This is a genomic window from Providencia sp. PROV122 (assembly GCF_028482365.1).
Lineage (GTDB): Bacteria > Pseudomonadota > Gammaproteobacteria > Enterobacterales > Enterobacteriaceae > Providencia > Providencia stuartii.
Map to the genome: position 1 here is coordinate 115,344 of NZ_JAMPQI010000001.1, position 57,671 is coordinate 173,014.

Annotated in this window: 49 protein-coding genes (1 of these 49 only partly in view); 27 read left to right on the forward strand and 22 right to left on the reverse strand. The window is 41.9% G+C overall.

The features are described 5' to 3' along the window. Window positions 1-69 precede the first annotated feature (69 nt). Window positions 70-1,455, forward strand: coding sequence for a DASS family sodium-coupled anion symporter (locus tag PSE69_RS00540; protein WP_004922475.1), 1,386 nt, complete (start codon window positions 70-72; stop codon window positions 1,453-1,455). A 129-nt stretch (window positions 1,456-1,584) separates the two neighbouring features. Here PSE69_RS00540 and PSE69_RS00545 read toward each other — a convergent pair whose 3' ends face one another. From PSE69_RS00545 to PSE69_RS00555, 3 genes are all read right to left on the reverse strand, one after another. Further along, window positions 1,585-2,514, reverse strand: a complete 930-nt coding sequence (locus PSE69_RS00545) for a two-partner secretion domain-containing protein (protein ID WP_014656561.1) — start codon at window positions 2,512-2,514, stop codon at window positions 1,585-1,587. A gap of 414 nt (window positions 2,515-2,928) precedes the next feature. Next, window positions 2,929-6,090, reverse strand: a complete 3,162-nt coding sequence (locus tag PSE69_RS00550) for an efflux RND transporter permease subunit (protein WP_004922465.1) — start codon at window positions 6,088-6,090, stop codon at window positions 2,929-2,931. Window positions 6,091-6,105: 15 nt separating this feature from the next. Continuing rightward, entirely contained in the window at window positions 6,106-7,293 is a 1,188-nt protein-coding gene (locus PSE69_RS00555) for an efflux RND transporter periplasmic adaptor subunit (protein WP_004922461.1), read from the reverse strand. A 133-nt stretch (window positions 7,294-7,426) separates the two neighbouring features. Between PSE69_RS00555 and acrR the strand changes: the two genes are divergently transcribed. The 3 genes from acrR to mscK all read left to right on the forward strand — a co-directional run bounded on the left by acrR (window position 7,427) and on the right by mscK (window position 11,903). Further along, window positions 7,427-8,077: a multidrug efflux transporter transcriptional repressor AcrR gene (acrR, locus tag PSE69_RS00560; protein WP_004922458.1), complete on the forward strand. Its 651-nt coding sequence runs from the start codon at window positions 7,427-7,429 to the stop codon at window positions 8,075-8,077. A 14-nt stretch (window positions 8,078-8,091) separates the two neighbouring features. Then, a complete protein-coding gene (locus PSE69_RS00565) occupies window positions 8,092-8,445 on the forward strand; it encodes a DsrE/DsrF/TusD sulfur relay family protein (RefSeq protein WP_004922455.1) in 354 nt (117 codons plus the stop codon). Between the two features lie 80 nt (window positions 8,446-8,525). Then, on the forward strand, window positions 8,526-11,903 hold the full coding sequence (mscK, locus tag PSE69_RS00570; RefSeq protein WP_230088941.1) for a mechanosensitive channel MscK: 3,378 nt from the start codon (window positions 8,526-8,528) through the stop codon (window positions 11,901-11,903). A gap of 6 nt (window positions 11,904-11,909) precedes the next feature. Here the strand turns inward: mscK and PSE69_RS00575 are convergent, their stop codons facing one another. After that, window positions 11,910-12,080 carry a DUF2496 domain-containing protein gene (locus PSE69_RS00575; RefSeq protein WP_014656559.1) on the reverse strand — a complete coding sequence of 57 codons (171 nt, stop codon included), beginning with the start codon at window positions 12,078-12,080 and terminating at the stop codon, window positions 11,910-11,912. Window positions 12,081-12,481: 401 nt separating this feature from the next. Between PSE69_RS00575 and PSE69_RS00580 the strand changes: the two genes are divergently transcribed. Continuing rightward, the gene (locus tag PSE69_RS00580; protein WP_014656558.1) at window positions 12,482-13,447 is read left to right on the forward strand and encodes an FUSC family protein; all 966 of its coding nucleotides are present in this window, start codon (window positions 12,482-12,484) and stop codon (window positions 13,445-13,447) included. A gap of 82 nt (window positions 13,448-13,529) precedes the next feature. Here the strand turns inward: PSE69_RS00580 and priC are convergent, their stop codons facing one another. Next, window positions 13,530-14,078 (reverse strand): primosomal replication protein PriC, encoded by a 549-nt coding sequence (gene priC, locus PSE69_RS00585; RefSeq protein WP_053110366.1) that lies wholly within the window; start codon window positions 14,076-14,078, stop codon window positions 13,530-13,532. Window positions 14,079-14,224: 146 nt separating this feature from the next. On the opposite strand from priC, the gene apt reads away from it, so the two are divergent. The 9 genes from apt to PSE69_RS00630 all read left to right on the forward strand — a co-directional run bounded on the left by apt (window position 14,225) and on the right by PSE69_RS00630 (window position 24,526). Next, window positions 14,225-14,776, forward strand: coding sequence for an adenine phosphoribosyltransferase (gene apt, locus PSE69_RS00590; protein ID WP_004922439.1), 552 nt, complete (start codon window positions 14,225-14,227; stop codon window positions 14,774-14,776). 108 nt (window positions 14,777-14,884) lie between these two features. Continuing rightward, window positions 14,885-16,816 (forward strand): DNA polymerase III subunit gamma/tau, encoded by a 1,932-nt coding sequence (dnaX, locus tag PSE69_RS00595; protein WP_004922436.1) that lies wholly within the window; start codon window positions 14,885-14,887, stop codon window positions 16,814-16,816. A gap of 49 nt (window positions 16,817-16,865) precedes the next feature. After that, window positions 16,866-17,195, forward strand: a complete 330-nt coding sequence (locus PSE69_RS00600) for a YbaB/EbfC family nucleoid-associated protein (protein ID WP_004922433.1) — start codon at window positions 16,866-16,868, stop codon at window positions 17,193-17,195. Next, on the forward strand, window positions 17,195-17,794 hold the full coding sequence (gene recR / locus PSE69_RS00605) for a recombination mediator RecR (protein ID WP_004922431.1): 600 nt from the start codon (window positions 17,195-17,197) through the stop codon (window positions 17,792-17,794). The genes PSE69_RS00600 and recR overlap by 1 nt, the downstream gene beginning before the upstream one ends. Window positions 17,795-18,062: 268 nt before the next feature. Continuing rightward, entirely contained in the window at window positions 18,063-19,937 is a 1,875-nt protein-coding gene (gene htpG, locus PSE69_RS00610) for a molecular chaperone HtpG (protein WP_004922423.1), read from the forward strand. Window positions 19,938-20,129: 192 nt separating this feature from the next. Beyond that, window positions 20,130-20,774 carry an adenylate kinase gene (gene adk, locus PSE69_RS00615; RefSeq protein WP_014656554.1) on the forward strand — a complete coding sequence of 215 codons (645 nt, stop codon included), beginning with the start codon at window positions 20,130-20,132 and terminating at the stop codon, window positions 20,772-20,774. A 128-nt stretch (window positions 20,775-20,902) separates the two neighbouring features. After that, window positions 20,903-21,874 (forward strand): ferrochelatase, encoded by a 972-nt coding sequence (gene hemH / locus PSE69_RS00620; RefSeq protein WP_040132310.1) that lies wholly within the window; start codon window positions 20,903-20,905, stop codon window positions 21,872-21,874. A 118-nt stretch (window positions 21,875-21,992) separates the two neighbouring features. Next, complete coding sequence (gene wzz(fepE) / locus PSE69_RS00625; protein ID WP_004922411.1) at window positions 21,993-23,111, forward strand: LPS O-antigen length regulator Wzz(fepE); 1,119 nt, start codon at window positions 21,993-21,995, stop codon at window positions 23,109-23,111. A 101-nt stretch (window positions 23,112-23,212) separates the two neighbouring features. After that, complete coding sequence (locus PSE69_RS00630) at window positions 23,213-24,526, forward strand: inosine/guanosine kinase (RefSeq protein WP_004922409.1); 1,314 nt, start codon at window positions 23,213-23,215, stop codon at window positions 24,524-24,526. 379 nt (window positions 24,527-24,905) lie between these two features. Here the strand turns inward: PSE69_RS00630 and ybaL are convergent, their stop codons facing one another. Together ybaL and PSE69_RS00640 are read right to left on the reverse strand one after the other, a co-directional pair. Continuing rightward, window positions 24,906-26,648: a YbaL family putative K(+) efflux transporter gene (ybaL, locus tag PSE69_RS00635; protein ID WP_004922404.1), complete on the reverse strand. Its 1,743-nt coding sequence runs from the start codon at window positions 26,646-26,648 to the stop codon at window positions 24,906-24,908. A 262-nt stretch (window positions 26,649-26,910) separates the two neighbouring features. Then, window positions 26,911-28,134 carry an MFS transporter gene (locus tag PSE69_RS00640; protein ID WP_004922399.1) on the reverse strand — a complete coding sequence of 408 codons (1,224 nt, stop codon included), beginning with the start codon at window positions 28,132-28,134 and terminating at the stop codon, window positions 26,911-26,913. Window positions 28,135-28,510: 376 nt separating this feature from the next. Between PSE69_RS00640 and ushA the strand changes: the two genes are divergently transcribed. After that, window positions 28,511-30,178, forward strand: a complete 1,668-nt coding sequence (gene ushA, locus PSE69_RS00645; RefSeq protein ID WP_004922398.1) for a bifunctional UDP-sugar hydrolase/5'-nucleotidase UshA — start codon at window positions 28,511-28,513, stop codon at window positions 30,176-30,178. 78 nt (window positions 30,179-30,256) lie between these two features. On the opposite strand, the gene PSE69_RS00650 is transcribed toward ushA, so the two are convergent. From PSE69_RS00650 to copA, 5 genes are all read right to left on the reverse strand, one after another. After that, complete coding sequence (locus PSE69_RS00650) at window positions 30,257-31,042, reverse strand: nucleotidyltransferase domain-containing protein (protein ID WP_121874627.1); 786 nt, start codon at window positions 31,040-31,042, stop codon at window positions 30,257-30,259. A 166-nt stretch (window positions 31,043-31,208) separates the two neighbouring features. Further along, window positions 31,209-32,300, reverse strand: coding sequence for a 3-oxoacyl-ACP synthase III family protein (locus PSE69_RS00655; protein WP_121874626.1), 1,092 nt, complete (start codon window positions 32,298-32,300; stop codon window positions 31,209-31,211). 419 nt (window positions 32,301-32,719) lie between these two features. Further along, window positions 32,720-33,196, reverse strand: coding sequence for a Cys-tRNA(Pro)/Cys-tRNA(Cys) deacylase YbaK (gene ybaK / locus PSE69_RS00660; RefSeq protein WP_004922388.1), 477 nt, complete (start codon window positions 33,194-33,196; stop codon window positions 32,720-32,722). A gap of 19 nt (window positions 33,197-33,215) precedes the next feature. Then, a complete protein-coding gene (locus tag PSE69_RS00665; protein WP_004922384.1) occupies window positions 33,216-34,016 on the reverse strand; it encodes a TraB/GumN family protein in 801 nt (266 codons plus the stop codon). Between the two features lie 177 nt (window positions 34,017-34,193). Then, the gene (gene copA / locus PSE69_RS00670; protein ID WP_121874625.1) at window positions 34,194-37,139 is read right to left on the reverse strand and encodes a copper-exporting P-type ATPase CopA; all 2,946 of its coding nucleotides are present in this window, start codon (window positions 37,137-37,139) and stop codon (window positions 34,194-34,196) included. A gap of 141 nt (window positions 37,140-37,280) precedes the next feature. Here copA and cueR point away from each other — a divergent pair, with 141 nt between their 5' ends. Then, window positions 37,281-37,691 (forward strand): Cu(I)-responsive transcriptional regulator, encoded by a 411-nt coding sequence (gene cueR, locus PSE69_RS00675; RefSeq protein ID WP_014656544.1) that lies wholly within the window; start codon window positions 37,281-37,283, stop codon window positions 37,689-37,691. On the opposite strand, the gene PSE69_RS00680 is transcribed toward cueR, so the two are convergent. The 5 genes from PSE69_RS00680 to tesA all read right to left on the reverse strand — a co-directional run bounded on the left by PSE69_RS00680 (window position 37,645) and on the right by tesA (window position 41,491). Continuing rightward, window positions 37,645-38,124: an NfeD family protein gene (locus PSE69_RS00680; RefSeq protein WP_004922378.1), complete on the reverse strand. Its 480-nt coding sequence runs from the start codon at window positions 38,122-38,124 to the stop codon at window positions 37,645-37,647. The genes cueR and PSE69_RS00680 overlap by 47 nt on opposite strands. Continuing rightward, window positions 38,121-39,065, reverse strand: a complete 945-nt coding sequence (locus tag PSE69_RS00685; protein WP_014656542.1) for an SPFH domain-containing protein — start codon at window positions 39,063-39,065, stop codon at window positions 38,121-38,123. The genes PSE69_RS00680 and PSE69_RS00685 overlap by 4 nt, the downstream gene beginning before the upstream one ends. 13 nt (window positions 39,066-39,078) lie before the next feature. Further along, window positions 39,079-39,936, reverse strand: coding sequence for a co-chaperone YbbN (locus PSE69_RS00690; RefSeq protein WP_014656541.1), 858 nt, complete (start codon window positions 39,934-39,936; stop codon window positions 39,079-39,081). A 59-nt stretch (window positions 39,937-39,995) separates the two neighbouring features. Continuing rightward, the gene (locus PSE69_RS00695; protein ID WP_004922369.1) at window positions 39,996-40,781 is read right to left on the reverse strand and encodes an SDR family oxidoreductase; all 786 of its coding nucleotides are present in this window, start codon (window positions 40,779-40,781) and stop codon (window positions 39,996-39,998) included. A 68-nt stretch (window positions 40,782-40,849) separates the two neighbouring features. Then, on the reverse strand, window positions 40,850-41,491 hold the full coding sequence (tesA, locus tag PSE69_RS00700) for a multifunctional acyl-CoA thioesterase I/protease I/lysophospholipase L1 (protein ID WP_036941282.1): 642 nt from the start codon (window positions 41,489-41,491) through the stop codon (window positions 40,850-40,852). Here tesA and ybbA point away from each other — a divergent pair. The 3 genes from ybbA (at window position 41,459) to PSE69_RS00715 (ending at window position 46,178) form a co-directional block, all read left to right on the forward strand. Beyond that, window positions 41,459-42,145: a putative ABC transporter ATP-binding protein YbbA gene (gene ybbA, locus PSE69_RS00705; protein ID WP_014656538.1), complete on the forward strand. Its 687-nt coding sequence runs from the start codon at window positions 41,459-41,461 to the stop codon at window positions 42,143-42,145. The genes tesA and ybbA overlap by 33 nt on opposite strands. Next, window positions 42,142-44,589, forward strand: a complete 2,448-nt coding sequence (gene ybbP / locus PSE69_RS00710; protein ID WP_121874624.1) for a putative ABC transporter permease subunit YbbP — start codon at window positions 42,142-42,144, stop codon at window positions 44,587-44,589. The genes ybbA and ybbP overlap by 4 nt, the downstream gene beginning before the upstream one ends. 224 nt (window positions 44,590-44,813) lie before the next feature. Further along, window positions 44,814-46,178 (forward strand): esterase-like activity of phytase family protein, encoded by a 1,365-nt coding sequence (locus PSE69_RS00715; RefSeq protein WP_036941277.1) that lies wholly within the window; start codon window positions 44,814-44,816, stop codon window positions 46,176-46,178. A gap of 90 nt (window positions 46,179-46,268) precedes the next feature. On the opposite strand, the gene PSE69_RS00720 is transcribed toward PSE69_RS00715, so the two are convergent. The 5 genes from PSE69_RS00720 to ppiB form a co-directional block, all read right to left on the reverse strand. Further along, entirely contained in the window at window positions 46,269-47,519 is a 1,251-nt protein-coding gene (locus PSE69_RS00720) for an MFS transporter (protein WP_036941274.1), read from the reverse strand. A gap of 102 nt (window positions 47,520-47,621) precedes the next feature. Beyond that, a complete protein-coding gene (gene purK / locus PSE69_RS00725) occupies window positions 47,622-48,704 on the reverse strand; it encodes a 5-(carboxyamino)imidazole ribonucleotide synthase (RefSeq protein WP_121874623.1) in 1,083 nt (360 codons plus the stop codon). Then, window positions 48,704-49,219 carry a 5-(carboxyamino)imidazole ribonucleotide mutase gene (purE, locus tag PSE69_RS00730; RefSeq protein ID WP_004922352.1) on the reverse strand — a complete coding sequence of 172 codons (516 nt, stop codon included), beginning with the start codon at window positions 49,217-49,219 and terminating at the stop codon, window positions 48,704-48,706. Before purE ends, purK begins: the two co-directional genes overlap by 1 nt. Before the next feature lie 128 nt (window positions 49,220-49,347). Beyond that, window positions 49,348-50,097, reverse strand: coding sequence for a UDP-2,3-diacylglucosamine diphosphatase (locus tag PSE69_RS00735; RefSeq protein WP_088499101.1), 750 nt, complete (start codon window positions 50,095-50,097; stop codon window positions 49,348-49,350). 14 nt (window positions 50,098-50,111) lie between these two features. Further along, complete coding sequence (gene ppiB / locus PSE69_RS00740) at window positions 50,112-50,606, reverse strand: peptidylprolyl isomerase B (RefSeq protein WP_004922346.1); 495 nt, start codon at window positions 50,604-50,606, stop codon at window positions 50,112-50,114. 409 nt (window positions 50,607-51,015) lie between these two features. Here ppiB and cysS point away from each other — a divergent pair, with 409 nt between their 5' ends. From cysS to PSE69_RS00780, 8 genes are all read left to right on the forward strand, one after another. After that, window positions 51,016-52,404 carry a cysteine--tRNA ligase gene (gene cysS / locus PSE69_RS00745; protein ID WP_036943984.1) on the forward strand — a complete coding sequence of 463 codons (1,389 nt, stop codon included), beginning with the start codon at window positions 51,016-51,018 and terminating at the stop codon, window positions 52,402-52,404. Window positions 52,405-53,130: 726 nt separating this feature from the next. After that, window positions 53,131-53,646: a fimbrial protein gene (locus PSE69_RS00750; RefSeq protein WP_014656533.1), complete on the forward strand. Its 516-nt coding sequence runs from the start codon at window positions 53,131-53,133 to the stop codon at window positions 53,644-53,646. A gap of 70 nt (window positions 53,647-53,716) precedes the next feature. Beyond that, the gene (locus PSE69_RS00755) at window positions 53,717-54,442 is read left to right on the forward strand and encodes a fimbrial biogenesis chaperone (protein WP_014656532.1); all 726 of its coding nucleotides are present in this window, start codon (window positions 53,717-53,719) and stop codon (window positions 54,440-54,442) included. Beyond that, window positions 54,426-54,977 (forward strand): fimbrial protein, encoded by a 552-nt coding sequence (locus tag PSE69_RS00760; protein ID WP_004922332.1) that lies wholly within the window; start codon window positions 54,426-54,428, stop codon window positions 54,975-54,977. The genes PSE69_RS00755 and PSE69_RS00760 overlap by 17 nt, the downstream gene beginning before the upstream one ends. 16 nt (window positions 54,978-54,993) lie before the next feature. Continuing rightward, the gene (locus tag PSE69_RS00765) at window positions 54,994-55,590 is read left to right on the forward strand and encodes a fimbrial protein (RefSeq protein WP_014656531.1); all 597 of its coding nucleotides are present in this window, start codon (window positions 54,994-54,996) and stop codon (window positions 55,588-55,590) included. A 5-nt stretch (window positions 55,591-55,595) separates the two neighbouring features. After that, window positions 55,596-56,324, forward strand: coding sequence for a fimbrial biogenesis chaperone (locus PSE69_RS00770; protein WP_040132287.1), 729 nt, complete (start codon window positions 55,596-55,598; stop codon window positions 56,322-56,324). Continuing rightward, window positions 56,324-57,055 (forward strand): fimbrial biogenesis chaperone, encoded by a 732-nt coding sequence (locus tag PSE69_RS00775; RefSeq protein WP_042116748.1) that lies wholly within the window; start codon window positions 56,324-56,326, stop codon window positions 57,053-57,055. Before PSE69_RS00770 ends, PSE69_RS00775 begins: the two co-directional genes overlap by 1 nt. 96 nt (window positions 57,056-57,151) lie before the next feature. Then, window positions 57,152-57,671: the 5' end (the start) of a fimbria/pilus outer membrane usher protein gene (locus tag PSE69_RS00780; RefSeq protein ID WP_272674902.1), read on the forward strand. The gene runs 2,081 nt beyond the window's last position; 520 of the gene's 2,601 nt are visible here — the first part of the coding sequence; the start codon lies at window positions 57,152-57,154; the stop codon falls past the right edge of the window.

A 57,671-nucleotide genomic window follows, 5' to 3' on the forward strand; every position in this document is an offset into this window, starting at 1 on the left:
TCCCCATACTGTAAATAAATATTAACAAGAGCTTGGGCACTAGGATGCTGATAAGCCAATGGAGTGAATATGGATGCTTCTGAATCTCTGAAACCTTCTGTTGGGCCAACGCCATCAAATGTAAAAGGTTGGGTGATTTTAGCGGTTGATATCGTATTGCTAATTTTACTTTTAAAATATTTACCATTTGATGATAAAGCGAATGCTGGGCTTGCAATGATGGTATTTATTGGTGTGCTTTGGTTGACTGAAGCGATACACGTTACTATCACTGCATTATGTATCCCAATCTTAGCGGTTGGTCTTGGTTTGATGAATACAGGCGATGCCTTGAAGTCATTTGCAAACCCAATTATTTTCCTATTTTTTGGTGGTTTTGCTTTGGCGACAGCGTTGCATATTCAAGGCCTAGACCGGCTGATCGCTAACCGTTTATTAATGGTAGCACGTGGGCGTTTATCCGTAGCCGTGGTGTTGCTATTCGGTGTAACGGCACTGCTATCAATGTGGATTAGTAACACGGCAACAGCCGCGATGATGCTACCCCTTGTGTTAGGTATCCTTTCTAATTTGGATGCGCGTCATGAACGTAACACCTTCGTGTTTGTTCTATTAGGTGTTGCTTATAGTGCGAGTATTGGTGGTTTAGGTACCATTGTTGGTAGTCCACCAAACGCAATCGCAGCTTCTGCACTTGGCTTGGATTTCTTGTCATGGATGAAATATGGCATTCCAATTATGGTTGTGCTGTTACCAATGATGTTTGTGCTGATGTTTATGATGCTACGTCCAAATTTGAAGCATCGCTTTGAATTAGAGCTAGAGCATGTGGAATGGAATGGTAAACGTATCACAGCGATGTGCATCTTTCTTATCGCGGTGCTGTGCTGGATCACTAGTACATTTATCAGTAAAGCATTAGGTGGCGTTAAAGATCTGGATACGATTATTGCCGTAAGTGCAGCAATACTTATCGGGGTAACTGGTGTTGCGAGCTGGGCGCAAATCCAGAAAAACACGGAATGGGGCGTATTGATGCTGTTCGGTGGTGGTTTAACACTGAGCGCTATTCTAAGTTCGTCAGGTGCAAGTAAGATTATGGCTGACTGGATGCAAATGACTTTTGGTCAAAGCCATTGGTTCGTCATTATCTTAGCGGTCACTACGTTTATCATTATCTTAACGGAATTTACAAGTAATACAGCGAGTGCGGCGTTGTTAGTACCTATTTTTGCTACCGTAGCTGAAGCATTGGGCATGCCTGTTATGGCATTGACGATGATTATTGGTATTGGTGCATCTTGTGCCTTTATGCTACCAGTGGCAACACCGCCAAATGCTATTGTCTTTGGTTCTGGTTATATCAAGCAGATCGAGATGGTGCGTGTTGGTGCAGTGTTAAACGTTGCTTGTATTATTGTGATATCACTATTTGCTTGGTTCTTCTGGCTGTAATTCGAGTCAGTCATAACCGCAAAGTGATTGGAGGCCTCATATTGATGAGGCCTCCAGCTATTTAGCCCCGCTCGGCTTAAGGTAATAGTCAAAGAGTAAAGGAATAAAATGGCATTTTATACTCAATGATTATTCGACAGTTTGTCTCACCAACTCTTGCTGGTTGCTGCCAAGGCGTAATCGTCCTGTAAGGGCAAACTGGCTATCCCCCTGTAAAGAAAAGTTCATCGCTTCAATGAGACCTTTTATATCAATCTTATTTTGTGGACACATAAAGCTGTCCTTACATTGATATCGATGGCTTTCGAGTAAAATAGAACGCCCCGTCAGTTTACCATTTTCACTTAGTTCGAATTGGCTCCCTTCACTATGCAGTGTTGTTGCTTTGTATTTTGCTCCTGAAACCAGTAGACCTTCACGAATAGAGAGAGAAGCATTACCTGAGCTACTTAGATAGTTTTGGACGGCAGAGGTGATGTTGACAGCATTTTGTAGTTTTATACGGTCAGCGAATACATTGATTTTAGATAACTGTATAGGGTTAGCTTGTTGTTGATTAATGGTGACTTGACTACCGGGAGAGACGGTAAATTTTAATTGGCTATAGTCTTTTAATGGTTTCGGTAGCAGTTTTTTGGGATCTGTTTTGTCTTTAATAAACTGTCTTTCAAAATTCCCTGCGACCAATGATAGGCTAGCAATATTGCTTGCAGAGCCGTTGTTCCATGTAATGCCATTAGGATTAGCAATGACCAAGTTGGCTGTTTGGCCTTTTATACCAATGACCCCTTGAATATTTGTAGCTTCGCTCCCGGTCACTTCGGCAAGGATCATTTTAGCGGCTTTCCCACCGAGAGCGCTATTGTCGCTGATATCATTATTAAATACTAAACCATGTTCATTAGAAGAGAGTGTTTCAAAGCGGTTAAATGAAATATGGTTCTCTAATGGAGCGGTAATATTGATGACTTTGGCTTGAGTTGTGTTGGTGGATGCGATTGCGTAGTGGTAAAAGGTAAATAAAAATAACGAGGTAATACAACGGTAACGTAGTTGCATGGTGATGCTCCTTGCAATGAAAGATCCTATAAATTTAATTAAAGTATATCGGTAAGGGAAAGCAGTTAACCATATCAAAAAATATGGGGAGATAATCAAAAACAAAAAGAGTGAACATATAATAAATAAATTATTGCTTTGATTTAATAAGAGATATTTAACTTAAGGGTATGTGAGGTGAGATTGTAAACAATGACTATCAGTAGAGCCGCAAAGATACCTATTTCAATTAAGCGTTAATTTAAATGAATAATAATGATTATTTGGTGTTTAGTATCTCTTGTGGTATCGAATGGCATTGACTGCGTCAGGCGTTATAGGGAAGGGAAGAATAATGTCACGCTTAAGCTGACAAGTAATGCATTAAAAAGGGCCACTGTTGTGGCCCTTAGCGATTATTTTAGCTGAATATAATTATTCGGCTTTTTTGACTGGATGAGCATGCTCAAGCTCTTCTGTTTTTCCTGCAAAGCGGCGACGGATCACCACGTAGAATACAGGAACGAAGAAGATAGCCAGTGAGGTTGCAGCGAACATACCACCCAGAACGCCTGTACCAACGGAGTTCTGTGCTGCTGAACCTGCACCATTACTGAATACCAGTGGGATAACACCTAACATAAAGGCCAGTGATGTCATCAGAATGGGTCGTAAACGCATTTTCACAGCTTCTAATGTCGCTTCAACTAATCCTTTGCCTTCTTTTTCCATCAAGTCTTTGGCGAATTCAACAATCAATATTGCGTTCTTCGCCGACAGACCAATGGTTGTTAAGAGGCCCACCTTGAAGTAAACGTCGTTCGACAGTCCACGAACGGAGGTAAACAGTAATGCACCGATAATACCCAATGGAACAACCAACATAACAGAGAATGGTACAGACCAGCTCTCATATAGGGCTGCCAGACATAGGAAGACAACAATCAGTGAGATAGCATACAGGGCAGGTGCCTGGTTACCAGACAAACGTTCCTGATATGACATACCTGTCCACTCATAACCAATCCCTTTCGGTAGGTTTTCAGTTGTCAGTTTTTCCATCATCAGCATAGCATCACCCGTACTTTGACCAAATGCTGCTTGCCCTTGAATGTTCATTGAAGGAACACCGTTATAACGCTCTAAACGCGGTGAACCATATTTCCAAGGATCTTGAGATTCATCCAAGAAGGCAGAGAATGGCACCATGTTCCCTTCGGCATTTCGAACATACAATGAACTAATATCCGAAGGTAGCATACGGCTTTCTGCATCACCTTGTACGTAAACTTTCTTAACACGACCACGGTCGATAAAGTCGTTTACATAAGTACCACCGAAAATTGAACTAAGCGTTGCATTGATATCTGCAATAGCGACACCTTGTGCTTGCGCTTTTTGTTGATCAATATAGATACGGTATTGTGATGTATCATCTTGCCCGTTAGGACGAACACCTTGCAAAATTTCAGGGTGTTGAGCCGCTAAACCAAGTAACTGGTTACGTGCCGCCATTAAGGCATCATGTCCTAAGTTACCTTGGTCAACCAATTCAAAGTCAAAGCCGTTGGCCGTACCTAACTCAACAATAGCAGGTAGGTTAAAGGCGTAAATCAATGCTTCTTGCTTTTGTGATAGTGCAGCGTTTGCACGACCCACAATCGCTTCAACGTGGTTTTCATCGCCTTTACGTTCACTCCAATTCTTCAGAACCACGAATGCGAGACCCATGTTTTGGCCTTGACCCGCGAAACTGAATCCACCCACGGTAAAGACAGACTCAACGTTACGTTCTTCTTTGGTATGGAAGTAAGTGTTAACTTCATCCAGTACAGCTTGTGTTTGCTCTTGCGTTGATCCTGGTGGTAATTGAACCATCGCTAAGAATACCCCTTGGTCTTCTTCTGGTAAGAATGAAGAAGGAAGGCGGATAAACATTAACGCCATACCTGCCACTAATACGAGATAAATGAGCAAGTAACGGCCTGTACCATTCAACATGCGGCTAACACTATCAGTATAGTGGTGTGCTTGCTTTTCGAATGTACGGTTAAACCAGCCGAAGAACCCTTTTTGGCTACCATGACTGCCTTTTTTAATTGGCTTTAATATAGTGGCACAAAGTGCAGGGGTTAAGATCATTGCAACCAGTACCGATAAGATCATGGCTGAAACGATGGTAATGGAGAACTGACGGTAAATTGCACCTGTTGAGCCACCGAAGAAGGCCATTGGAACAAATACCGCGGACAGTACCATGGCGATACCCACCAACGCACCTTGAATTTGCCCCATGGACTTCTTGGTTGCTTCTTTTGGTGATAAACCTTCTTCTTGCATAACACGTTCAACGTTTTCAACCACAACGATGGCGTCATCCACGAGAAGACCGATAGCGAGTACCATCGCAAACATGGTTAAGGTGTTGATCGAGTATCCAAATGCGGCCAAGACGGCAAATGTTCCCAACAAGACGACAGGAACCGCAATTGTTGGTATCAATGTGGCACGAATGTTCTGTAAGAACAGATACATTACTACAACAACCAGCATGATTGCTTCAACGAGCGTTTTAACAACTTCGTTAATCGAAATCTTAACGAATGGCGTTGTATCATATGGATAAACAATTTCTAACCCTTCAGGGAAGAATGGTTCCATATTCGCTAGTGCTGCACGGACATTGTTCGCCGTATCCAGCGCGTTAGCGCCCGTCGCTAGCTTAATACCGATACCTGCTGCGGCTTTACCATTAAATCGCGCAATGGTGCTGTAGTTTTCAGCGCCAAGTTCAACCGTTGCTACATCTTTTAAACGTACTTGAGAACCGTCTTTATTGACTCGTAAGAGGATATTGGCGAATTCTTCAGGGTTGTTTAAACGGGTTTGTGCAATGATAGAAACGTTCAAGCGTTGGCCTGCAACTGGAGGTGTTCCCCCTAATTGACCTGCCGCCACTTGGTTGTTTTGTACTTTAATTGCATTGATAACATCGGTTGTTGTCATGTTGTACTTAACGAGCATTTCTGGTTTTAACCAGATACGCATCGCATATGGCGTACCAAACAACTGTGTTTCACCAACACCATTAACACGGCTAAGTGGGTCTTTAATATTAGAGCCAACGTAGTCGGCAATATCATATTGTCCCATTGAGCCATCGGCAGAAACGAAGCCGGCTACCATTAAGAATGAGCTGGTAGATTTATCAACGCTAATACCTTGTTGCTGTACTTCTTGGGGAAGTAATGGCATCGCGAGCTGAAGTTTGTTTTGCACTTGAACCTGTGCAATGTCGCCATCCGTACCGGCTTCAAACGTCAGCATGATATTAGCAGAACCTGATGAATCACTGGTTGATGACATATACACCAAGTTATCGATACCATTCATATTCTGTTCGATAACCTGAGTCACTGTGTTCTGTACCGTCGATGCATCGGCGCCCGGATAGTTTGCCGAGATAGAAACAGACGGCGGTGCAATGGTCGGATACTGTGCCACAGGTAACTTGATAATTGCCAACAGACCAGCAAGCATAGTAATAATAGCAATTACCCATGCAAAAATTGGTCTTTCTATAAAAAACTTAGGCATTAATCAACCGCTCCCTTACTTAGACTTTTGTTCAGGTTGTGCCTGATTGTCTATAGATTGCGCTTCTAAATTAGCTTCCTTAGGAACGACAACAAGACCTGGTTTGATTTTTTGGAGGCCAATCACAATAACGCGATCGCCATCTTGCAAACCATCAGTGACTAGCCATTTGTTGCCTACAGCTTGTGCTGTTTTTACTTTTCGGACTTCAACTTTATCGTCTTTACCTACCACCATGACTTGAGCGTCACCTTGTGGAGTACGAGCCAAACCTTGTTGAGGAACCAAAATCGCTTTTTCCATGACACCATCTTCTAAGATAGCGCGCACAAACATTCCTGGCATAAGCTCTTTATTTGGGTTCGGGAAGACTGCTCTCATTGTGATTGAACCTGTTGTTTCATCCACAGTGACATCAGAGAATTCCAGAGCACCTTTTTGGGCATACTCTTGGCCATTATTAATGACTAAGCTCACAGGGGCTTTGCCCGGCTCTTTTTGTAGAGCGCCTTTTTCTATCTCGTTACGTAGACGCAAGAAATCTTCACTGGATTGCGTCACATCAACATAGATAGGGTCAAGCTGTTGAACTCGCATCAACTCAGTGGCTTGACCAGAAGAAACTAAAGCACCTTCGGTGACATTTGATTTCCCCGTGCGACCACTGATTGGCGCAGTAACTTTGGTATAGTTCAGATTAATACGCGCAGTTTCAACGGCAGCTTCTGCTGCTTTCACAGCCGCTAAAGCTTGTGCATAAGTTGATGTTGCCTGATCGTATTCTTGCTGACTAATGTAATTAGTACCTAAAAGTGGCTTGTAGCGTTTTACCGTCAAACCGGCCAAATTTGCATTAGCTTGCGCTTTAGCAAGTTCAGCTTTCGCACTATCATAAGTGGCTTGGAAAGGCGCTGGATCTATCTGATATAAAGACGTTCCGGCCTCAACATCGCTACCTTCTTTGTAGTTACGTTTGAGTATAATGCCACTTACCTGTGGACGGACCTCTGCGACACGATATGCGGATGTACGTCCAGGTAATTCGGTCTTGATAGTCAGAGGTTCGGCTTTTAGCGTAACAATTCCTACTTCAGGCGCCGGGCGTTCACCGCCACCTTTCTGTTCATCGTTACAACCTGATAAAGCTAAGCCACCTGAAAGAACCAACAGAGCCAGAGGTAACACCCCTCTGTTTTTTCGCATAAGTTAACCTCAATTAATCAACATGAGTAAAAAACAATATAAGAAAAATGGTAAACAATAAGATTTATCACTATGCTATAGTACAAACATACACGAATGTATGTAAATCAGCTTTGTCGATAAACGAGTTACAATGGCACGAAAAACTAAACAACAGGCCGAAGAAACCCGTCAGGAAATTTTAGATGCTGCCATCAAAACCTTTTCTGAACGAGGTGTATCGGCGACATCTTTAGCCGATATTGCCAAATCCGCTGGTGTGACCCGCGGAGCGATATACTGGCATTTCAAAAATAAAGTCGACCTATTCCACCAAGCTTGTGAGTTTAGTGACAGTCAAATACAACAGGCCGAAAATTATTATCGTTTGAAGTATAGTAATGATCCACTGGCAATTCTAAAAGAAATTTTAGTTTATATTTTGACAGATTTTATTGAAAGCCCTAAAAACCGCGCTTTGATGGATATTCTGTTCCACAAGTGTGAATTGGTAGGGGAAATGGCGGCCATTGTTGATTTAAAAAAAGAGAATTACGTTGCTAGCCATCATCGTATCATTGAACTCCTACGCCATTGTGTTGAAGCAGGGCAACTCCCAGCTAATCTCGATTTAGAGTGTGGGGCAATTATGATCCGCGCCATGATGGCTGGGTTACTTGAAAACTGGTTATTGCAGCCTGATAGTTTTAAGATACATAAACGTACGGAAATATTGGTGGAAACGATGCTAGAAACATTGAAATACAGTCCATCATTACGCGTAAAAACGGATCAGACTGAATAACCGGAGAAAATACCATGTCATCAATTTTGATTATTGCTAATGGCGCCCCTTATGGTAATGAAACTTTATTTAACTCATTACGTTTGGCGATTACACTCAAAGAGCAGCACCCACAAACAGAACTGAAAGTGTTTTTAATGTCAGATGCGGTTACAGCGGGTCTTAAGGGGCAAAAGCCGAAAGAAGGATATAATATTCAACAGATGTTGGAAATTCTAACGGCACAGCAAGTGGCGGTGAAATTATGCAAAACCTGCACAGATGCACGTGGTGTGAGTGAACTTCCCTTAGCCGATGGCGTGGAAATTGGCACTTTAGTTGAACTTGCAGCTTGGACATTAGAAGCAGATAAGGTTCTGACATTTTAAAAATATAATGTGCTGTTAGCAAAAGTTAGCAGTACATTATTGGCTCAACAAGATACAAAAAACCTTTTATGGGTTCATCCATGCAGACGACTAAATATCAATGGGTTCGGCAATTCATCATGATTTGCGCACTCTTTATGTTGCTTTTTTCTGGCTATAGCCATGCGGTGGTAAATAGCTCTCTTCCAAATAAAAATGATATTCAAAATAAACTGAATACATTAAATAAAAAAAGCCATCCTAGTGCTGAAGATAAACTGGCTATTGCAGATATTGAAAAGTCGCTGGGTTTTTATGATGAGTTAAACAAACTTGATAGCAAGTCGGATGAACTGCAAAAAAGTCTAGATAGAGCGGGTGAAGATGCAAGGCATGCTGTTCGTGCTTTGCAGCAGCTTAAAAAGAGTAGCGAAGAAGATGCACTGAATTTTGCTAATAGCATCAAAAACATTCCCCAAAGTCAGCTGGAAACTATGCTCAGTAATACCTTAGAGCAGCTACAAGCAGAGCAAAATGATTTGGCTAGCTATAATAGCTATTTAATTAGTTTGCAAACTCAGCCTGAAAGGGCGCAAACCATCATGTTGGAGAATGCTCGTCGGTTACAAGAAATTCGCAATGAATTAAATAATGTATTTAATGACTCGGCAAAGTTACGCGATACGCAAATTGAGCTACTGCAAATAGAGCAGAATTATTTGCAACAACAAAATGAATATCAAAAGCGGGTATTACAAGGCAATACTCAGTTGCAAGAAGTATTACAAAAGCAACGTGACTATACGATTTTTTATATCGAACAACTTGAAAAACGGATTGAATTGCTTCAATCCTATATCAGTGATAAACGGCTTAATGACTCTGAAGCAACGGCAAGAGAAGCACAAACCTCCACTGAAAGCGATTTACAACTAAAACAAAACCCATTAATTCAAAAAGAATTAGCGATGAATAATGCCCTGAGTGAGCGCTTGATTGAAGTCACTCAAGGAAATAACCGCATGGTACAAAATAGCATTCGCGTGAAAGCGTGGCTAGAACGAGCAACGCAATCAGAACGCAACTTGAAAGAGCAAATTAATGTCCTACGTGGAAGCCTATTGTTATCGCGTATTTTATTCCAGCAACAAATTGACCTTCCTGATGATATTTTAACCAAAAATCTGCCTAATACGATTGCTGATTTACGTCTGGAGCAGTTTGACGTTAATCAACAACGTGACGCTTTATACCAAGTGAATAATTATATTGCGAATATAGAAAAGCAATTAGCAGAAAAATCAGGCGCTGAGCAAGGTAATAGCCAATTACTTTCCACAGAAGATAAAGAGGCATTAACGAAGCTGCTGGATGTAAGGCGTGAATTACTAGATGAATTAAACCTGCAATTAGGTAACCAAATTTCTCAGGCCATTAATTTGCAGCTCGACCAAAAACAGTTATTGAGTGTAGTGAGTTCACTGGAACATACGTTGGCGCAACAAATTTTCTGGGTAAACAGTAATAAGCCGATCGACCTTACTTGGGTCAGTGCATTTCCAGAAGCGGCAACACAACAAATCAATAATTTTGATTTTAGCCTGTCAAAAGGCAGCATCAAAAAAGGAATAACAAACTCATTATTTGTCGTTGTTCCACTGCTATTATTGGCGTTAGTGTTTGTTTGGTTATACCACAAAATTTCGGCTCGCCTACAACAGATAAATCAAAGCTTATCTAGCTTAAGGCAAGATAGTTTATTAAATACGCCATTCGCGCTGTTCTTGACTCTTTTGCAAACCTTACCGACGGCGTTAGTGCTGGTGGCTTTAGGTTATTGGTTTTTAAAAACGGGTAATGTTCAAGGCGAATTTGTTTGGGCGCTCTGTTTGCAATTAGCCACTTTTTGGGTGTTATTTGAATTAACTTGGCGTGTGTTAAAACCCAAAGGAATTGCAGAAAAACATTTTGGTATTGACCCCAAATTTGCCGCACAAACACGGCGTCGAGTAACGCGTCTGTCACTGCCTTTATTGCCATTAATTTATTTTTCTACGTATGGGGTGATTAATCCTCTAAAAGTTTCTGAAGACGTGATTGGGCAATTAATTGTTTTATTGTCATTGTTGATGCTGTTTATTTTTACATTGCCATTTTGCAAACATATTTGGAAAGAGAAGGGCAGCCATTTAACGCGTTCAGTAGTGATAACAATATTAACGTTCTCGCCTTTGGTATTGATTGGTTTAATGATGGCTGGGTACTACTATACAACGTTGCGTCTTGCTAATCGTTGGTTAGATAGCCTGTATTTATTGCTGCTTTGGTATATCACTTATAATGCGTGTTTACGTGGTCTAACATTAGTGGCTCGGAAACTCGCTTATCAACGCGCAATTGAGCGTCGTAAAGCACAAAACCAAGAGGAGAGTGAGAACGAGCCAATTAAAGAGCCACCAATGACGATTGAGCTTATTAGCCAACAATCATTGCGCTTAACCACAATGGTCTTGTTTATTATCTTTGCATTAGGTTTTTATGCCATTTGGTCTGATTTCATTACTATTTTCTCATTTTTAGATAGTGTTGATTTATGGCATTACACGGCAACGACCGCCGAAGGTAGCAACACCTTACAGTCGGTGACCTTAGCAAACTTATTATTGGCTATGGTGATTATTGTGGTGGCATGGATCATGACTCGTAACTTGCCGGGATTATTAGAGGTTTTAGTATTATCACGGTTAAAATTACGTCAAGGCTCAACCTACGCGATCACGACAATTTTAACTTACATTATTGTCGGGATCGGGGCGATAACTTCTCTAGGTATGCTAGGTATCACATGGAGCAAATTGCAATGGTTAGCGGCCGCATTAACGGTTGGTTTAGGTTTTGGTTTGCAGGAAATCTTTGCTAACTTTGTTTCCGGGATCATTTTGTTATTTGAGCGCCCGATCCGTATTGGCGATACCGTGACTATCGGCACCTACTCAGGTACGGTGAGTAAGATCCGTATTCGAGCAACAACCATAATTGATTTTGATCGCAAAGAAGTGATCATCCCAAATAAAGCATTTGTAACGGAACGCCTAATTAACTGGTCGCTTTCAGATACCGTCACGCGGATCACGGTTGCACTTGGTGTGGCATACGGCTCTGATCTCGATAAAGTGAAACAAGTGCTACTTAATGCGGCGACATCGAATAGTAAGGTGATGACAGATCCTGCACCAGCGGTATATTTCACAGGATTTGGGGCGAGCACCTTAGATCATGAATTGCGTTTTTATGTACGCCAAATTGGTGATAGAGGAACGACCAGCGATGAAGTACACCGTGCAATCGACAGGTTATGCCGTGAAAACGATATCAATATCGCCTTTAACCAACTAGAAGTTCACCTTCATAATGACCAAGGTGAAGTGATCCAAGAAATTAAGCGTGACCCAAATTTAAAGAAAGGGGATAACGATTAACACGGTTTAGTCATCGGTTAAACAGGTTGCTTCGGCAGCCTGTTTGACTAAATAGTCATGTTTTACAATTTCAAGGGCTTTGAGAACAATATCAGTTTCAATATCTGATGTTTCAAGTAAGTAGATTAAATCAACAGCAAGCTGTGTTTCTTTTGGGGCATCTTTTAAAGAATCCATTCTGACTCCTTATTATTGACAGCGGGCTATTATGATACGAATTTTTTGCTATTTATATATTGATAGATATTAAATTTTTATCGAAATGTGAGCAAGTTGATATTATTTAATGATAACGGTGATGATTTTCACTGTAAAACATGAACAGATATTGAGCATATTTATCATGAGTATATGAATTGCTAAATCGAATAATGATACTACTAATGTTAAATATATCGGAAAATTATTAATTCAACTCATCTTTTATTGATGACTGAAAATAGATTGCATTGATTTGATAATCTAAAAATTGTTATTTCTTTATTTATTAACATTATGACAGTATATTTATTGTTATTGAATTATATGCGTGCTAATGTTGCTAGTTATTATTAGTGGTATAACTAGGTGATTTTGTGGTGAAATTATCAGAAAGTTTTTATTTAACAATTTGTATAGTGATAAGTTTTATTGTTACTTATTATATTGCAGGTATTGATGCGACGTTATGGAGCTCGCTATCAACACTTCATGGTTATACTATTTTTAATAAAGCCACACGTTATAAAAATATAATTTATTCATTATTATGCTCGCTGTTTGTTTTTGTAGGAACTGCACTTGGCTACTATTTAGGTTTTAGCTATCTATTTTTTATTGTTTTATTCTTATCACCTTTTTTCTACTATCAACTTTATAATGTTGACTCCTCTTTAGAGATGTCATTTAAGTACTTTATGATTTTCTTCATCATAGGGGCGACATTGAATAAATCCAGTTTTGATGGTCTGGTGATAGGGTTACTGATCGGGACGTTCATAACACTAACCTTTTGTTATAGCATCAGTAAACGGAAGAAAATTACTTTTTTTCAAATTAAAAGGTATATTTCATTAAAAAGGGATAGGGTCACTTACCATTTGATCTGCCAGTCACTGATCTACGCAGTTGGTTTATTATGTTGTGTCTTATCATCAAGAGCAATCAACGTTGATCACTTCTTTTGGGCACCTTTGACCTTTATTTTTGTATTAAATCCTAAGTTAACAAATATTGTTAAATTAACTCGTGATAGAGTGATTGGCACATTGATTGTTGTTTTTGTTCTTTACTTAGCATTTAACGCATCGGTATTAATGCCATACATTGGTTTTGCATTAATTCTTCTCTTTTCGTTTTTAATTCCAATTAGTAATACAAAGAAAAATAACGTATTTGGAACAATTTGTCTCACAGGGCTTGTATTATCGCTTATTGAAATGTCGATTTACTTTAATAATGTTGACTATCACTTATTGTCCGAAAGGATCATGGAAACATTGATAGGGGGTCTATTTGCGATAGTAAGTAGCTACTGTATTAAATTGGTTATGAAAGGTAAGTAATCAATATTATTAATATAAAGCAATGTGTAGCCTTCGTTTTCTGTTATGGAATGAGGCTACATCCAAAAATGGTTCGCTTTATTTAATCTAAATATTGATTTTCTTGATGTTCTATTGCTTTTTCGATTCGTATCAACGCTTGTCGGCAACGGTATAAACGGCCGGCTAATGCGGCGATATCTTTTTGGCATTGGTGGCGTTGTGCCTGATTGGTTAGACTGTTTAGCTGTAATTCGCGTTCACTCACCATTGCTAATAAACGGCGCTCATAGTCTTGATGTTGGGATAAACGCTCATATAGGTCGACTTGCTCTTTCTTTTCTTGATAATGACTCTCCTTTTTACGTAAGCCCTGTGTCGATAGTTCACGAGACAGCGCTTGAATTTGGTGAGCAATTTTTTCTGTCAGAAAGTTAACTTGTTCTTTATGGTTGAGTGACACACTGTGACAAAGTTGCTGATACAACTTATCTAACTCTTTCTGGCAATCTCCTAGATGCGTTGATTTTGTACTAAAAAGCTGAGTATCAAAGCGAGCGTGTGAAAATTCCTGATCTGCAATAGGCGCAATACGAGCTTGCAATGCGTCAATTTGCGTTTTTAGCGCATCTAAAAGAGGCTGTACTTTCATTTTTGTTCTCGCTAAAAGTGAAAAATCATGGAAAATTGATGTGTAACAATAAAACTTGCCGCAAATAAGCAGCCCCTTATTGCATTTTTATGGTACTTTAAATAGATTCTACCTTTTCGTGTTTACTATACTGATTGGCACTTATTATGACTGCTAAAGAGCAACAACTGCAATTAATTAAAGAAAGTATTGCAACCATCCCTAATTACCCAAAAGAAGGGGTGCTATTTCGCGATATTACCACACTATTAAATAACCCTGCTGCTTATCAGGCCACCATCGATTTGTTGGTTGACCATTACAAAGATAAAGGGGTAACTAAAATTGTAGGTACTGAAGCCCGCGGTTTTCTGTTTGGTGCACCAGTCGCATTACGTTTAGGGGTTGGTTTTGTTCCTGTACGTAAAAAAGGGAAATTGCCCCGTGAAGTATTAAGTATGACCTATGACTTGGAATATGGTACAGATACTCTTGAAATCCATCGAGACAGTATCCAGCCTGAAGATAACGTCTTAGTCATTGATGACCTGCTGGCAACAGGGGGAACGATTGAAGCGACAGTAAGAATGATCAAGCAACTCGGTGCTAAAATTGTTGATGCTGCCTTCATTATTAGCCTACCTGATTTAGGTGGCGAGGAGCGCCTTGCCGCAGAAGGGATCCACTCATTTAGCTTAGTCGAGTTCCCAGGTCACTAATTCTCGTTTCCTCACTATTTTCCTTACTATTTTTATCACGGTCTCGCCGTAAGGGCAGAGGCTGTGGTAGCATGGTGCTATATACCATGTTTAGAAACTGCATAATTCATGAGCTATCAGGTACTTGCCCGTAAGTGGCGCCCCCAAAAATTTTCAGATGTCGTAGGTCAACAACATGTATTGACCGCGCTTGCAAATGGTCTGGAACACCAGAGGCTTCACCACGCCTATCTTTTTTCAGGCACTCGTGGTGTCGGCAAGACGACAATTGCTCGTCTGTTTGCTAAAGGTCTTAACTGTGAAACGGGGATCACTGCGACACCTTGTGGTAAATGCACAAATTGCCAAGAGATAGAACAAGGGCGGTTTGTGGATTTGATTGAAATTGATGCGGCATCCAGAACAAAGGTGGAAGATACGCGAGAGCTACTGGATAACGTTCAGTATGCCCCTGCACGTGGACGCTTCAAAGTTTATCTGATTGACGAAGTTCATATGCTATCGCGCCATAGCTTCAATGCGTTGTTAAAAACCCTTGAAGAGCCGCCTGAACATGTCAAATTTCTTTTGGCGACGACAGATCCGCAAAAATTGCCAGTGACTATTTTGTCACGTTGCTTGCAATTCCACCTAAAAGCGTTGGATGTCAGCCAGATCAGCGAGCAACTTGAGCATATTCTCACCGCAGAAAATATTGAACACGATACTCGCGCGCGCCAACTGATCTCTCGCGCTGCTGATGGCAGTTTGCGAGATGCCCTCAGCCTAACTGACCAAGCGATTGCGATGGGGCAAGGAAAAGTGACGGCAGATATTGTCAGTCAAATGCTCGGCACGCTCGATGATGAGCAGCCACTCGCTATCATCGAAGCCTTGGTTCGAGCTGACGGTATTGCGGTCATGTCAGAGGTAGAGCATGCGGCGAGCCGAGGAGCGGATTGGGAGAATTTGCTGGTTGAAATCCTCTCCTTGTTGCATCGTATTGCCATGATCCAGCTGTTACCAGCCGTTAAAGAGACGGATCCATCATCGACAGAGGGGCGGCTCAGGCAAATTGCCCGAATGATCTCACCTGCTGATTTGCAACTCTTTTATCAAACCTTGCTTGTTGGTCGTCGAGATCTTCCCTATGCCCCTGAGCGTCGCATGGGGGTTGAAATGGCGCTGTTACGTGCACTGGCATTCCATCCCAAAAGCATTATTGAGGAGCCAGTGACACCCACGGTAGTGGCTGCACCAGCACCGACAGCGATAGAGCCTGCTCGTTCTGTACCGCCTAAGCCAACAGCGGCAACAGCAAATGCTGCAATATCGGAAAATAGCCCGACATTGCAGCTACTAAAAGCAAAGGAAGCGTTACACTCCTCTCAAAATGAGGGACCTGACGCAAAAAAGAATAAACCGGCCGCGCCTGAAAAGGCTAAGCCGGCGATGTCAGCACTTGAGAGGCTGGCCGCCGTCACTAGCCAGCACCAACAAAATATGGCTAGCCGCGCATCTGACGCAAAAAAAGCGGCGAAACCAAAACCTTATCAGTGGCGTCCACAGTCTGAAGAGGCTAATACCAAAGAGGCGGTTACAACACCAACAGAAATAAAAGAAGCGTTGGAATATGAGAAAACCCCGGAATTAGCCGCGAAAATTACTGAAGAAGGTCGGGCGCGTGATAGCTGGTCTGCCGAGATCGCACAATTAAATATTCCTAAGCTGGTTGAACAATTAGCTTTGAATTCATATATAGAGAAAATAGACAGCTCGCACATTGTACTTCATTTACGCTCAGCACAGCGTCATTTGAATAAGCCTTCAGCGCATGAAGCGTTACAAAGTGCATTGAGCCAACATTATGGTCAACCTGTTGAACTGAAAATCGTTCAAGATGATAATACGGCAGTAAAAACGCCACTTGAATGGCGACAGGCGATTTATGAAGAGAAACTGGCGCAAGCCCGTCAGTCAATTATTGCGGATAAAACGATTCAAAAGCTACGCTCAATGTTTGATGCGCAGCTAGATGAAGAGAGTATTCGCCCCGTTTAACGCTACAGTCTCTGTTAGTAAGCTGTAGCCTCAGTAGTGAGAGATAACTATGTTTGGTAAAGGTGGTTTGGGCAATTTGATGAAACAAGCCCAACAAATGCAAGAAAAAATGCAGAAAGTTCAGGAAGAAATCGCCAATCTAGAAGCAACAGGCGAATCTGGTGCCGGCCTAGTCAAAGTTACCATCAATGGTTCACATAACTGCCGCCGTGTTGAAATCGATCCGAGTCTTCTTGAAGATGACAAAGAGATGCTAGAAGACTTAATTGCGGCAGCATTTAATGATGCGGCTCGCCGTATCGAAGAAACGCAAAAAGAAAAAATGGCAAGTGTTTCCAGTGGAATGCAATTGCCACCAGGCTTTAAGATGCCGTTCTAATGCAAACAAGTCCGCTTCTTGAGTCATTGATGGAAGCCTTGCGCTGTCTCCCTGGTGTAGGACCAAAGTCAGCGCAGCGTATGGCATTTCATCTGCTTCAGCGTGATCGTAGTGGCGGCATGCGCCTTGCGCAGTCGCTCACTCGAGCCATGTCTGAAATTGGTCATTGTCGCGATTGCCGCACCTTTACAGAACAAGAGGTGTGCAATATTTGTGAAAATCCACGTCGCCAACAAAACGGGTTGATCTGTGTGGTCGAAAGTCCAGCAGATATCTATGCTGTTGAGCAGACAGGGCAATTTTCTGGGCGCTACTTTGTACTGATGGGGCATTTATCACCCCTTGATGGTATTGGGCCGATGGATATTGGGCTTGATAGGCTAGAAGAAAGGTTGTCTTCTGAAACCATTATCGAAGTGATACTTGCGACAAACCCAACTGTAGAAGGTGAAGCGACGGCAAACTATATTGCACAAATGTGTGCCCAATATGGGGTGGCTGCAAGCCGCATTGCGCATGGCGTACCTGTCGGTGGTGAATTAGAAATGGTTGACGGCACAACGCTATCGCATTCACTTGCGGGTCGTCAGCGCCTCTAATTTTTACTCCAAGCTACAGCTTTACAGGCTTCCTAACTATCTGAGTCACATACTTAGGTATGCGACTTGGAGTGCGTACGCTTACGGCCCGCTGTAGCTCGCAACTTCCCGCGTTTCGCCATTCTTTTTTCGCTTTTCGTTAGCTGTTATCTTTATTGTCGTAATGCATTTTTTACCTTAATGAGTTGAATTCCTATTTTTTGCCCCCAATTAAACTCCATCGATAAGTCAAAATTATCCCATTAGATTGATGATATAAGAGGCATTAATGAGTATGAAAGGACAAGAAACTCGTGGGTTCCAATCCGAAGTTAAGCAACTTCTCCAGTTAATGATCCACTCTCTTTACTCAAACAAAGAAATCTTTTTGCGTGAACTTATTTCAAACGCATCTGATGCGGCAGATAAATTACGTTTTCGTGCACTTTCAAAGCCTGAGTTGTATGAAAATGATGGTGAGTTACGTGTTCGTATCAGCGCGAATAAAGAAGATGGCACCCTAACAATTAGCGATAACGGTATCGGTATGAGCCGTGATGAAGTGATTGAGAACTTAGGGACTATCGCTAAATCAGGAACAAAAGCCTTTTTAGAATCTCTGGGAAGCGACCAAGCGAAAGATAGCCAAATGATTGGTCAATTCGGTGTTGGTTTCTATTCTGCATTTATTGTGGCTGATAAAGTGACCGTCCGCAGCCGTGCGGCTGGTGCAGCAGCAGATCAAGGGGTATTTTGGGAATCAGCAGGTGAAGGCGAATACACTATCGCTGATATCGAAAAAGCCGATCGTGGTACGGAAATAACCCTTCATTTACGCGAAGATGAGAAAGAATTTTTAGATAGCTGGCGCTTGCGCTCGGTAATCAGCAAATACTCTGACCATATTGCATTGCCTGTTGAGATTGAAGTTAAGAACGAAGAAGATGGCACTATCACTTGGGAAAAAATCAACCAAGCGAAAGCACTGTGGACGCGTAATAAGTCTGAAATTTCCGATGAGGAATATACCGAGTTTTATAAGCATATCTCTCATGACTATGCAGACCCACTGACTTGGTCTCATAACCGTGTTGAAGGTAAACAAGAGTACACAAGTTTACTGTATATCCCTTCACAAGCCCCGTTTGATTTGTGGAATCGTGAGCAACGCCATGGTTTGAAATTGTATGTTCAGCGCGTCTTTATTATGGATGATGCAGAACAATTTATGCCAAACTATTTACGTTTTGTCCGCGGTGTATTGGATTCAAACGACCTACCACTCAACGTGTCGCGTGAAATTTTACAAGACAGCGCATTGACTCGTAGCCTACGTAGTGCACTCACTAAACGTGTTCTGCAAATGTTAGAAAAATTGGCGAAAAACGACGCAGAAAAATACCAATCTTTCTGGCAACAGTTCGGTTTAGTTATGAAAGAAGGGCCTGCAGAGGATATGAGTAACAGTGAAGCTATCGCTAAACTGTTACGTTTTGCATCAACCCATAACGATAGCAGCGTGCAAAATGTGTCTTTGGAAGAGTATGTTGCTCGCATGGTTGAAGGTCAGGAAAAAATTTATTACATCACTGCTGATAGCTATGCTGCCGCGAAGAGCAGCCCACATTTAGAGCTATTCCGTAAGAAAGGCATTGAAGTATTGCTACTTTCTGATCGTATCGACGAATGGATGATGAACTATCTGTCAGAGTTTGATGGCAAACAGTTCCAATCTGTTAGTAAGGCTGATGAGTCACTAGATAAGCTGGCGGATGAAAACAAAGCTGAGCAAGAAGAAGCTGATAAACAGTTAGAGCCATTTGTTGAGCGAGTAAAAACGTTGCTGGGTGATCGCGTCAAAGAGGTTAAGTTAACGCATCGTTTAACGGATACCCCAGCGATTGTCACGACCAATGCGGATGAAATGAGTACTCAAATGGCGAAACTCTTTGCTGCAGCGGGTCAAACAGCGCCAGAAGTTAAATACAACTTTGAACTGAACCCTTCACACCCATTGGTTAAAAAAGCATCTGAAATAACGGATGAAGCGCTGTTTGCAGATTGGGTTAATGTGTTACTTGATCAAGCGCTATTCGCTGAACGCGGTACCTTAGAAGATCCAAACTTATTTATCCGCAAAATCAATGAATTATTAATGAAATAATGAGATAATTGATTTTCGTTTTTGAGCAAAAACCACGTTTTAGCGGGCGCTTTAGCGTGGTTTTTTTCTTTTGCGAAAGAAGTTAAATGCGAAAACGTTTACGTGTCTTCTTGAGTAAAGCGGCATGCTAATGGTATGGTATCTTGTTTTCTTTTCAAATTATAAAAAACTAAATAGCAAGGGGTTTACGCAATGCGTATTATTTTGCTCGGTGCTCCAGGCGCCGGTAAGGGCACTCAAGCTCAATTTATTATGGAGAAATTTGGTATCCCACAAATTTCAACTGGCGATATGTTACGTGCAGCAGTTAAAGCAGGTAGTGAGCTAGGTTTAAAAGCAAAAGAGCTAATGGACAATGGTAAATTAGTGACTGATGAGTTAGTGATTGCATTGGTTAAAGAGCGTATCAAACAAGATGACTGCCGCAATGGTTTCTTGTTGGATGGGTTCCCACGTACCATTCCTCAAGCAGACGCGATGAAAGAAGCAGGCATTAATGTCGATTTCGTATTAGAATTCGATGTGCCTGATGAAATCATTGTTGAACGTATTATTGGTCGCCGTGTGCATGCGCCATCGGGTCGTGTTTATCATGTGACATTTAACCCACCTAAAGTTGAAAACAAAGATGATGTCACTGGTGAAGAGCTAACTATCCGTAAAGATGACCAAGAAGACACCGTGCGTAAGCGTCTGGTTGAATACCATGACTTAACAGCACCTTTGGTTGCTTACTATCAAAAAGAAGCTGATGCGGGGAACACCAAATACTTCAAAATCGATGGTACACGCAAGGTCACTGAAGTGAGTGAAGAATTAGCGAAGATCCTTGGCTAATATTCAACAATAGCTATCAACAAAGGCAGCGATTATCGCTGCCTTTGCTTTTCAAGCATTAGAAAACAATAAAAGACAATATTTTGTGATATAAAGTTGGGAATAATTATCATTAAGGAGTAATTACCATGTCAAAAAGTCAATACGGCATTTTATTGGTTAACTTAGGAACCCCTGATTCCCCAACAACCCCAGCAGTGAAACGTTACCTTGCAGAGTTTTTAAGCGATGTACGAGTGATTGATGTTTCACGTGCGATTTGGAAGCCTATTTTATACGGTATTGTCTTGCCATTTCGCTCACCAAAAGTGGCTAAACTCTATCAATCGATTTGGACAGAAGAGGGGTCACCCTTACTTGCTTACACGCTACGTCAGAAAGCAAAGCTATCAGCTTGTTTTCCTGAGATCCCAATGGAAGTTGGGATGAGCTATGGTTCACCATCATTGAAAAGTGCAATTGATTCATTAATGAGCCAAGGTGTGACAGAGTTGATTGTGCTACCTTTATATCCACAATACTCTTGTTCAACCACCGCCGCAGTTTATGATGGGATCTCGGCAATTTTCCGCCAAATGCGCACGATACCGTCCTTACATTTTATTCGTAGCTATGCGACGCATCCTGCCTACATTCAAGGGTTGGTTAATTCCATAGAGCAAAGTTTTGAGCAGCACGGGGAGCCTGATCGATTAATACTGTCATTTCACGGTATTCCTAAACGCTATGCAGACACTGGGGATATTTACCCTCAAGAGTGTGAAGCAACGACACGTTTAGTCAAAGAAGCCTTGAATTTCCCAGCAGAGAGAGTATTGATGACCTATCAATCTCGGTTTGGGAGAGAGCCGTGGTTAACCCCTTATACTGATGAAACGATGAAGCAATTACCCTCACAAGGTGTAAAGTCAGTGCAAGTTATTTGCCCCGGATTTTCAGCGGATTGCTTAGAGACACTAGAAGAAATTAGTGAGCAAAATCAACACTTTTTCAAAAGTCAGGGCGGAGAATCGTATCATTATATCCCTGCGTTGAATGATAATGATGATAGTATTAACTTATTTAAATTACTTATTACTAGTACAATAAATACAATCTAAAGTTGTAATTGATATTAAATATGGCGTTAATCGATATATCATAAGTATCAAAATTCACTATACTAGTTAATATAAAAAGTTAATTTATTGTTAATATTTGTATTTTATTGGAACTGATATGAGCACTGATAGAGAGTCACCGGATGGCAAAACCGCAAAAGGAAAGCAAGTCTCACCATTTAACTCACAGCAAAGCGATGAAATCGATTTGATGGCTTTATTCGCTGTTTTATTAAGGAATAAGCTTCTTATTATCGTTATTACTGTTGTTATCACGCTTATCAGTATATTTGTGGTATTTCAGTTGCCTCAAAAGTGGAGCAGTACGGCTGTTGTCATCCCACCTTCTTCTGAGGAAATTAAAGATATCAATACATTGAGCGCACAGTTGAGTGTGCTCGATGTTAAGATTGATTTATCGGCACAGCAGATCTTTAATGCCTTTATTGACCAGTATCGTTCGAAAGTTAACCAAGAAGCTTATGTTCGGAGTACCAATTACTTCAAAAAGTTGTCAGAGCAAGTGAATTCTACAGATAAAGAAAATGAGCAGCAGCGGCTAGTCAATACTATTATTTCGAATAATATCGGCCTTAAGGACCAGTCAAAAGAGAAAAACAGTACCTCTAGCGACATCATACTGACTTTTGTGGCGCCAACACCTTCTGAGGCCCAAGACTTACTGTCTGGTTATGTTCGCTATACGGCAACTAAGGTCAGAGAGCAGTTTAAGAAAGATATTCAAAATGCGATTGCACAGCAATTGGTCTATGCTAATGAAACTTTTAAGCAAGAAGTGACAAAGATCCGTTCTGAATATGATGTAAAAGTTGAAAGGTTAAAACGTGCTATTGATATTGCAAAAGCAGCGGGTGTGCGCAAGCCCATTGTTAGTGATTCGGCAATCATTAGTGATGACCCCGATTACCCTATTGCATTAGGTACGGAAGCTCTTGAGAAGAAGTTAGCGATTGAATTACAAAACCGTGATATCGCTCTGTTGAATGAAGACCTACAAATTCGCCAACATTACATTAAAAATCTATCAGAGCTTGATATTGATACCCTTGACTTTATCCCTGCTAAATTTATGTTAGCGCCGGATCTACCCACTCAAAAAGATTCACCTAAATCAGTATTGATTATCATGCTGAGCGCTATTTTAGGCTTTATTCTGAGTTGTGCTTATGTACTGTCGCGCGAGCTATATCGCGACTATCACAAGAATAATAGCTAACTAAAAGGTGTTATTGATGTAAGCCAGCGCCTTTGTCTAAGGTGCTGGTTTGCATTTATCGTGCTAGAATAGTGCCATGTATACTCTCTAATTTATCCATTATGAAATTCCCCGGTCAACGTAAATCAAAGCACTACTTTCCTGTTAGCCTCAGAGATCCGCTGTTACAGCCTATTAAAGAGCGTTTAGATGATGGCGAAAACTGCCAATCTTATATTGTTGGTATCGATCAAACACTGGTCGATATTGAAGCTAAAGTCGACGATGCATTCATTGAACGCTATCAACTCAGTAAAGGTCACTCTTTAGTGATTGAAGATGATGTTGCAGAGGCTTTATATAAAGAGCTAACCAGTAACGCATTAATCACACATGAGTATGCAGGGGGAACCATCGGGAATACGCTGCATAACTACTCCGTGCTGGCGGATGATCGCTCGGTGTTATTGGGAACGATGTGCAATAACATTCAAATTGGAAGCTACTCTTATCGCTATTTATGCCATACATCGAGCCGCATGGATCTCAACTATTTACAAGGGGTCGATGGGCCAATTGGTCGCTGCTTTACCCTTATTGCTGAAAACGGTGAGAGAACCTTCGCGATTAGCCCAGGGCATATGAATCGTCTACGCCCTGAAAGTATCCCAGAAGAGATTATTGCTGGCGCTTCGGCGTTAGTTTTGACCGCTTATTTGGTTCGTTGCAAGCCCGGTGAAACCATGCCAGAAGCCACGATGCAGGCGATTAGCTATGCTAAAAAGCATAATGTTCCCGTTGTACTAACACTCGGTACTAAGTTCGTGATAGCGCAAGACCCCCAGTTTTGGCGTGATTTTCTGGCTGAGCATGTCTCTGTTGTCGCGATGAATGAAGATGAGGCGTTAGAGCTAACAGGGTGTAATGACCCGTTGTTAGCTTCGGATATGGCTCTAAATTGGGTCGATCTTGTGCTGTGTACGGCGGGGCCATCAGGGCTATATATGGCAGGTTATACGGAAGAAGCATTTAAACGCACCACCCAACACCCATTATTACCGGGCGCTATTCCTGAATTTAACCTCTATGAATTTAGCCGCGCAATGCGCCAGCAAGATTGTGAAGTTCCTATGCGCATATACTCTCATATTGAGCCTTATATGGGGGGACCTGAAAAGATCATGAATACTAATGGTGCAGGAGATGGCGCGTTATCCGCATTGCTACACGATATCACCGCAAACTCCTATCATCGCTTCAATGTGCCTAATTCCAGTAAGCATACGCGCCAATATCTAACTTACTCTTCGCTTGCTCAAGTGTGCAAATATGCAAACCGCGTGAGCTATCAAGTCTTGACTCAACATTCGCCGCGTTTAACGCGTGGCCTACCTGAAAAAGAAGACAGCTTAGAAGAGTCCTATTGGGAGCGTTAATACGCAAGCCTTTGCATAATGCCTCATTGTTTGAGCAAAACAGTGGGGTATTTTTTTACCTCAATGCCAGAAAAAAATTCCCCCACATCGTGGGGGAAGAGGACACAAAAAATATCATCAATAATGGTTTAGGCGGGGATGAGTATAACGACTTATCTATGCTAAAAAGTGGAGAAAATGTGAATCTATTTATTATTAATTATTCTATTTTAGAATTTTTAATAGTGAAAAATCGCATATTAGTCGGGGGCGAACAGTTCACGCTCTCTCAGTAAACCAGTCATGATTGAAAAGAGTAAGCTGCATCCCTGATACAGGGATTAACACAACAGAATTACCAGATAAACAAAGGGAAGCCGAAGCTTCCCTTAAATGTGTTTTAATGAGAGGGTTTTAGATATTCATCTAGACTTTTACCTTCACCGGCTGTGGGAGAAGGGTCATCATCCATTGAGCAACCATACTCAGTGACATCATTACACATAAAAGTTGCCATCGCTTTAGCAATTTCATGTTCACCAATAATAATATGCTCAGCACCACGCTCTTTAATAAAGCTGACTTCATCATCGTAGTGCGCGCGAACAATCACTGTGATATCTGGGTTTAGCTCTTTAGCATGCGCGACGATTTCACCCGCTTCATAACCATTTGGAATGGTAAGAAGCAGCGTTTTTGCACACTCAATACGAGCAAGGCTGATGATATCTCTATTAGCACCGTTACCTAAAATAGCACTGAACCCGTTTTCTGCTAGCTCTTCAAATTTAGCGCGAGTATCTTCAACCACGACTAATGGGATATCACGTCTACGCAGTTTATCTGCCAGCATAGTTCCTACACGACCGTAACCAACGATAATTGCATGGCCACAAATATCGACAGGAATTTGAGTTTCTTCTTCCAAAGTCTCTTCGAGTAACTGCTCTTCGGCGGTTTCGGTCTTCTCTAAGTACTTATCCAATAAGCTGAACAGCACTGGGTTAAGCATAATAGAGACAATGGCACCGGCTAACACAAGGTTTTGCGCCTCTTTATCCATCACGCCAAGCGCCATTCCCATCCCCGCTAAAATAAAGGCAAACTCACCGATTTGGGCAAGGCTGACAGAGATGGTTAATGCGGTTCGCCGCGAGTGACCAAATAAACGCACAAGCACCAACGCTGCGGCGGATTTACCCACAATGATAATAGCGAGAACAGCAATCACACCTAATGGGTGATCAATAATGACCACAGGGTCAAATAGCATACCAACAGACACAAAGAATAGAACAGCAAACGCATCTCTGAGCGGTAATGTGTCTTGTGCTGCACGGTGGCTTAGTTCTGACTCATTTAATACCATACCAGCAAAGAACGCGCCAAGAGCGAAGGAGGCATCAAATAAGGCGACAGCCGCATAGGCGATACCTAATGCAAGTGCCAATACAGCCAATGTAAACAGTTCACGAGAGCCGGTGGATGCGGTGCGCGATAAAATCCAAGGTATGACTCTGCGGCCAATCACTATCATGAGGATAATGAAGGCGACAACTTTACCTATTGTCCATGCAAGACCGATGAGTAACTCACTTAAGCTGGCTTGCTCTGAATTCATAATCGCGGCGGCGGCTGGTAGTAGTACCAGTGTTAATACCATTGCCAGATCTTCAACAATCAACCAGCCGATAGCAATTTTACCGCGTTGACTGTCAATCAGTTGCCGCTCTTCTAAGGCGCGAAGTAACACTACGGTACTGGCTGTGGATAAACAGAGGCCGAAAACAATCCCTGAAAAGGTTCCCCAACCAAAAAGGGTGGAAAGGCCTAAACCTAACAGTGTAGCAACCGCAATTTGTGCAATAGCACCGGGAATGGCGATGGTTTTAACCGCCATAAGATCTTTAAGCGAAAAGTGTAACCCAACGCCAAACATCAGTAGGATAACACCTATCTCAGCGAGTTCAGGTGCAAGTGTTGTATCGGCAACAAAACCAGGTGTAAAAGGACCGGCCAAGACTCCAGCCGCAAGATACCCCACTAGAGGGGAAATTTTTAATCGCTGAGCGATCATACCTAACAAATATGCAAGGGCGAGACCACCAACAATGGTTGTGATTAAGGGCGTAGAATGCTCCATTTAGTCTCCTTTTATTAATTTGAATTTTTAGGAATAAAATTCCCGTATTTTGGAATGCGCTTTGCATATAATTCTATTTTATCGTTATTTGAGAAAAATTTCCTTAAAAAATTTCAATGTTTTTCAAATAAAAGTACTGTATTAGTGCTAAATCGTTACAAAGATGTCATTTTTATGATTTTTTATTGAATTTTAAGTGGGATATAGAAGGATATGCCCATACTTATTTTTCAATAAGTATGGGTGAAATAAAGAGAAATAGTTATTTTTGTTCTAAATTTGGTAGTAGTACAGTGAAAATTCCTAATAATGGTAGAAAAGCACAATATTGATAAACTTGTTCAATACTGGTCTTATCGGCAATCTGCCCTAGCACTGCCGCTCCAACGCCTCCCATACCAAATGCTAATCCAAAAAATAGCCCTGAAATCATGCCTGTTTTACCGGGGATGAGATCTTGTGCGTAGACTAAAATGGCTGAAAATGCAGAAGCTAATATTAATCCGATAATAACGGTCAAAATACTGGTCCAGTACAGGGAAGCATGCGGTAGCATTAGCGTGAAAGGCGCAACGCCTAAAATAGAAAACCAAATAACATATTTGCGCCCGATCTTATCGCCAACAGGCCCACCAATCATGGTTCCTGCTGCGACGGCAAAGAGAAAAATAAACAGATGGAACTGGGCGTTTTGTACACTAACACCAAATTTATCAATGAGATAAAAGGTATAATAGCTACTAATGCTGGCTAGATAAAAGTACTTGGAAAAAATTAAAATCAGCAATATCGTCAATGAGCCAATCACCGCTTTACGTGGTAGTACTTTGACTTCCACGTGACGAACTGGTTTTTTGCTGGTGGTGCGATGCTGTTGCTTATACCAACGGCTCACTTGCAATAAAACCACAATAGCTAATAAGGCCGCCAGAGAGAACCAGCCAACGTTCCCTTTACCATATGGCTCAATGATGAGTGCCGCGAGTAGCGGGCCTAATGAGGAGCCTAAATTTCCACCGACTTGGAAGAACGATTGTGCAAGGCCATGTCGCCCCCCTGATGCCATACGCGCAACGCGAGATGATTCAGGATGGAATACGGAAGAGCCTGTTCCTACCAGCGCAGCAGCAAGCAAAATAACCGGGAAGGTTTCCGCCATAGCGAGTAACAACAAACCTGTTAGCGTAAAGCCCATTCCTATTGGGAGTGAATAAGGTTGTGGATGTTTGTCAGTATAATAGCCAATGATCGGTTGTAGTAGTGATGCCGTAATTTGGTAAGTCAACGTGATCAAACCAACCTGTGCAAAACTTAATGAAAAGTCGGATTGCAATAACGGATAAATAGCTAATATCAAAGACTGGATCATATCATTCAGTAAATGAGAGAAGCTAATTGCGGTTAGAATACTGAAAACGGTTTTGCCTGTTTTGCTGATAGGCTTTGATGGTGCGGTATTGCTAGAACTTGTTGTTTGGTCGCTCATAGTTAGTAACTTCTAGTTGTGTTGCACAATTGTTATCAATATAGCGTATTTGTAATTTATTTGAACTAATAAATATCACGATAAAAAAAGTCACTCGTGTCATTATTTTGATTGATGTCTCACTTTAATGAAACAAGCATCATTTTATGCACTGGTTATCTAATTATGATCGCGGTTTTGTGCTATATACTCATCATACTTCAACGTGTGGTGCTACTGACGGCGCTCATTCGTATGAGACACAGCCTGCCTTATATTTCTATGGTAATACGTCCGTGACGTATCTTAAATGATATAGAGTATAAGATAGGCGGTGATATTAAACTTATTATCTACTTATACCGCACAAAATTCCTATATCGGCAGGGAGAAAGAGATGAAATTAACCTTTAAAGCATCGGTATGCGCATTAACGGTATCTTTAGCACTGTTGCCTATCGCACAGGCAAATGCTTGGGAAAAAGATAAAACCTATAACATCACCATTTTGCATACTAATGACCATCATGGTCACTTCTGGCATAACGATCACGGTGAGTATGGCTTAGCGGCTCAAAAAACGGTGGTTGATGAAATCCGTGATGAAGTTGCGAAACAAGGTGGAAGCCTATTGCTGCTTTCTGGTGGTGATATCAATACAGGTGTACCTGAATCTGACTTGCAAGATGCAGAGCCTGATTTTAAAGGGATGAACTTAGTCGGTTATGATGCGATGGCATTAGGTAACCATGAGTTTGATAATCCGCTTGAAGTGTTACGTACCCAAGAAAAATGGGCTAATTTCCCATTCTTATCTGCCAACATTTACCAAACTAGCACCGGTAAACGCTTGTTCAAGCCTTATCAAATTTTTGATAAGCAAGGCGTCAAAATCGCCGTATTAGGATTGACCACGGACGATACAGCGAAACTCGGCAATCCAGCTAATTTCCCAGATGTGGAATTTAGAACGCCATCGGTAGAGGCGAAAAAAGTGATTGAAGAGCTGCGTGAGACTGAAAAGCCAGACATTATTATTGCAGCCACCCATATGGGGCACTACGATGACGGTCAACATGGTTCGAATGCACCGGGTGATGTTGAAATGGCGCGTAGTTTACCTGCTGGATATTTAGATATGATAGTAGGTGGTCACTCACAAGATCCCGTTTGTATGTCTGCGGAGAATAAAAACTATAAACAAGTCGACTATGTGCCGGGAACACCTTGTGCACCTGATAATCAAAATGGCACTTGGATCGTTCAAGCCCATGAATGGGGGAAATATGTCGGTCGCGCAGATTTCGAATTTAAAAATGGTAAGTTCACACTGAAACATTACCAATTGATCCCTATCAACTTGAAAAAGAAAGTGACTAAAGAAGATGGCACCACTGAGCGTGTCTATTACACTCAAGAAATTGCGCACAACCCAGAAATGATGAAGTTACTGACACCTTATCAAGAGAAAGGGGGTGAGCAGCTGAATGTTAAAGTTGGCTCTGTTGAAGGCAAACTCGAAGGCGACCGTAGTAAAGTTCGTTTTGTGCAAACTAACATGGGGCGTCTCTTGTTAGCGGCACAAAAAGAGCGTGCAGGTGCTGATTTTGCAATTATGAGTGGCGGCGGTGTCCGTGATTCGATTGAGAGCGGTGATATTACATATAAAGATGTTTTAAAGGTACAGCCATTTACGAATGAATTAGTGTATGTTGACTTCAAAGGCAGCGAAGTGCTTCCATATTTGCAGGCTGCTGCGAACATGAAACCTGATTCAGGCGCTTACGCACAGTTTTATAATGTCAGCCTGACTGTTAATCCGGATGGTAGCATCAGTGACGTGAAAATTGATGGTAAGCCAGTTGATCCTGAAAAAACTTACCGTATGGCAACACTGAATTTTAATGCTATAGGCGGTGATGGCTATCCGAAAATCGATAATCATCCTAACTACGTCAATACAGGGTTTGTCGATGCGGAAGTGTTGAAAGGCTATATTGAAAAACATTCACCACTAAAAGCGGCAGACTATGAACCAAAAGGCGAAATTGTTTATAAAAAATAATGCCCAAGTCGCCTATTAATAACATTTCAATAGGCGAGTGAACTGCTTACAAGGCCTGATCCCAGACAGTAACTGGGGTCAGGCCTTTTCGTTTGCTTTCATACTTTCATCTGCTTGCAATAGGCGAGTTATTGCCGTGTGCAAATGGGGGATAAAATCTTTTTTAGAGTAAGTCGCGAACTGGATTTGCGCCATAAAAAAGGGTAATTGATGCGCTAAGGCGGGATATTTATTGTGTAGCCGAGTGATATGTTCATCTAATGTATCTGGCCAGTCTGTGTCGTTAGGCGTCCGTAAAATATTTGTAGAGCGGATAAGTTTCTTAGAAGCTTCTTTGGATAATTTTAAGAACGTTGCCTGATCATCCGTACTTGCCATTTTCTGAATGTAATCTAAGAGAGTGGTGTGATAATCACCATTGACGGCTAAGGCGATGGCCCTTGATGGGCGGAATAGGGGAAAATATCGGGAAAGGTCGTCACCATAAATGATACGGCAATGGTGCTTTAGCCAGTATCCCCAACTGTTGGTGTTATTCGGTGACAGGACCTCCTGTTGACTGGCTATATCGAAATCCACCTTTGGAACAATAGGGTAAAGTCGAAGGCTATTTTCGCCTATCTTGCTGAGCGCTAAAGCCTCTGTGTTATCAATATTGCCGTGAAAAATAACACAGAGATCCAGATCGGATTTAGGAGAAGTAGCTTTGCCACGTGCAACGCTACCATAAATAAAAATACTGCAAATTCTATCGCCATACTGAGCGAGTAGTTGTGATTGAACAGATGTGAGTAGTTCTTGATATCTCGCTGGTATAGGTTGCTTTTTTAATGTGCAGATATAGCCATTTTCATCAACTGCCATTTTTGAGTACCTTTTTCATGATGAAGATTGCAGTAACAAGGAGCGTTTTATTCCCCCTTTATCTCGAGAAATCTATTTTGTGATCTGACCAAAAATAACGTAAATCCAGCAAGTTAACAAATGCCGTTGGTTAAGCTTACTAATTTTGCACCTTGAAAGAGGTCATCTACGGTATGTCTTTATGATCGATCACGGAAGCAGGCTCCGGTGGTGCACCAAGGATAACATTAGGCCAGCGCAATACAGCGGCTGACGCTTCTGTTTGTCCTCCGTAGGCGTATAACAGCATAATGCCGCCGGGCTTAATCGATTTTTGTATCGCTGCGGTATACAGATGGATCGGCATCATGGCGGGGCCATTGTAAGCAAATTGAGGAAATGTATTGATGACCCGTTTGGGTTCGATCCCCAATACATTAGCGGAAAACTCGGCATGCCAAGCTGTCGGGGCATTGAGTGCGACACAATCGATATCGTTAATAGAGAGTTTTGCTTTGGCTAATGCGCCTTTTACGGTCTGTTTAAGGTAATATTCTGCTGTTGAACGTAGCACGTGGGTTACTGGCTTATTGAAACTGAGGCGGATATGTTGCGCTGTTGGCGAATATTGGTCTTCGACGACCTTAAAGCACCAAGTGCCACATGTTTCACCAAGGTGTAACGATTTAGAGCCCAGCAGGCCATATCCTTCTTTAACAGGGCCTACGATGAAGGCGGTGGATGCGTCACCATGAAAACGCATGGCGGCATTGTCGTCGTCAAGTGCCCGAGAGAATAGTGCTGTGGCAATGACTAATACCTTGTTATTTAAGCCGCTGCTTACCAAGCCACAAGCTGTTAGTAATGCTGACATCGAGCTATTACAGGTTGCCCCAATATTAAAGGCGCCACCACCGATACCGAGTGCCTGTGCGATATAGCCTGCATCACCACAACCAATATGGTCATCAAACATGGAAGTGACAATGAGGCAATCTATATCACTAGCGGCGACTTTTGAGGCTGATAACACCTTGGTTGCTGCTTTGATCCCGAGTGAGGAAGCGCTTTCATGATTGACCACGACTCTGCGCTCGACACTGCCTAAAAAGGGATCGGATAGATAAGGTTGCATGGCTTTATCATAAAGAGACTGGTGTTGGTGAGTTGAAAATTTAGGTGAATGAGAAGAGGTGATGGCCTCTTTATCCCACCATGCATTAGTGCGTAAACCTTCTGGTAAATGAATGGCAACAGCTTGAATTCCAACTGATAACATAGGTTCTCCTTACATGGTTTCTATGATGATGCCAAATGCATTGAGCGTTCATAACATTCATCGCAAATAAAACAGAAACGGTTTTTAACCTTTAGGAGTCTGTTTGAGTTGTTACTATTAAGACGGATATAAATTATTATTTTATTTATACGGTAAATAATAATTTTTGGATTTTTAAATGTAATATAAAAATAAATATTAATTTATAATTTTCATAATTCAAGCTGGTAGCATATAAAAATATGCTTATATATCAATCGATTTAATAAAGGTGCTCATTTATTTTAGATGATGACTATTTTATAAAGTTATGATAAATCGACTGGCTTATGACTTATAAATAATAAAGCATAAACCAGTATGATGAATTGATAGTGTAAGGGAAATGAGAGTATTATCGATAACAACGCTCAGGGGTTTTACACTTTCTTTATTTCAGCAAATGTTGCATTGAGAACGCGAGCTAAATCCTGTGGCGCTATTTCAATGTCTAACCCTCTTTTACCGCCAGAAATAAAGATGGTGGAAAATTGTTGCGCTTGGCTATCGATAACGGTAGGCAGACGTTTTTTCTGCCCTAGTGGGCTTATCCCTCCAACTAAATAACCTGTTGTTTTTTGTGCTATCTGTGGGTCGGCCATTTCAACTTTTTTGGTTTTGAAAACCTTAGCAACCAGTTTTAAATCTAACTGCCCTGATACAGGGGTTACTGCGACCGCTAACGTTTTTTGATCACCATTAAGTGCAATAAGTAGCGTTTTGAAAACTTGTTTAGCATCTAAACCGAGTTTGCTCACTGCTTCATTACCAAAATCATGCACATTAGGATCATGATCATAAGGGTGGAGCGTGAAGTTTATTTTTTGTTTTTCAAGTAACTTTACAGCGGGAGTCATGTTTTTACCTGTTTTGTATTCAATTTCGTAGATAACTAACTAAACTATCATCACCAAATAAATGTAAAGCACCAACGGTAACCACATAATTACCATCAGGTAATGCCTTTAGCTTGCTACTCCAATCTTGGTTACGTTGTTCCATGAGAACACGATAAACATCATCACTGAATGTTTTAGGTAATGTGACACGGTTATGGGGTTGGTAATCAAGCCACCAGCTTATCATGGTCTGTAATGAACGGGCATTAGCGCGCCAGTGCTCTAACGTATCTTGTAATAAAGGTAAGCCTTCTTGGGGCAAGTTTAATAATAGCTCGACTTGCGCATCAGTACCTTCCAACTCGATGATTTTCATCCGCTGAGATTGTGCATTACGGAGTAATTGGTAATCAATCCCATAGTGCCCGTGTAGTCCTAACCCTTGAGCTTGGGTGGATTGTAAAATTAGGGCGACTTGCCATGAGGGTAACGCATCAAATTGGCTTGGATTTTGATGTATTTCTTGGCAGCAACTTTGCAGTCGTTGATATTCGTCAGTGCTTAGGCGATCTTGTAGGGGGGCACGAAGAGCATTATCGGTTATAAAAGGGGAGCGGGTATCCGTGATGTCGGCTTCAACAATCAGGGCATCGGCTCGATTGAGTTTATCGAGAAGAATGTCAGAAAGTGGAAACATGTTTTCAGTTCCCATATGAATACTACCAACAATATGCAGCTTAAGATTTTTTGATAAGCGAACATCAATAGCTGGATAAGGGTAGACGGGAGCTGCTTCTGTATGTAACCAGTTTTTTAAGTTTTCGAGCAGCTTGGCCATTTCACTTTCCTACGTTTTAGTATCAGTCCTTTAGATTAAACAATCTTGTAGCGATTTGCGACTCACTTTGCGCTATTTTATCTGTAAAATTGGATTGGGGTTAGGCATGATATCACGAGCAATTTACCTAAGCGTGAAAAGCCCGACATTCAGTTAAACTCAATGTCGGGCTGTAGCCTATTGTTGTTTCGGTTTAAAGCGTAGCAGTCGGTTGGCGTTAGTCACGACGGTGATTGAGGAGAGGGCCATTGCTGCACCTGCAACCACAGGGTTCAACAATGTTCCTGTTAGAGGGTAAAGAATACCCGCTGCAATTGGGATCCCCAATGTGTTGTAGACAAAGGCACCAAATAGGTTTTGTTTCATATTGCGCAATGTGCCTTTTGAAATGGCAACCGCATCTGCAACACCATGTAGGCTTTGGCGCATTAAGGTAATCGATGCTGTTTCTATCGCAATATCACTGCCGCCTCCCATTGCGATACCAACATCGGCACGGGCCAGTGCGGGGGCATCGTTGATCCCATCGCCAACCATTGCCACTTTATGGCCTTTGGCTTGTAAAGCTTCGATTGCAGCCGATTTACCATCTGGCATGACGCCTGCGATCACTTCATCAATTCCCGCTTCTTTTGCGATGGCTTTTGCGGTAACTGGGTTATCCCCTGTTAACATAACTAAACGAAAGCCTTGTTTATGTAAGCGAGCTAAGGCACTGACGCTGTCTTCACGTAATGGATCACGGATAGAAAGCAATGCAGCGATTTTATCTTCTACGGCTAACAAAACGGGGGTGACCCCCATTGAAGCTTGTTGATGCAATGTTTCTTCAATCGCACTGGTATCGATATGACTTTGCATCAATAATTTTTGGTTACCAAGTAATACCGTTTTGCCTTCGATGATGGCACTGACACCGAGACCTGCTAATGTCCTAAACTGTTCGCTTGTAGGGAAGGAGAGCCCTTTGGCTCGATTGACAATTGCACGAGCAAGCGGGTGGTTAGAGCCACTTTCCAATGAAGCCGCAAGTTGTAGTACTTCTGTCTCAGAAAAGCCATTAAAGGTATGGATATCGGTAACCTGTGGCATGCCTTCTGTTAATGTGCCCGTTTTATCGAAGACGATAGTGTCTAACTCACTTGCTTGTTGCAGAGCATCGGCATCACGGACAAGCACACCAAATTCTGCCGCCCGCCCAACGCCAGAGATGATTGACATGGGGGTCGCCAGACCAAGAGCACACGGACAAGCAATAATCAAAACAGTCGTGGTGATGACTAATGCGTAGGTAATTTGCGGGGCTGGGCCGACAAAATACCAAATAAGCCCTGAAATGACAGCAATGGCAACCACGACAGGTACGAATATCGATGAAATACGATCGGCTAATTGGCCAATTTGAGGCTTACTGCTTTGAGCTTGGCGCACAAGATGGATAATACGCGCTAGTGTGGTTTGGCTACCCACAGCCGCCGCGCGAAATAACACAGTACCATCTTGAACGACAGTGCCTGCATGTACCTGATCGCCTTTGCTTTTTTGTTGAGGAATGGGTTCACCGGTTAGCATCGCTTCATCTAGCCAGACTTCACCTTCAATAATTTCGCCATCAACAGGTACACGATCCCCCGTTGTTAGGCGTAAAGTCATCCCTTTTTTGACTTGCTCAAGTGGCATATCCACTTCACCTTGCTCGGTAACCACGCGGGCAGTCGGAGGCGTCAAGTCCAGTAATCGCTCTAAGGCTTTTGAGGAGCGCTGGCGGGCACGTTGCTCTAGTGCATGGCCTAAATTAATCAGACCAATAATCATCGCACTGGCCTCATAGTAGAGATGGCGTGCTTGTTCAGGGAAAATCTCAGGCCACAAGTTGACGACAATTGAGTATAACCAAGCAGCACCTGTACCGAGTGCGACCAAAGTATCCATTGTCGCACTGCCATTTTTTAGGCTTTGCCAAGCGTTTTTATAGAAATGACCACCAGCAAAGACCATCACGGCGAAAGTTAAAACCCCAATGGTTAGCCAAATTGAGTGGTTTTGTGGCGTGAGCATCATATTGTCGCCGATCATCCCCCAGATCATCACAGGGATACCAAGGGCTAATGCAAGTGCAGATTGCCAACGAAAACGGCGCATATTTGCATCAGCGACTTGTTGCTGCCGTGCTCGGCGTTCAGCTTCGTCTTGTATGATTTCGGCGCCGTAGCCAGCGTTTTCCACCGCAGCTATCAGTGCGGCTGGCTGCGCGGTTCCCGTCACTAGCGCGCTACGCTCAGCAAGGTTAACACGGGCATTTTCAACGCCCGGAACACTGTTGAGGGCTTTTTGCACTTTATTAACGCAACTTGCACAAGTCATACCATCTAATAATAGCTGGATACTGTCATCTGAAGGGGAGATGTCAGGTTGCTCGCCTAAATCGGACTTTTGAGCCGGTATTTCACAGATTGCCGCTGAGTCAGTTTCCGGCTGTTCAGGCGATTTTGCTAGCGGCTGCGTTTTTGGGAAGTTAGCCCCCGCTTGATTTAATGTGGCTTGGTAACCCGCATCAGCCACAGCGGCAATTAACGCCTCTACAGGTGCATTACCATATATCACGGCAGAGTTAGTATCGACATCCGCATAATCAACACCGTCAACGGCCTCAAGGGCAAGGCGGGTTTTTTCAGCACATTTCATGCAACTAAGCCCCGATAATGCTAATGTCACCTGACTGGGTTGTGCCACTTTTGCATGATAGCCTGCTTGCTCAACCGCATTAATTAAGGTATCTGCTGCTGCACTACCGTAAACTTTTGCTTGTTGAGTATCGACAATAGCAGCCGCTACACCGTCAACCGCTTCAAGTGCTTGCTGTGTTTTACCGGCACAGTTCATGCAGCTAAGGCCGGATAGCTGTAGCGTGATATCCGGTTGTTCGGCCATTTTTGCGTCATAACCCGCCTGTTGAATAGTTTCAATCAATGATTGAGCGCTAGCATTACTTTCAATCACTGCATACTCAATGGTGACGTTGAAATGATCAATGTCCGAGCGGGCTTCAAGTGCTTTGGTGACTGTACCAACACAGTGCATACAACTTAGCCCTTGCAGGGAGAGAATGATTTTGCTACTCATAAGTAAAATCTCCTTAACTCATGACGGATCCTGTCGTTTTTATTATCATGGCAGAATACACTGAAATTTTTAAACAAATATAAATTTTTTGATATGTAGGGAAGGTTAAACCTTCCCTCAAGGGTAAGGTCAAGGGGTATGATGAATATTAGTGAAATTGCCAAGAAAACCGGTCTTACCGCAAAGGCCATTCGTTTTTACGAAGAAAAAGGTTTAATTACTCCACCTGAACGGGGGGAAAATAGTTATCGCTATTATCAAGATAGACACCTTAATGAATTAGGTCTGTTAAAACAGGCAAAAGATGTCGGTTTTACGTTAGAAGAGTGCGGCGAGTTATTGAGTTTGTTCCGTAACCCAGCAAGACACAGCGCGGATGTGAAAAATACCACAATGGCGAAAATTGCAGAGTTAGAGCAGACAATCGCGAAATTGTCTGCTATTAAAGATACGCTGCAAAACTTAGTGGACGCTTGTCCCGGTGATGAGAATGCAGACTGCCCGATTATTGATCACTTGTCTCGGGGTTGTTGCCATCATGATAAGGCTTAACATGCAGAGTGATCCCATCCACTGAGGTGATGATCACCTCAGTGCCTGCTTTTAAAGGTTGCTCACTGTATGTTCGCCAACTGCCATCGGCTAGGCGTGCGCGGCTAAAACCTTCATCCGTATCGGAAATCAGACGGACTTTAGTGCCAATGAGTTGGTGGCTCTTTTGGTTGACCTCATCTGCTTGTGAGTTTTTACGTAAACTTAACCATTTCCGCCATAATACGGCTGAAAGGATAGTTAAGATAGCAAATAAAATCCCTTGCCATTCCCAACCCAGAAAAGGCAGCACGAAAGTAATGATCGCCACCGCAACAGCGGCGATCCCCGACCATAATAGATAACCACCGGTACCGAGCAGTTCACCAATCAGCAATAAACCACCAAGGCACAGCCAAAACCATGCGGGTTGAGCGCTGATAAGTTCTATCATGAGTTTTCCTGTTTCTTATTCGAGTGCGTTTTTTTGCTTTCACCGACAAGTTCAGCAATCCCTCCGATAGCGCCCATTAAATTGCTCGCCTCAAGTGGCATCATGATCACTTTACTGTTGTCAGCAGAGCCAATACTTGTCAGTGCCTCGGTATATTTCTGAGCAACGAAATAGTTGATTGCTTGCATATCACCCGCCGCGATAGCCTCAGAAACCATCTTAGTCGCTTTTGCTTCCGCCTCAGCAGCCCTTTCACGGGCTTCTGCTTGTAAGAATGCAGATTGACGATCCCCTTCTGCTTTGAGAATTTGTGACTGTTTTTCACCTTCCGCTTTCAAGATAGCCGCTTGACGAATACCTTCAGCTTCCAGAATGTCGGCACGCTTAGTACGCTCTGCTTTCATCTGCGCATTCATCGCGTTGACTAGCTCTTTCGGTGGCTTAACATCACGAATTTCGATACGGGTGATTTTCACCCCCCAAGGGTTGGTTGCGTCATCCACAATGTGCAGAAGGCGTGAGTTGATGGAATCTCGTTGTGACAACATCTCGTCCAGCTCCATGGAGCCTAATACGGTACGAATATTGGTCATTGTCAGGTTCAAAACAGACAGCTCGAGATTGCTAACTTCATAAGCTGCACGCACTGGGTCAACGACTTGAATAAAACAGACGGCATCGATGGTGACGTTAGCATTATCACGCGAGATAACTTCTTGCGATGGGATATCAAGGACTTGCTCCATCATATTGATGCGACGACCTATTTTATCCATAAATGGCACAATAATATGTAACCCCGGCTGCAATGTTCTGGTATAACGACCAAAACGTTCAACCGTCCATTGATAGCCTTGCGGTACTGTTTTGACACAGGTAAAAACAATAACAATCGCAATAAAAATAATAATCGGTATAGCACCAAACGCGAACAAATCCATGATCATTCCTTATTTAGTAAAGTAATGAATATACTTGTCGGCGATACTTACTGGCCATCGCATCTCCTGTTCCCATTGCCGACATAATATCCATCATTGTTTTTTTCACGGCGCCATCTCCAGCGCTGAGGTCTTTTTTCAAGAAGCTAAATAGCATTTCTAAAGCTTCTTCATTGCGATTCACTTCATGTAATTTTAATGCCAATTGCACAGCTAGCTCGGCATTGTCTGAGTCAGCATCAAATTCTTGTTGTAATTGCTGGATCTCTGGCGTATCCGCCGCTTGTCTGAGCAACTCAATTTGTGCCACTAACCCTTGATAGCGGCTATCTTGGTCCTGCATCGGAACCGATGTCAGTGTTTTTTCTGCCTCATCCACAAGATTCAGACCGATCTGTGTTTCTGCTAATAACAGGGTGATATCACTGTTTTTCTCATTAAGCTGATGCGCTTCTTTAAGTAACGGTAGCGCTTCCTGAGGTTTCCCCTCAGCAATCAACTCTGCTGCTTGTGCGGCTTTCAACTCTTCTGGACTAGGCAATACGCGCGAAAGCATCTCTAATACGACTTCTTCGGGTTGAGGGCCTTGGAAACCATCAACAGGACGACCTTCTTGCAGAATATAAACGGTTGGTATTGCTCTAAGACCAAATTGAGCTGCAACATTTTGCTCTACGTCACAATTGACGCGCGCCAACATAAACAGACCCGCATAGTCATTGGCAATTTTATCGAGAGTCGCACCAAACTCTTGACAGTGCGGGCTTTGTGCAGACCAGAAGTAGAACATAACTGGCATCTGCATGGATTGTTCTACAACTTGGTGTAAATTTTGTTCATTAACATCCACGATTTGGGCAAAAGATTGCATAAAATATCTCTTTTAAATAAGTTTTTAATACTCTAAAGGTGGGGCTATTTTATTTTTTTTCAAGCCTTTTTTCCCTGACCTGCCAGTATTTTATCCATCAAGCAATCCGGTAGCAGCCGTTTCAGTATGCGAACTATGACGGTGAGCAAAGTGACTGAATAACGGATACGTGGACGAGGGCTTTCAAGGGCATGTACCAATTTTGCGACCACATGTTCTGGCGTTAAGGTAAAACGTTGTGCAATTCCTGGGTTTTTAACCGGATTATCTTGCTGTGTTTGCGCCACATTACTGGTGAAATTGGTATGGATGGGGCCTGGTTCAATTAAACTGACATGGACACCCGTGCCTTTTAGCTCCAAACGGAGCGCATCGGACCATGCCTCTAACGCATATTTACTCGCTGCATAGGCACCACGACCCGGCGTTGAAATAATTCCCATTACCGAGCTAGTTTGTACGATACGCCCCTCATGATGAGCTAGCATGGCTGGAAGCAAGCGCAAGGTCAATTGGTGTATTCCGAAAAAGTTAGTCGAAAACTGAGACTCTAATTGCTGGCGGTTAATACTCGTCAGCGCGCCGTACACACCAAAGCCGGCATTATTGAATAAGCCAAAAAGGCGCCCTTGGCATAGCGTCAATACCTCATCGGCAGCGCTATCTATGCTATGGCTATCATCAAGGTCGAGTACAACAGTATCGAAGCCTAGTCCTTTTAGGTGCAAAACATCAGCTTCTTTACGGCAGGCAACTATCACATGATAACCTCGTTTGCGAAGTGTTTGGGCGGCACAAAAGCCAATACCGCTAGAAGCACCGGTGATAAATACCGACTTTTGCATAACTTTACCTACCTATAGGCTCAAATTGATATAAAAACTGCTTTACAATTACCCACTTATTTATTCTTTTAATTTGCTGAAGAAGTTAAATAAGGGAGTAATTGTTTTTCCATAAAATCAGCGATAGAAGGTTGAGCTTCTACAGTTGGGTGAATACCATCTTGTTGGATCCACTCAGGTTTAGTAATGATGGTTTCCATATAAAAAGGCAGTAGTGGAACCGCGTTTTGTTGTGCAAGTGCAGGATAAACATTTTCGAAACTAGAAGTATAACGCTTACCGTAGTTCGGCGGTATACGAATTTGCATTAAAAGCGGTTTCGCACCGGACTGCGTTATTTGTTCAATAATTTGTTGTAGTGTGTTCTCCATCTGTTTAACAGATAGCCCTTGCAAACCATCGTTTGCACCTAACTCGATCAATACCCAATCGGGTTTGTGTTGTTCAAGTAAGGCAGGAAGGCGCTCGAGCCCTTGGGCTGAGGTGTTTCCACTAATGCTACCGTTAATGACAATAACGGGTGGCGACGATTTCTGCCAACGTTCGGCAAGGAGTGAAGCCCATGCTTGCTCTGCCGGTAAGCGATAGCCTGCACTGAGGCTGTCACCAAGGATTAACAGTTTTGTGGCTGCGAGTGCTTGCCCACTTGCGACAAATAATAGGAGAAATACCAGTAAATGTCGGCGGAAAATATTCTTGAAGTTCATCATCTCATTAAACGTGTTGGTCAAGGGGAACATGAACTCACTATATTGCAAGGTGTTGAACTAATTGTCGAGTCCGGTCAAACAATTGCATTAATTGGCGAGTCTGGTTCTGGTAAGTCGACTTTATTAGGCATTATTGCCGGTTTAGATGATGGTAGCAGTGGCAGCGTTAGCCTATTAGGGCACGAATTGACCCAAATGGATGAAGAACAACGCGCTTATTTGCGTGCCCAGAGTGTGGGCTTTGTTTTTCAATCTTTTATGTTGATACCAACACTTAATGCCCTCGAAAATGTGCAATTGCCTGCTCTATTGCGAGGTGAGCCAGAGTCACAGAGCTATCAACAAGCAGCCGCCTTGCTTTCTGAACTTGGGTTAGGCCATCGCTTAAAACATATGCCGGCGCAGTTATCTGGAGGTGAACAGCAGCGCGTTGCATTAGCAAGAGCATTTAATGGGCGGCCTAAAATTCTGTTTGCCGATGAGCCAACGGGAAACCTTGACCGACATACTGGCGATAAAATCGCCGATCTTCTATTTTCCATGAACAAAGAGCATGGCACAACATTGATCCTTGTGACACATGATAACGAATTAGCTGCCCGTTGCCAGCGTCGCTTACGACTGGTAGATGGTGTATTGAGGGAAGAAGCATGATTTGGCGTTGGTTTTGGCGTGAGTGGAAAACGCCATCACTTCTGATCGTCTGGCTGGCGCTGACTTTAGCCGTCGCTTGTGTGCTTGCTTTAGGGCGTATTAGTGACCGTATTGAAAATAGCATGAGCTACCAAAGCCGAGAGCTATTAGCGGGTGACTTGGTGTTGCGCTCCTCTTATCCCAGTGATCCTGAGTGGTTGCAACAAGCAGAAGCGATGGGGCTAAAACTAAGCCAACAAATGTCGTTTTCTACTATGGCTTATTCGACGGCTGATGAAGATTTACGTCCACAATTAGTGCTGGTTAAAGCCGCAGATCAGGCTTATCCACTTTATGGTGAGCTTATCACTGAGCCAGCCGGACTTCGACCAACCAAAGGGGAAATTTTAGTTGCCCCTCGCTTGTTGGAGTTACTTAACTTAAAAATTGGCGATAACATCGATATTGGCGACGCGACCCTAAAAGTTGCTGGAACATTAGTCCAAGAGCCGGATAGCGGCTTTAACCCATTCCAAATCGCTCCGAGAGTACTTATCTCATTAGAAGATGCTGAATTGACAGGCGCCGTACAAGTGGGGAGTCGATTAACCTATCGAGATATGTTTGCTGGAGAAACCGCCACAGTTGATGCTTTTGAATCTCAGTTTGATGGGCAATTAAGAACGGATCAACGTTGGTTTACGTTAAAAGAAAATAGTGGGGCGGTAGGAAAAACTTTCCAGCGGGCGCAGCAATTTTTATTACTGTCGGTATTGCTGACATTGTTGCTAGCAATAGCGGCGGTGGTGGTATCGATGACTCACTATTGCCGTAGCCGCCACCAATTAGTTGCTGTACTTAAAACCTTGGGTGCAGGGCGCTCGGCGTTACAAAAATGGATAATAGGCCAGTGGTTGGCTATTTTGATAGCCGCAGCCTTGCTAGGGTCGCTACTAGGGCTAGCTTTTGAAGGTATTTTAATGCAAATACTCGGTGCAATGCTGCCGAAAGCGTTACCTTCTGCCGGTTTATGGCCATGGGTTTGGGCGATTGGAACTTTGTTTGTGATTGCTATTCTCGTGGGGATTCGTCCTTATCGTCAGTTAATTGCAACGCAGCCATCACGGGTATTACGTGAAGATGCTAACTCACCTGTTTGGCCATTACGTTACTATTTACCTATTGTCACCTTAATTGTTGTTGGTGGGTTATTTCTGTTTACAGGTGTGAACCCACTATTATGGTCGATTTTAGTGGGCATCGTGATCGTCGCTATTTTATTAGCTTTGATTGGTTGGTTGGGGTTATGGGTACTACGCCAATTTAAGTTTAAGCAATTAAGCTTACGGCTTTCGGTGAGCCGTTTATTGCGTCAACCTTTACAAACGGTCTCGCAAATGAGTGCCTTTTCACTCTCATTTATGCTGTTAGCCCTGTTGATTCTAGTCAGAGGGGATTTATTGGATAGGTGGCAGCAACAACTGCCAGCGGATAGCCCTAATTACTTTTTGATCAATATGAATGAATCGCAGATTAAACCTGTAACAGAGCTACTTGTGCAACACCAAGTGAAGCCGACGGAGTTTTATCCTGTGATCTTAGCGCGTTTATCAGAGATAAATGATAGCTCAGCGATAGAGTGGGCGGACGAGCGTGATCCAAATAATAATACCGTGCGACGCGAGCTGAGCCTAACATGGCGAGCTAAACTACCGGAAGCTAATGTGGTTGATGAAGGCACTTGGCCGCCTAAAGACGGTGAGGTCTCTATCGAGCAAACCGTCGTGAAACAATTAGGACTTAAAATCGGAGATAAACTCACTTTTAATGCCGGCGCTCAGGTATTTAGTGCAACAGTCACTAGTATTCGTACTGTTGATTGGGAAAGTTTGCGACCAAACTTCTTCTTTATCTTTGCTGAAGGAACATTAAAAGATGTGCCTGCAACATGGATGAGCAGTTTCCATTATGATGGCGACGGTAAGCTACTGACAGACTTAAGTCGTCATTATCCAACCATCAATGTATTGGATACAGGGGCATTAATTACTCAAATACAACAAATCCTTCAACAGGTCAGCCAAGCACTGGAAGTGATGGTCGTGTTGGTGATCTTTTGTGGCCTACTGTTGTTATTAGCGCAAATTCAGGTTGGTATGAGTCAGCGGGAGCGTGAGTTAGTGGTCTATCGTACCTTGGGGGCAAGCCGGAAACTGATGCGTAAAACCTTATGGAGTGAGTTTGCGCTATTAGGGCTAATGGCTGGATTAGCTGCTGCCTTTGGTGCTGAGGTCGCTTTATGGTTACTGCAAACTCGGGTGTTTGATTTCCCTTGGCAGCCTGAATGGTCAATGTGGTTACTATTACCATTATGTGCAGCCCTATTACTGTCTATTTGTGGTAGTTGGTTAGGATTAAGATTGCTAGGAACAGGCAATCAGCATCGTCGCATGCCGAATAATTAATCGCATTGATATACCACACAACAACCTTTCAACGCCCAGATCGCAGATAACATGTGATCTGGGCTATTCCCTATTTAGCCGCGAATTTTATTTCTTTGAAAAATAGCTTGTTACTTGCCATAGTTGAATAAAATAACTGTCTTATATCTATCACTAAACTGTCATCAATGCTGTTTATGATCCTATGGTCAACAAATGATTAACTATTTGATAGGAATATAATAATGCAGCATCGCCGCACCATAAAATTGCGCTCTTTATCATTACTCGCGACATTGATTACTTTTTCTACCACGGGATACGCACAACAAGAAGTTTCAGCAACATTAGCAGGGCACGCGGTGTTACCTGTGAATTCGACGATATCTGCCCCAACGGATGCAGCGAAAGATTTACAAAACAGTGGTAAATACACGACGGGAAGTCGTATTGAGACATTGGGAAGCGTTGAAGGGAAGTCAGCCGATCGCCCGACAGGCATGCATGTTCCCATTAAAGGGCAGCCATTACAAGGGCACTCAGGCATCAAACGTATGTCAGATGGCACTTATTGGGTACTGACTGACAATGGCTACGGCAATAAAGTTAACTCACCTGATTCAATGCTGTATTTAACTCAATACGACATCGACTTTAAAACTGGAAAAGCAACGCCATTAAAAACGGTTTTCTTTCATGATCCCGATAAAATCATTCCGTTCCATATTATTAATGAAAGCACGGATAAGCGTTATTTAACCGGAAGTGATTTCGACCCTGAAAGCTTCCAGTTTGCCGATGGCGCATTATGGGTTGGAGAGGAGTTTGGCCCGTATTTGATTAAGATGGATCTGAATGGCAAGGTGCTTGCTCTCTTTGAAACGTACGTTGATGGGAAAAAGGTCGTGTCACCAGATCATTATCAAGTGACAACACCGGCTAAGCCAAGCGATAGCGTCAGCTTTCAAGTGAACCGTTCAAAAGGTTTTGAGGGGATGGCCTCATCGCCAGATGGTAGCAAACTCTATCCAATGCTCGAAGGCGCATTGTGGGATAGCGAAAAACAAGATTATGAGAGCGTAGAAGGGAAACGGGCTGCACGCATTCTTGAATTTGATGTGAAAAAACAACAATGGACGGGGCGTAGCTGGTTATATGTTTTTGAAGATAATCAAAATGCCATCGGTGATTTTAATATGATTGACGATACTCATGGCTTGATTATTGAACGTGATAATGGCGAGGGAACCGCCGATAAAGCTTGTGCAGAGGGGGCTACGGATACCCAACATTGCTTTAGTCATTTAGCTAAATTTAAGCGAGTTTATCGGGTTGAATTTTCCGATAAAAACCAAGGTAAGCCAGTTAATAAGCAAGCCTATGTAGACTTAATGAATATTAAAGATCCTGAAGGCGTCGCGAAGAAACCATTGAATAATGGCGTATTTACCTTCCCATTCTTTACAATTGAAAATGTGGATGTTGTCGACGGTGAACACATCATTGTTGGCAACGATAATAATTATCCATTCTCATCCAGTCGCGAACCGAACCAAGCGGATGATAACGAATTTATTTTATTGAAAGTGCCTGCGTTGTTAAATCCTTAATTTCCTTGTCTATATTGATTTTGCTCGGGGAGTAGCCCGAGCTTTTTTATTTATCGCCAATTGTAAACATCGTGATTTTTACCGCCACCATTATTTTTTAGCGGATAACTCAGGCGGCTTCATCATTAATGTAAACATTAGCACCACAATAACGGGAGCCACAATAATAAGAAATGCCGGCGTGAAACTGTGCGTATAATCTTTAATAGCACCAGCAATAAAGGGGGCTAAGCAAGCGAGTGTCGATAGCAAATTAACGACAGAAAATAACTCTAAATAGGGGCCTCTGCCAAAATAATTCGATAATAATACGCTAGATGCTAAGAAAGTCATGCCATAGCCGATACCAACACAGAGCACAAACAGTATTAACCATAACCAAGAGGTGGCGATACTGAGAGAAATAACCCCAATGATCATAATAATCAAACTACCAATTAACAGTTTTTTCGGTTCCAACCATTCGCCCGCCGCACCGCCAATAAAGCGTGAAAATGCGTTCACAAATGCCATGGTACTGAGTAATGAAACAGCTACGGTGATCCCAAAACCACGCTCTTCAATATGAGCGACGGCAAAACTGTTTACTGTAATACCGCACCATAAAAATGAGGTATAGGTTGCTGCGATTAAATAGAATTGCCAAGTACGTAGCGCACGGCGTACTGTCCAAACTTCTTTGGTGCGATAAATAGGTTTGCTAACATCACTGACCTGTTTTTGTACCACGCTTTTAGCGTGTTCACGTTCGCGTTGACCTTCGCGTAAGACCAAAATAGTCAGCAGTGTGACAATACCGAGATAAAGCGCACAGAGTACCCAGTGCATACGCCATGACCCTAACTGGTTTGACGCATAGAAATAGATCCAAGGCCCCGCGACGCCCCCTAATCCCCCGATGGTAAAATAGAGGCCAAAAGCGAGAGACTGTTTTTCAAATAGGCGAGAAAGAACATAGGTTCCCGGAACGGTCGCGAGTAGAGTAAAGCCTATACCTATCAGGGCAGTACCGAGAAAATAGCGACTAATGGTTTCGGTCGAATAGAGGCTATAAAACCCCGCGATAAAGATGAGAGCACCGAGTAAAAGGGTGAGGCGAACGCCGATTTTACGGATCAGGACAGACGGAAGAAAACTGGCTAAACCACAAGTCAACCCCAATAACGTGAAACCAAACCCTGCCTCTGTCCAACTCCATTGCAGTTCCTCAATCATACTGGGGAGAACAACACCTAACGAGGTAAAGGTTGTCGCGGTGGCTAAAAAATAGACCATCCCTAACAAAATGAGGATACTCCACTGATAAAGTGGGCTAAACAACGGGGAATTTGAGGCTACCATGTCAACTCCGGTCACTCTGCCTGTTTTTTGCACAAAAAAGACAGCGATATAAACGCAAAATGCCCGAAAATATCGGGCATCGTATCGCGCTATTTTCCCTGTTTATTGGGCATAGTACCAGTTTAATTTTGCTTTTGCCCATTCAATGCCACTTTTGTACTCATTTGGTAACATATCGACGAGTGCGTCTAATGTATCAGCAAGCATTGACGGAGCATTATGCGTGAGATTTAAATGACCAACCTTGCGGGCTGGGCGTACTTCTTTTTCATACCAGTGTAAGTGTACGAGTGGTAGTCTGAGCCAGTGTGAGTTGACATCAGTACCAATCAAATTAACCATAACGGATGGACTAAACACTTCAGGTGATGGCATTGGTAAATCTAAAATAGCCCTCAAATGTAGCTCAAATTGGCTAATGGAGGCGCCATTTTGAGTCCAATGGCCGCTATTATGCACGCGAGGAGCAAGCTCATTGATGAGTAACTTATCACCAACCACAAAGCATTCCATTGCCATCACGCCAACATAATCTAACTCATCCATTACTGCACTCAACATGGATTGTGCTTGTTTTTGCTGTGAGTTATCTGCCTTCGGAAATGCTACGCTGGTACGTAAAATCCCTTCTTGATGTAGGTTATGGGTAATCGGATAAAACACACTCTCACCAGCGCGGTTACGCGCGCCAATGACTGAAACTTCGGCATCAAAAGGGATACCTTGTTCGACAATGCACTCCCCGTAGATTTCATCGGGCAGGCTGGCTTCATCACCAGGGCGAACACGCCATTGACCGCGCCCATCATAGCCACCAGTCCTACGTTTAACTATCAAAAAATCGCCAAGCGTTGAGAATAACTCAGGCCATTGATCTTTGGATTCAAGACAGGCCCAAGGAGCGGTTGCTAGGCCCAATGAATCAAATAGACTTTTTTGGGGGAACCTGTCAGCTAGGCGAGGGAAAATATCGCGATTAATAAACGCATTATGGCGGGCCAATTCTTTGGTCAGTGGTGTCTCAGGCCAGCGCTCAATTTCTGCAGTAATGACACTTTGTTGATAGGGAACGGCTTCTGGCTCGGCATCTAAACCAACAGGAAACACCGCGATACCAAGTGGTTCACCTGCTTGGCGTAACATTCTTCCTAATTGACCATTACCAAGGACACAAACAGGTTTCATTACGCCTCCCGAGGGTCTGGGTTGTTCAACACGTCATTAGTTTGACTTTCGCGCCAAGCCGATAGGCGTGTTAATAAGGCTGTGTCAGTGTTTGCTAAAATTTGCGCTGCCAATAATGCCGCATTTGCTGCTCCAGCTTTGCCAATTGCTAATGTGCCAACAGGAATGCCTTTTGGCATTTGCACAATAGAATAGAGACTATCGACACCGCTTAAAGCTGCACTTTGTACAGGAACACCTAATACAGGAACCAATGTTTTCGCAGCTAGCATCCCCGGCAAATGTGCCGCGCCACCTGCACCAGCAATGATCACATCAAAGCCATTTGCTTTTGCTTTTTCAGCAAAGGAGAATAATTTATCAGGCGTACGGTGTGCTGAGACGATTTCAACGTGAAAGGGCACTTGCAGCTCAGTTAAAACATCCGCCGCATGTTGCATAGTTGACCAGTCACTTTTAGAACCCATAACAATGGCGATTTTAGCCGCAGATTGTGCAGATACTTGGGCAGTCATTTGATGTGATCCTGTGGTTAATAAACTTTCACCGTGAGGTGGGAAAAATAAATTACCTCGATCATATCATGGTAAAAGGGTAAGGAAAACGTTTGCGTGATTAAAATGTCAGCAAACAGACTGGGGGTTTAAGAGCGAGTCGAGTGTGTCTCAGGCTCGAAAGGGAAAAAAATAAGTTCGATACCTTGTTCGTTAATCACAAATGCGGAGCCTTCATGGTGCCATGCTCCTAATACACCACGATAGCAGTACTTATCACCAACCTTCACTTCATGAATAGCAGGACGATGTGTATGTCCATGGATCATCCAATCAGCTTGGTAATTTGTTAAGGCGTTAATCACCGCTTGTGGGTTGACATCCATGATTGATTCGGCCTTCATACTGCTGGCGTATTGGCTGTTTTGGCGCATTTTTTCTGCTATCCGTCGGCGAATAAACAGCGGTAGGGCTAAAAATAGGCGTTGGATCCAAGGCGTATGCACTTTTTTACGGTAATTTTGATAAGCCTGATCATCAATACACAGTGTATCACCGTGTAAAATGAGTACGCGTTTACCATAAAGCTCCAGTAATGTTTCTTGGTTGAGTATAGTCATACCACATTGTTTGGCATAACGTTTCCCAAGTAAAAAGTCTCGATTACCATGGATAAAGTAGCAGGGAATGCCTCGCTCAGTGAGCATTGTTAGGGCATTGGCGACTTGCTGGTGGAGTGGGGTTTTATCGTCATCACCAATCCAGTAATTGAAAAAATCACCGAGTATATAGAGGCTATCGGCATGAATTGCTTGCTGATGAATAAAATTCATAAAACCGGCGGTGATCGCCGGTTCATCTTCACTCAAATGCAAATCTGCAATGATATAAGTGGACATATTGTTGAGTCGAATTATTCGCTAACAGTCACTTTTTCGATCACAACATCTTCGCGAGGAACGTCTTGGTGGAAACCGCTGTTTCCTGTTGCAACGCCTTTGATTTTGTCAACAACGTCCATGCCTTCTACAACTTCAGCAAAGACACAATAGCCCCAGCCTTCAGGACGTTCTGAACGGAAGTTAAGGAAGTCGTTATCAACAACGTTAATGAAGAACTGTGCTGTCGCTGAGTGAGGATCGTTGGTACGTGCCATAGCAAGAGTACCACGCGTATTTTTTAAGCCATTGTTAGCTTCGTTTTTGATTTGTGCTTTTGTTGCTTTTTGTTTCATGCCTGGCTCAAAGCCACCGCCTTGGATCATGAAACCGTCAATGACTCGATGGAAAATGGTATTATTGTAAAAACCTTCACGGCAATAGCTTAAAAAGTTTTCGACAGTAACAGGGGCTTTATCGTCAAAAGTCTTAATAACAATATCACCGTGATTGGTATGAAAAGTAACCATAATAGCTATCCTGAATAATTGTTTTATTGCGCCTTCTTATGAAGGCGTTGTTGTCAGAAAGTTTATATCACAGATGAAACCTGACTTGAAGTCACAGTCTGGTTTGTAAAAGCAGCGAGTGATAAAAATAGACAGGTAAACACTATGGTTAAACCTTGCATTATTGCAATGTTCAGGTTTCAATATCACTCTATTTAACAGGTTGATACCTTATTATTGAGATACCCCTTATAGCTTGAGCGAGTAATACGCTAAATAATTCAAGGTGTAACAGGGCGGCAACAGACTAGTCGGCTAGGCATAGGCAATATGTATGGCTAGCGTTAAAGGCAGTCGCCGTTTGTGTTGTGGCTTGAATCAAGGTAAGCCAGTAAGGAAAAACACGTACACATTAAACGGAATAGTTCAGATGCTACAGATTTTTAATACACTGAGTCGTCAAAAAGAAGAGTTTAAACCCATTCATCCAGGGAAAATAGGGATGTACGTGTGTGGTATCACCATTTATGACTTGTGTCATATTGGTCATGGTCGAACCTTCGTCGCTTTCGATGCGATTAGCCGCTACTTGCGCTATTTGGGATATGACCTGAATTATGTGCGTAATGTAACAGATATTGACGATAAAATTATCAAACGTGCGGCTGAAAATAATGAAACCGTCGATTCGCTGACAACACGGATGTTAGCTGAGATGCATAAAGATTTTGATGCATTAAATATTTTACGCCCAGACAGTGAGCCGCGAGCCACCCAGCATATTGATGAAATTATCGAAATCACCGATCTGCTTATTAAACGAGGTCACGCTTATGTGGCAGATAACGGTGACGTGATGTTTGAAGTCAAAACGGATAAAAATTATGGTCAATTGTCTCGCCAAGACCTAGAGCAGCTGCAAGCTGGGGCACGCGTTGAAGTTGCTGATTCAAAACGTAATCCGATGGACTTCGTTCTTTGGAAAATGTCAAAAGAAGGCGAGCCTAGCTGGGAATCACCATGGGGGTTAGGTCGCCCTGGTTGGCACATTGAATGTTCCGCGATGAATAGCAAAGCATTGGGTAACCATTTTGATATTCACGGCGGTGGTTCGGATTTGATGTTCCCACATCATGAAAACGAAATTGCGCAATCATCTTGTGCTCACGATGGTCCTTATGTGAATTATTGGATGCACTCAGGAATGGTGATGGTTGATCGTGAAAAAATGTCTAAGTCACTGAATAATTTCTTTACTATCCGTGATGTGCTTGAGTATTACGACCCTGAAACGGTGCGCTATTTCTTGCTATCTGGTCATTATCGTAGCCAACTTAATTACACTGAAGAGAATTTGAAACAAGCACGTACAGCCTTAGAACGTTTATATACTGCCTTACGTGGTACTGATAAATCAGTCGCCCCAGCGGGTGGTGAAGTCTTTAAAAAACGTTTTGAAGATGCCATGAATGATGACTTCAATACACCTGAAGCTTATTCCGTACTGTTTGATATGGCGCGTGAAATCAACCGACTGAAGTCAGAAAATAAGGTTGCAGCCAATGAATTGGCCTCTGAGTTACGTAAATTAGCGGGTGTGCTTGGTTTACTTGAGCAAGACCCGGAAGCCTTTTTACAAGGTAATGCTCAAGGTGAAGGCGACGAAGAAGTGGCTAAAATTGAAGCGTTAATTAAACAGCGTAATGATGCTCGTAAAAATAAAGAGTGGGCATTGGCTGATGCAGCCCGTGATGAACTGACGGCAATGGGAATCGTATTAGAAGATGGTGCTCAAGGAACAACTTGGCGCCGTAAATAGTCTTATCTTTATTTAAAATCAACCCGTTAAAATTTGAGTAGATAGTACTCAATCATTTTAACGGGTTTTATTATATCTATCGATATTCAACAGCTAGCCCTATTATTAGCGCAATAAGTCAAATTTTTATCGATTCAGCTTAATAGATTAGCTGAATTAAACTTTATGCGGTATCACATATTAATTATCTTTATATTTATAAAATAGAGATAGAAAAAAACAGCGTTATTTTGGGAGTAAACGCAAGACTGATCTTTTTACGACTATCATAATAAGTGTATTTTGAATAAGTTGTATTTTATAATAATTAATTATTTTTAACTTTTTTAATAAATAACAGTTATTGTCATCTAATGGTAATAAGTATTAACACCTAATTGAAATAAAAAACTACCAATGGAATCTAATATAAATTTATATTCTAATTTTGAGTTTAATATTTAATCGTTATGGATTTTGTTGCTTGTTTTTTCGCTTTAAGTGTTTTTACTATATTATTTTAAATAAAAACTTAGATTTATATAAAGGTAAAAATAATATAATGACGTGATATTTTTCAATTATTAAAATTGTAGGTATTTACATACTTTTATTTTTATCTATTATTCTGATGAGTAGGAATAAACTCCTATTCTTGTTTTAAATTGATTTTTTATTTCTTTATTTTGTATTTGTTGTGGGGTCTATTTAGGCTCTATTAATCACTGCTTGTTCATGAGGTATATCATGGCTTTTAAAACTAAGTTAATTACAGCGATGTTATTTACCGGTGTCAGCCTAGGTGCTGTTGCTGGTAGTAATAGTGACAATATTACACTTAATGGTGTAATTACGGCGGTAACTTGTAATGTGACTGCTAATGGTGGTAATTCAGTATTTTATGTAGGTAAATTTGCTCAAGATACCTTTAGTCCAAATGTACAAAACGGTGATACTCCACTTGTCGTACAATTAGATGCGTGTGACAAGGCATCCGATAAAGGTGCACTGTATGTACAAGGCACAACGGCTACTTCAAATACTGCAAAAAATATCTTCATTGGTGAAAGTTCAACCGTTGGCTTTATGCTGCAAGAAGAGGGTAAAACCGATCAAGTTGTTGCAAACAAAGCAATTCCTGTGACTGTTTCTGATACTGCACCAATAACGTATACCTTCAAAGTTGGTATGGGTACAACGGATGCCTCGCCTGCTGTTGGTGCCTATTCAGCGCCAATTATTATTTCTTACGCATCTGAGTAATTAATAATATTTGAAGCGCAGAGCCCTGCGCTTCATTTTATCGTTTAAGGTGAATTATTAGGATAGGGAAATGATAGTAAAAGTATTTAGAGTTATCGGAACCATATTATTATTACTGAGTACAACTTCAGCAATGGCGGGGATCGTGCTGCATGGAACTCGTATAATTTATAATGAAAGTCAGGATAATGTAGGGGCTAATATTACTATCAAAAGTGAAGATAATTCGAATACTCCTTATTTAGTTCGTACGCAAATTTACCGTGATGTACAGGGGCAAATAGCGCAAAATAATTTTATTACCACACCTTCAATGTTCCGTTTAGAACCGAGTGACTTGAATCAAGTTAAAATTCTAAAAGTTAAAAATGACTTACCTAAAGATCGTGAGTCTATTTTTTATTTTAGAGCAATAGCGTTACCTGCAACGGATAGGTTAGATAATAACTCTACCCCCAAATTAGCAGGCTCATTGCAAATCGCAACGGGAAACACAATAAAATTATTCTATAGACCTGTTCAGTTTTCTGTCAGCCAAAAAGAGGCAATGGGCTTATTGAAGTTCTCTTTGCAAAATAATGGCTTAAAGGTGACCAATCCGACACCTTATTATATTACGCTCAGTGAAATCAAAGTGGGCAATAAGCTCGCTAAGCTGGAGCCTAAATTAGGTAATACCATGATTTCGCCTTTTAGTGACATGCTGTATCAAGATATTCACCAAAAAGGCAAAGTACAGTGGAGCGCAATCAATGACTTTGGCGGAAAGGATCAATTCGATGGTTGGGTTCAATAAGTCTTCCTCGATCTTTTTTGTGCTGATGCTAACTAACATTGGCCAATTATATGCGGTAGGTACTGCAGAAGTTGATCTGTCGGCTTCCTTAGTCGATGGTAGTTGTTCCATTGAATTATCAGATAAGGCGCTACATTTTAAGCCTTATTCGGTTGCTAGTTTCCCAACAGCAAAAACAACAGTTGAAATTCAACCTATTTCAGCAAAAGTGACCTGTGAAGGGGGAAATACCACACCGTTATTAACATTAAAAGGCATAACGCCTTATAGCGGTAATAATCAAGTTTTTTTAGACAGTACGCCTAATGGCACAGGGTTTATGATCCAGCATGGTAAAAAAGAGCTTGGATTAAATGATTTCTATAATGGTGACGCGCTAGAAAATCAAGGAAAACAGGTGGCTTTAACACCGCTAAATTCATCGAACCAATTTTCAAGTACCGAGTATTTTGGGATTGGGCTTGTAAGCGTGGATAACACAGTTACCCCTGATTTTTTAAAAGCCAATATTACATTTACCGTTCTTTTTCAGTGAAAAGTAAGGGGCCACTGTGCAGAATTTTTTTACATTGTATAAGAAATTAAAGCGGGTGACGCAAATTAGCTTGATGATACTGACATTGAGTTATTTACCCTTAGCAAAGGCTGCACCAGTTCAAATAAATTTTTCAGCTGAATACTTTCAAGGCACATGTGAAATTAGCGTTAGTCATCCAGTTATTGCGTTTAATAATGGCGCTAATATTTCGACCTCTCAGGTTAAAAATGGTACAGCTAAACAAGAAAAATTTACCTTAGACTTTATTGATTGTGATAGTAAAGGGTTAACACACTATACGCCGAAAATTAAAGTTACGGGGGAAAGCAAAACCCTTGGTGGGCGTCATCTATATGTGAACTCAGCAAGCTCAACTACTAAAGGGTATGGTTTTTTACTTAGTACTGAAGGAAATACTTATTTCAAGAAAAATACTAATGTAGCCGAAACAGGATTAATTAATGCTAATTGGGTGGCAGAAAGTCCACTATCAATATTGAATAAAACCAAAATACCATTTACGGCAACAATTTCATGCGGGAATTGTAGTGGCGAATTACAAGCTGGGAAATTACACAGCACCGTAACTTTTCAATTTCTTTATGACTGAAAACGATGATGAAATATTTCTTAGCTTTATTAACATTATTGCTTAGTTCTCTATTTAATAGCGCTATTGCGGATGGCGGTGTGTTATTGAATCAAACGCGTGTGATCTTTTTAGAGACCGATAAAAACACAAAAGCAACGATTCAAAATCGTAGCAATAATACCTATTTAATTAAAGTTAATGCACTTATTTCACCTGATAGCTTAGAAAAGGCTCCCTTTTTAGTAAATCCACCATTATTTAGAATGGAGCCACAAAGTCAAAATACGGTAGTGATTGTTCCTAATCAGATAAAGCATCTACCTAAAGATAGGGAATCGGTTTTCTATTTAAGCTTTTTAGCAATACCGAGTATACCTAAGGAAGGATTAAGTGAGGAGAGTGATAATTACTCACAAGTTTCTTTTGGTTTGCAAATGGTGATTAAACTATTTTATCGCCCTGAAAGTATTATCAAGGGTGTAAATTCGTCAGCATCACAACTCACTTTTCAACAAAAAGGAAATGTTTTAGTTGTAAATAACCCAACAGCCTATTTTCAGACCTTTTCTTCGTTAAAGGTGAATGGACAACAAATTGATAATCAAAATAATGGAATGATGGTTGCACCGTTTTCGGAAATAAAATATCACATCAACCAAAATGCTAAAGAGGTAACTTGGCGAGTTGTTAATGATTTTGGTGGAGAAAGCCGAGAGTATCATTATTTAATGAGTCATACGGAGAAAAAATAATGAGACGCTCATCATGGTTTACTTTGTTTATTTTTCATTGCTTCTGGTTATTTTCTCTTTCATCTTATGGGCAAAATATGGTGAAGCATGATGGCATTGCCATGCAATCGACAAGGGTCATTTATCCAGAGTCTGCGAAAAAAGGTGTACCCTTTAAAGTGACTAACTACAGTAATATGGCTTATTTATTGCAATCTCAAGTTGTAAACCCAAATGATGATGGACTTAATAAGCCTGATTTTATTGTTTTGCCGCCATTAGAAAAAATAAATGAAAAAGACGCGGTCGTATTAATGATTAAATCAATTAATCATAAAATGCCGCAAGATCGTGAGTCACTATTTATTCTTAACATTAAGGCGATACCTAATCAGAAAAAAGAAACAGGCCATACAGGAAAGTCACAAATGATTATTGCGACACAGAATCATTTAAAACTTTTTTATCGCCCAAGTGGTTTACCCAAATATGGTACTGATGAAATATCAAAAAAATTAGTTTTTTCTCGTGATAAGGACTCTTTAATTGTTAAAAATCCAACACCTTATTATGTCACTTTTTATTCAATAAAAGTGGGCAATCAAGATGTTGACTCTTTATCTCTATTTGAAATGGTTCCACCTATGGGGCAACAGCGGTATCCATTACCTGAGAATATTAAAGGTGAGCTTGAATGGAGTTTAATTGACCAAGATGGTGGAGTAACACAGCAATATACGCGTTTATTGTAATTATTTCAGAACTCGTTATTGAAATGAATATAAGTAAAAAAGAGCACTTACTGCTTTAGGCTTAATTTTGCTATTGATAAGTCAATGGATATAAATATGAATAGAAATAAGCACACACTACCTGCTTGCGTAAGTCCAGCTAAGTTTACATGGCATCCTATTGCGTTGTGCTTGATGTTAAGCATTCACTCCGCTACCGCAGAAGATTATTTTGATCCTGCTTTTTTACAAGCAATGGGAGAAACCGATCAAGTTGATTTATCCGTGTATTCTAAAAAAGGGAGTATTGCTCCGGGTGAATATCTCGTTTCTGTTTATATTAATAAGGTCGGTATTGGGCAACTTCCAATTACATTTAAGGAAAATAAACAAGGCGTTGTTTCTCCAGTATTAACACCTGAGCTACTAGAAAAACATGGCGTTAATATTAAGCAACTTCCTACAACAAAGGATTTGCCGTTAGATTACCCGATTGATAATTTGCCGGCTTTGATCCCAGATGCATCAACACATTTTGATATTTCTATTCTAGAACTTGAAATCAGTATTCCGCAGATAGCAATGAAATCGAGCCATACTGAGGTACTCGATCCTGACTTATTGGATTATGGGATCC

Bases quoted from the DNA above. Each gene is read 5' to 3' on its own strand.
- PSE69_RS00540 (WP_004922475.1), top strand. From the start codon at position 70: ATGGATGCTTCTGAATCTCTGAAACCTTCTGTTGGGCCAACGCCATCA.
- PSE69_RS00545 (WP_014656561.1), bottom strand. From the start codon at position 2,514: ATGCAACTACGTTACCGTTGTATTACCTCGTTATTTTTATTTACCTTT.
- PSE69_RS00550 (WP_004922465.1), bottom strand. From the start codon at position 6,090: ATGCCTAAGTTTTTTATAGAAAGACCAATTTTTGCATGGGTAATTGCT.
- PSE69_RS00555 (WP_004922461.1), bottom strand. From the start codon at position 7,293: ATGCGAAAAAACAGAGGGGTGTTACCTCTGGCTCTGTTGGTTCTTTCA.
- acrR (WP_004922458.1), top strand. From the start codon at position 7,427: ATGGCACGAAAAACTAAACAACAGGCCGAAGAAACCCGTCAGGAAATT.
- PSE69_RS00565 (WP_004922455.1), top strand. From the start codon at position 8,092: ATGTCATCAATTTTGATTATTGCTAATGGCGCCCCTTATGGTAATGAA.
- mscK (WP_230088941.1), top strand. From the start codon at position 8,526: ATGCAGACGACTAAATATCAATGGGTTCGGCAATTCATCATGATTTGC.
- PSE69_RS00575 (WP_014656559.1), bottom strand. From the start codon at position 12,080: ATGGATTCTTTAAAAGATGCCCCAAAAGAAACACAGCTTGCTGTTGAT.
- priC (WP_053110366.1), bottom strand. From the start codon at position 14,078: ATGAAAGTACAGCCTCTTTTAGATGCGCTAAAAACGCAAATTGACGCA.
- apt (WP_004922439.1), top strand. From the start codon at position 14,225: ATGACTGCTAAAGAGCAACAACTGCAATTAATTAAAGAAAGTATTGCA.
- dnaX (WP_004922436.1), top strand. From the start codon at position 14,885: ATGAGCTATCAGGTACTTGCCCGTAAGTGGCGCCCCCAAAAATTTTCA.
- PSE69_RS00600 (WP_004922433.1), top strand. From the start codon at position 16,866: ATGTTTGGTAAAGGTGGTTTGGGCAATTTGATGAAACAAGCCCAACAA.
- recR (WP_004922431.1), top strand. From the start codon at position 17,195: ATGCAAACAAGTCCGCTTCTTGAGTCATTGATGGAAGCCTTGCGCTGT.
- htpG (WP_004922423.1), top strand. From the start codon at position 18,063: ATGAGTATGAAAGGACAAGAAACTCGTGGGTTCCAATCCGAAGTTAAG.
- adk (WP_014656554.1), top strand. From the start codon at position 20,130: ATGCGTATTATTTTGCTCGGTGCTCCAGGCGCCGGTAAGGGCACTCAA.
- hemH (WP_040132310.1), top strand. From the start codon at position 20,903: ATGTCAAAAAGTCAATACGGCATTTTATTGGTTAACTTAGGAACCCCT.
- PSE69_RS00630 (WP_004922409.1), top strand. From the start codon at position 23,213: ATGAAATTCCCCGGTCAACGTAAATCAAAGCACTACTTTCCTGTTAGC.
- ybaL (WP_004922404.1), bottom strand. From the start codon at position 26,648: ATGGAGCATTCTACGCCCTTAATCACAACCATTGTTGGTGGTCTCGCC.
- PSE69_RS00640 (WP_004922399.1), bottom strand. From the start codon at position 28,134: ATGAGCGACCAAACAACAAGTTCTAGCAATACCGCACCATCAAAGCCT.
- ushA (WP_004922398.1), top strand. From the start codon at position 28,511: ATGAAATTAACCTTTAAAGCATCGGTATGCGCATTAACGGTATCTTTA.
- PSE69_RS00650 (WP_121874627.1), bottom strand. From the start codon at position 31,042: ATGGCAGTTGATGAAAATGGCTATATCTGCACATTAAAAAAGCAACCT.
- PSE69_RS00655 (WP_121874626.1), bottom strand. From the start codon at position 32,300: ATGTTATCAGTTGGAATTCAAGCTGTTGCCATTCATTTACCAGAAGGT.
- ybaK (WP_004922388.1), bottom strand. From the start codon at position 33,196: ATGACTCCCGCTGTAAAGTTACTTGAAAAACAAAAAATAAACTTCACG.
- PSE69_RS00665 (WP_004922384.1), bottom strand. From the start codon at position 34,016: ATGGCCAAGCTGCTCGAAAACTTAAAAAACTGGTTACATACAGAAGCA.
- copA (WP_121874625.1), bottom strand. From the start codon at position 37,139: ATGAGTAGCAAAATCATTCTCTCCCTGCAAGGGCTAAGTTGTATGCAC.
- cueR (WP_014656544.1), top strand. From the start codon at position 37,281: ATGAATATTAGTGAAATTGCCAAGAAAACCGGTCTTACCGCAAAGGCC.
- PSE69_RS00680 (WP_004922378.1), bottom strand. From the start codon at position 38,124: ATGATAGAACTTATCAGCGCTCAACCCGCATGGTTTTGGCTGTGCCTT.
- PSE69_RS00685 (WP_014656542.1), bottom strand. From the start codon at position 39,065: ATGGATTTGTTCGCGTTTGGTGCTATACCGATTATTATTTTTATTGCG.
- PSE69_RS00690 (WP_014656541.1), bottom strand. From the start codon at position 39,936: ATGCAATCTTTTGCCCAAATCGTGGATGTTAATGAACAAAATTTACAC.
- PSE69_RS00695 (WP_004922369.1), bottom strand. From the start codon at position 40,781: ATGCAAAAGTCGGTATTTATCACCGGTGCTTCTAGCGGTATTGGCTTT.
- ybbA (WP_014656538.1), top strand. From the start codon at position 41,459: ATGTCGGCGGAAAATATTCTTGAAGTTCATCATCTCATTAAACGTGTT.
- tesA (WP_036941282.1), bottom strand. From the start codon at position 41,491: ATGATGAACTTCAAGAATATTTTCCGCCGACATTTACTGGTATTTCTC.
- ybbP (WP_121874624.1), top strand. From the start codon at position 42,142: ATGATTTGGCGTTGGTTTTGGCGTGAGTGGAAAACGCCATCACTTCTG.
- PSE69_RS00715 (WP_036941277.1), top strand. From the start codon at position 44,814: ATGCAGCATCGCCGCACCATAAAATTGCGCTCTTTATCATTACTCGCG.
- PSE69_RS00720 (WP_036941274.1), bottom strand. From the start codon at position 47,519: ATGGTAGCCTCAAATTCCCCGTTGTTTAGCCCACTTTATCAGTGGAGT.
- purK (WP_121874623.1), bottom strand. From the start codon at position 48,704: ATGAAACCTGTTTGTGTCCTTGGTAATGGTCAATTAGGAAGAATGTTA.
- purE (WP_004922352.1), bottom strand. From the start codon at position 49,219: ATGACTGCCCAAGTATCTGCACAATCTGCGGCTAAAATCGCCATTGTT.
- PSE69_RS00735 (WP_088499101.1), bottom strand. From the start codon at position 50,097: ATGTCCACTTATATCATTGCAGATTTGCATTTGAGTGAAGATGAACCG.
- ppiB (WP_004922346.1), bottom strand. From the start codon at position 50,606: ATGGTTACTTTTCATACCAATCACGGTGATATTGTTATTAAGACTTTT.
- cysS (WP_036943984.1), top strand. From the start codon at position 51,016: ATGCTACAGATTTTTAATACACTGAGTCGTCAAAAAGAAGAGTTTAAA.
- PSE69_RS00750 (WP_014656533.1), top strand. From the start codon at position 53,131: ATGGCTTTTAAAACTAAGTTAATTACAGCGATGTTATTTACCGGTGTC.
- PSE69_RS00755 (WP_014656532.1), top strand. From the start codon at position 53,717: ATGATAGTAAAAGTATTTAGAGTTATCGGAACCATATTATTATTACTG.
- PSE69_RS00760 (WP_004922332.1), top strand. From the start codon at position 54,426: ATGGTTGGGTTCAATAAGTCTTCCTCGATCTTTTTTGTGCTGATGCTA.
- PSE69_RS00770 (WP_040132287.1), top strand. From the start codon at position 55,596: ATGATGAAATATTTCTTAGCTTTATTAACATTATTGCTTAGTTCTCTA.
- PSE69_RS00775 (WP_042116748.1), top strand. From the start codon at position 56,324: ATGAGACGCTCATCATGGTTTACTTTGTTTATTTTTCATTGCTTCTGG.